This window comes from Phascolarctobacterium succinatutens (assembly GCF_958453765.1).
Classification (GTDB): Bacteria; Bacillota; Negativicutes; order Acidaminococcales; family Acidaminococcaceae; genus Phascolarctobacterium_A; species Phascolarctobacterium_A succinatutens_B.
The window spans coordinates 1-45542 of the sequence record NZ_CAUDZA010000016.1; the positions used below are offsets into that span (position 1 = coordinate 1).

Annotated in this window: 28 protein-coding genes and 1 other RNA gene; 5 read left to right on the forward strand and 24 right to left on the reverse strand. The window is 48.1% G+C overall.

The features are described 5' to 3' along the window. Positions 1-15721, reverse strand: a 15721-nt coding sequence (locus tag Q7Q81_RS07260; protein WP_304274887.1) for a hypothetical protein, incomplete at its 3' end; no start/stop codon positions are given. Positions 15722-16117: 396 nt separating this feature from the next. On the opposite strand from Q7Q81_RS07260, the gene Q7Q81_RS07265 reads away from it, so the two are divergent. The 5 genes from Q7Q81_RS07265 (at position 16118) to Q7Q81_RS07285 (ending at position 19999) form a co-directional block, all read left to right on the forward strand. Continuing rightward, positions 16118-16837 carry a LytTR family transcriptional regulator DNA-binding domain-containing protein gene (locus Q7Q81_RS07265; RefSeq protein WP_304274896.1) on the forward strand — a complete coding sequence of 240 codons (720 nt, stop codon included), beginning with the start codon at positions 16118-16120 and terminating at the stop codon, positions 16835-16837. 18 nt (positions 16838-16855) lie between these two features. Next, on the forward strand, positions 16856-17353 hold the full coding sequence (locus Q7Q81_RS07270; protein WP_304274900.1) for a hypothetical protein: 498 nt from the start codon (positions 16856-16858) through the stop codon (positions 17351-17353). Between the two features lie 269 nt (positions 17354-17622). Then, a complete protein-coding gene (locus tag Q7Q81_RS07275; protein ID WP_304274903.1) occupies positions 17623-19239 on the forward strand; it encodes a carbon starvation CstA family protein in 1617 nt (538 codons plus the stop codon). Positions 19240-19372: 133 nt separating this feature from the next. Beyond that, positions 19373-19618, forward strand: a complete 246-nt coding sequence (locus tag Q7Q81_RS07280; protein WP_304274905.1) for a type II toxin-antitoxin system HicA family toxin — start codon at positions 19373-19375, stop codon at positions 19616-19618. Positions 19619-19624: 6 nt separating this feature from the next. After that, a complete protein-coding gene (locus tag Q7Q81_RS07285) occupies positions 19625-19999 on the forward strand; it encodes a type II toxin-antitoxin system HicB family antitoxin (protein ID WP_303712884.1) in 375 nt (124 codons plus the stop codon). Between the two features lie 119 nt (positions 20000-20118). On the opposite strand, the gene codY is transcribed toward Q7Q81_RS07285, so the two are convergent. The 23 genes from codY to trkA all read right to left on the reverse strand — a co-directional run bounded on the left by codY (position 20119) and on the right by trkA (position 45132). Beyond that, positions 20119-20892 (reverse strand): GTP-sensing pleiotropic transcriptional regulator CodY, encoded by a 774-nt coding sequence (codY, locus tag Q7Q81_RS07290; RefSeq protein ID WP_087942288.1) that lies wholly within the window; start codon positions 20890-20892, stop codon positions 20119-20121. A 19-nt stretch (positions 20893-20911) separates the two neighbouring features. Next, positions 20912-21820: a tyrosine recombinase XerC gene (xerC, locus tag Q7Q81_RS07295; RefSeq protein WP_304274908.1), complete on the reverse strand. Its 909-nt coding sequence runs from the start codon at positions 21818-21820 to the stop codon at positions 20912-20914. A gap of 288 nt (positions 21821-22108) precedes the next feature. Beyond that, positions 22109-22738 carry a precorrin-8X methylmutase gene (locus Q7Q81_RS07300; protein WP_303680375.1) on the reverse strand — a complete coding sequence of 210 codons (630 nt, stop codon included), beginning with the start codon at positions 22736-22738 and terminating at the stop codon, positions 22109-22111. Between the two features lie 44 nt (positions 22739-22782). Beyond that, a complete protein-coding gene (locus Q7Q81_RS07305; RefSeq protein WP_009144621.1) occupies positions 22783-23313 on the reverse strand; it encodes a cob(I)yrinic acid a,c-diamide adenosyltransferase in 531 nt (176 codons plus the stop codon). Next, positions 23314-24846 (reverse strand): cobyric acid synthase, encoded by a 1533-nt coding sequence (locus Q7Q81_RS07310; RefSeq protein WP_304274911.1) that lies wholly within the window; start codon positions 24844-24846, stop codon positions 23314-23316. Position 24847: 1 nt separating this feature from the next. Then, the gene (locus Q7Q81_RS07315; RefSeq protein WP_304274913.1) at positions 24848-25975 is read right to left on the reverse strand and encodes a hypothetical protein; all 1128 of its coding nucleotides are present in this window, start codon (positions 25973-25975) and stop codon (positions 24848-24850) included. Then, positions 25960-27042 (reverse strand): pyridoxal phosphate-dependent aminotransferase, encoded by a 1083-nt coding sequence (locus tag Q7Q81_RS07320; protein ID WP_304274916.1) that lies wholly within the window; start codon positions 27040-27042, stop codon positions 25960-25962. Before Q7Q81_RS07320 ends, Q7Q81_RS07315 begins: the two co-directional genes overlap by 16 nt. Before the next feature lie 12 nt (positions 27043-27054). Continuing rightward, positions 27055-28023: an adenosylcobinamide-phosphate synthase CbiB gene (gene cbiB / locus Q7Q81_RS07325; protein ID WP_293810109.1), complete on the reverse strand. Its 969-nt coding sequence runs from the start codon at positions 28021-28023 to the stop codon at positions 27055-27057. 36 nt (positions 28024-28059) lie between these two features. Continuing rightward, a complete protein-coding gene (locus tag Q7Q81_RS07330; protein WP_304274920.1) occupies positions 28060-29421 on the reverse strand; it encodes a cobyrinate a,c-diamide synthase in 1362 nt (453 codons plus the stop codon). Between the two features lies 1 nt (position 29422). Further along, positions 29423-30646 carry a precorrin-6y C5,15-methyltransferase (decarboxylating) subunit CbiE gene (gene cbiE / locus Q7Q81_RS07335; RefSeq protein WP_304274923.1) on the reverse strand — a complete coding sequence of 408 codons (1224 nt, stop codon included), beginning with the start codon at positions 30644-30646 and terminating at the stop codon, positions 29423-29425. 27 nt (positions 30647-30673) lie between these two features. Beyond that, complete coding sequence (cobK, locus tag Q7Q81_RS07340) at positions 30674-31438, reverse strand: precorrin-6A reductase (protein ID WP_293810115.1); 765 nt, start codon at positions 31436-31438, stop codon at positions 30674-30676. Continuing rightward, the gene (cobJ, locus tag Q7Q81_RS07345; protein WP_009144629.1) at positions 31435-32166 is read right to left on the reverse strand and encodes a precorrin-3B C(17)-methyltransferase; all 732 of its coding nucleotides are present in this window, start codon (positions 32164-32166) and stop codon (positions 31435-31437) included. The genes cobK and cobJ overlap by 4 nt, the downstream gene beginning before the upstream one ends. A 12-nt stretch (positions 32167-32178) precedes the next feature. Further along, positions 32179-33246: a cobalt-precorrin 5A hydrolase gene (locus tag Q7Q81_RS07350; RefSeq protein ID WP_304274927.1), complete on the reverse strand. Its 1068-nt coding sequence runs from the start codon at positions 33244-33246 to the stop codon at positions 32179-32181. Positions 33247-33249: 3 nt separating this feature from the next. Further along, positions 33250-34035, reverse strand: a complete 786-nt coding sequence (gene cobM / locus Q7Q81_RS07355; RefSeq protein ID WP_210684391.1) for a precorrin-4 C(11)-methyltransferase — start codon at positions 34033-34035, stop codon at positions 33250-33252. Beyond that, positions 34035-34736, reverse strand: a complete 702-nt coding sequence (cobI, locus tag Q7Q81_RS07360) for a precorrin-2 C(20)-methyltransferase (protein WP_021720833.1) — start codon at positions 34734-34736, stop codon at positions 34035-34037. The genes cobM and cobI overlap by 1 nt, the downstream gene beginning before the upstream one ends. 4 nt (positions 34737-34740) lie before the next feature. Beyond that, complete coding sequence (cbiD, locus tag Q7Q81_RS07365) at positions 34741-35877, reverse strand: cobalt-precorrin-5B (C(1))-methyltransferase CbiD (RefSeq protein ID WP_304274930.1); 1137 nt, start codon at positions 35875-35877, stop codon at positions 34741-34743. 357 nt (positions 35878-36234) lie between these two features. Beyond that, the gene (locus Q7Q81_RS07370; RefSeq protein WP_044484760.1) at positions 36235-36867 is read right to left on the reverse strand and encodes a C40 family peptidase; all 633 of its coding nucleotides are present in this window, start codon (positions 36865-36867) and stop codon (positions 36235-36237) included. Positions 36868-36992: 125 nt separating this feature from the next. Beyond that, positions 36993-37952 (reverse strand): glycosyltransferase family 2 protein, encoded by a 960-nt coding sequence (locus Q7Q81_RS07375; RefSeq protein ID WP_304274933.1) that lies wholly within the window; start codon positions 37950-37952, stop codon positions 36993-36995. An 86-nt stretch (positions 37953-38038) separates the two neighbouring features. Next, positions 38039-38391: RNase P RNA component class A (rnpB, locus tag Q7Q81_RS07380), an RNA gene on the reverse strand. A 174-nt stretch (positions 38392-38565) separates the two neighbouring features. Beyond that, complete coding sequence (gene fusA, locus Q7Q81_RS07385; RefSeq protein WP_210684389.1) at positions 38566-40626, reverse strand: elongation factor G; 2061 nt, start codon at positions 40624-40626, stop codon at positions 38566-38568. 220 nt (positions 40627-40846) lie between these two features. Next, on the reverse strand, positions 40847-42307 hold the full coding sequence (locus tag Q7Q81_RS07390; protein WP_293810125.1) for a TrkH family potassium uptake protein: 1461 nt from the start codon (positions 42305-42307) through the stop codon (positions 40847-40849). 18 nt (positions 42308-42325) lie between these two features. Further along, entirely contained in the window at positions 42326-43783 is a 1458-nt protein-coding gene (locus Q7Q81_RS07395) for a TrkH family potassium uptake protein (RefSeq protein ID WP_304274936.1), read from the reverse strand. A 2-nt stretch (positions 43784-43785) separates the two neighbouring features. After that, the gene (gene trkA / locus Q7Q81_RS07400) at positions 43786-45132 is read right to left on the reverse strand and encodes a Trk system potassium transporter TrkA (RefSeq protein WP_210684386.1); all 1347 of its coding nucleotides are present in this window, start codon (positions 45130-45132) and stop codon (positions 43786-43788) included. Positions 45133-45542: the final 410 nt, after the last annotated feature.

Genomic DNA, 45542 nt, shown 5'->3' on the forward strand with positions numbered 1-45542 from the left:
TATCTACCTCGTTGTTGGCAGTTACGTTCTGCATTGTTACGCTGCCACTCTTAGAATTAAGAGCTGCCTTGCCAGTTTCTGCAGTAACGTCGCCGTTGGTTGCAATATTCCCGTTAGCGTTTGCAATTACGTTGTTAAGCGCATTCACTATGCTATTCGTTGTAATGCGTCCGCCTGCATCCAGAGTAATGTCACCATTGTTAGAGGTGAGATTTCCGTCTGCCGTAATATCTTGCGCTGCATTGATATCTACTGCATTCTTGGCAGTTACATTACCGATGGTTACAACAGAACCCTTCTTAGAATTAATGCTTATATTATCAGATGCATTCAAATCAGCGCCACTAGCCGTAGTAATATCACCATCTGCCTTAACAGTAATATTACCGTTATGCGCATCATTGTACTTAGAAGTATTGATGGCTGAGTTAATGGTTATCTTGCCGGTATTTGCCTGGTAGTTCTCTATCAGCACATCACCCTTGATATTAGAATCAGCAACAGTAACCAACAGATTATCCATCGTACCGTTAAACCTGGTTACGCCATCTACTACCAGTATACTGCCTGCATCCTTACCTTTAATGCTCAGATTCTTCACATTGTTCTGCTGGCTGAGCAGTTGCTGCATCTTGCCAGATTCAACAATAAGATTATCTACAGTAATACCCGTAGCTGCTGCATCCTGCATCACGGTACCAGCAGCATCCAATTTCAGGTTGTTATTTGCACCATTAACCGTAATGCCACTGCTACCAAGAGAAATATTGGCATTAGTAGAAGTAATTACGCTATCAGCGCCAAATACCAGCGTGCTGCTGTTAAGGTTTACGTTGTTGTCTGCAGTAATGTTGCCTGCGCCGCCAGCAGTAATGCTACCAGTTGTTACGTTCACATCTTTACCTGCGTTGATATTGCTTGCACCGCTTGCAGTAACAGTACCTGCGTTCAGGTTAACGTCATTGCCTGCAGTAATGTTGCCTGCACCATCAGCAGTAATGCTACCGGTTGTTACGTTCACATCTTTACCTGCGTTAATATTGCTTGCGCCACCTGCTTTAACAGTACCCGCGTTCAGGTTAACGTCTCCGCCTGCAGTGATGTTGCCTGCGCCGCTAGATGTAATGCTACCGGTTGTTACGTTTACATCTTTACCTGCAGTGATATTGCTTGCGCCGCCTGCGGTAACAGTACCTGCGTTCAGGTTAACGTTTTTACCATTAACATTTACATCGCCACCTGCATTGATGCTGCCGCTAGTTTCACCGTTATCGAAGTTAACATTGCCCTTCAGATTGAGCTTAGCATTTCCTTTAGCAGTAATGCTGTCAACTACCAGGCCTGCATCCTTCGTGCCTGCGCCCTGCAGGTAAACAGAACCATTATCTGCTTTAGCGTTAATCACAGCGCTATTTTCCAGAATACGGATACCGTCATCAGCTTTGCCGATATTGCCGTTGGCTGCCTGCAGGTTAATGCTGTTGGCGTTCAGATAACCGGTATTCTTGCCTGCTTCCGTAGTCATCTGCATACCATTATCTGCCTTGAGCACCAGCGTACCTGTTGCTGCATTCTGAATTGTCAGCACCTGCGCCGGCTTGTTGCCTACAGCCGTCTGATGCAGATATACACCGTAACCGGTATCGGTATTAGCTTCCAAATTACCGCTGATATTAGTCTTGATGAAGGCATCCTTGCTGCCTACATTGCCCTTGCCGCCCTGGATAATAAGGTTATTGGCAACAATGCTGCCGTTGTTCATGCGAACGCCCTTATCGCTGAGCAGCTTAACATCCTGCGTCGTGTTAATCGTACCGGAAATATCCAGCATCGTATCCTTAACGCCTGCCAGATAAACATTACCAGTATTTTCAGTTTTACTGGTGTTGGCCTGCAGATTCAGCTTGCCGCCATCTGCCAGCTTTACAGTAATCTGACGCTGCTGACGAACCTCAATTCTGCTGTCAGCATCATTCCAGGTAAGGTCACCGGCCTTAGCCTGTGCCAAAAGCTTAAGATTATCCAAATTGCCCATATCCTTGTAGGCAATGTTGGTTGCTTCGCCGTCGATACCGATGTTCTTGCCTGCGCTCAGGCTGATGTTCTTGCCCTGAACGTTGGCATTATCTACCGTCAGTACCTGGCCGGGTTTTGCATTCAGCACGCTGTCCTGAATAGCGTATAGCAGCTCATTTTTACTCCAACCATAGGCAGTGCTGTTATCAACCTCAGCGTACATCTTAGCCCAGTCCTTAACGTCCTGGCTATAGTTTTTGTCTTCGAAGGCTGCTTCGCCATTAGTTTTGTAAGCTTCTGCCAATGCCTTGTATTCTGCCAAAGCTGCATTCTGCGCGTCTTCAGTATATTTCTTATCTGCCATAGCCAGCTGCTTTGCCCTGTTTTCCAGTGCCTGCACACGCTCACTCTTGGCTGCCGCTGCAGATGTTGCGCTTTCTTCTGCCTTGTCATTACTGTTAATCAGTCCCAGCTCCTGCCACTTTTGCAGCTTGCTTTCGCTGTCGGACAAGGTGCTGTCGCCTACTACGTCGATAAAGCTGCCGCTGGTTGTGAGGCTTACATCACCATTCTTGCTGGCAATATGACCGATACGCATATCACCATTGCTGTTGGTCAGTATAATATCGCCATAAGCATTGGCATTTACGCTTGCAGACATGGTATCACTGCTGGTCAGCGTCTGACCGGGAGCAATCGCTGCGTTGATTGCACCAAGAGTGGTGAAATCAATGCGGTTGCCGTTCAAAACAGTGCCATCTGCTGTAGTAATGTCACCTGCTGCGTTGATTACCAGGTTGCCGTTTAAAGCTCCCTTATTGCCGCCGACAAATTGCAGCTTGCCGCGGTCGGAATTAATGCTTACGTCACCAGTCGTTGCTTCAATATTCAGCTTCGCCATGTTGCCCAACGCACTGTGATTGATGCTGATACCTTTGGCTGCTTTAGCAGTCAGGTCATCCGCGTCAACGCGTGCACTGCCAACAGAGCTAATAGCGCCACCAATGCTGTTTAAGGTAACCTTGCCGATTGCGCTGCCGTCAGCCTTAGTTGCATTGCTGATGTTGCCTGCAAGATACATATCCTTGGCGCTGGAAACGCTGATGTCACCGCTGCCGCCGGTCATGAAGCCAACGTTAATCGGCTTATCGCCCTTAATTGTATAGGTACTGCTGGTGGAATGCATCTGGGTTTCAGTCCAGGTGTAGGTGCAATTGCCATAGCCGAAGATTTTGCCTGATAAACCGGAATATTTCTTGTTTTCGACAACAGGAGTGTAAGTTGTTGCATTAGGATCATTATATTCCTTAGTCGTTACACCATATTCCTTGGCATTATTGTTCACCTTGATAACAGTACCTTGACCAAGCGGATCGGCGCCAGTGATACTGGTGGAAGAAACCTCCGTCTTACCATTCTTAACCTCTTCATTCTCGACAAAGTCCTTGGTAGTGCCGTATTTAATCAGACCCCAGAAAACGAAGTCCTTCTTATACTGCCACTTGACAATCTTCTTGTCGCCGGAGGTACCGCCAGTCCAGTTGATTGTCATGCCTTTAGCCGGTGCATAAGTAGTAGTAGCACCATTAACCTGCGTTGTGCTGCTAGAAATCACGTTACCTTTATTATTAAGCTTGGTTGTTTTAACGGACATCTTCTGCCCATCAGTAGTGTACTCAGTCAAGGTATTCTTCTGCGTATCCTTAATGCTGATGAAACCGGTGATATCCTTATTAGTGATTTTGTTCACCCGCAAATTGCGGTCTGCATTCGTAGTATCAATCGCAATATTGGCAGTACCGTCCATTGCCAGCAGCTTGCCGCTGCCAGTGCTCGACAGTGCGCCGGTAATATAAATCTTACCGCCGTTAGGCTCAATTGCTTCCGTCAGCAGCTCCTTAGTTGCGGGGTTATAGTAAACCTTAACAGTATAGTCATAAGCGCCAGTTTTTGAGTTATAAACTGCGCCGGCCTTTGTGCTTACGCAATACTTCTCGTTGGACATAACATACTGATCTGTAAGCGCAGTCTTATTAAGAGCGTAGGCCTTATCCAGGTTACTGATTTTTTTATTAGATTTTTTATCAAGCGTAACCTTGAATTCCTTGTATCCGCTCTGTACCAGGCCATCCAGGTTAACATTCAGGCCGCTGACATAAACGTTGTTGCCTGCAACAATACCGCTGGATTTGTTAACGCGGTAATTCTCGATCTGCTTAACCTCATCATCACTAAGCCCAAGCTCGGTCTTATGCTCAATCAAAGCTTTCTTATAATCATCGTAGCTGCTGATATTGCTCAGCCAATCAATCGTAGTCTTGCCAGCAATAGCCTGTTGGGAAACATAGCTTTGAATCTTTTTGGCAATAGCATTGCTGAACTGGTACTTGGTTACCGGGTCGCCGCCGATAAGCAACAGGCCCTTGCTGTTCTGCGTTACCGAGCCCTTGTCAGCCTTCAGCTCGATGTTACGCGCGCTGATATTGGCATTGCCGTCTACGTTGATATTGTAATTGCTGTTTTGGATTAAAACGTCACCGGCGCTGTTCTGCACAGTACCAAAGATACCGATATCAGGCTTAGTCAGTCCGTTGGTAGATGTGCCAGTGCTCTTGACAGTAATCTTCGGATCAGCGTTAGTGCCTGCAGCAGTATTCATTGTACCATTGAAGCCAGCAACACTCTTTACCTCGGCATCGTTGTAGCGGATTACGCCACCCTTATCCTTAATAGCCAGGTTGTTAATCTTCAGGTACAGGTCACTGCTGTTATTAATCGTCAGGTTATTGGCACCCTGCGCCGTCAGGTTGCCGCTGCCCTGCAGCTTATCGGCTTCGATGTTGATGTTGCCACCAGAAACAACGATATCCTTAACATCAACTGCCGGCAAAGAAATCTTATCGAAAATACTCTTGTAGGTTTTGCCACCTTCTACTCTGGTCTTGACAAAGCCATTCTCCTCCATCTGGGTGAGGATGCGCTCTCTTTCACTGTTCAAAATATTATATTCGCCAGAATCAGAAGCATATTGTCCTAAGAGATCATTAATTTCCTGCAAACGGGCATAAAGACCATTTTTCAGATCAACCACATCTGCAACAACATTCTGCTTGGTATTGAACCAATCCTGACCTGCACCAGTTTCAACCTTGATGCCGCTGAAGTCTATGCTGCCGTCTTTAACAACCTTACCATCCTTATATTGCGGCTGTATAACGTTAGTGCTGCCACTTATAGTAAGCTCCAGATTATTATGGATGCCTGCGCGTACCCTTTTACCGCTGGCAATATCCACATAATTGGCAACTGTTTCGCCCGGAGTTACCTCGCCCAAGGCGGTGGAGGTAACAGAACCGCTACCGCTCGTGCCCTTATAGAAGTTGTATTCGCGGGCGGAGGTCGATACGGTGGTCATACCCTTGCCAGCCTTGAAGTTGACGTGACGTACACTGTCGATATCGCCGTTGATGCTTACCTGATTTTCCTGCGTCATCGTGTTCTTGGCTTTCGGAGCAGTAGCCAGAGGAACTGCCGTCTTGTTATATGCATCCGCCAGCACGTTGTAGGTCAGCGAAGAGGTGATGCCGTCCAGGTTTGCACCTGCGTAAATATTTACATCATTGGTACTGAGTATCTTACCATTAGTAACGGTAATCTTGTTGCTGCGGTTCAGAGTGTTATCTGTTTTGGCAGAAGCTGCACCCACAGCACCGCCCTGGGTATCAGCAGTAGTATCGAAGGTTGCAGTGGTTTCATCGGTTGCCGCAAGGGTGATATCCTGATCAGCCTTCGCCGTCGACAGATTACTGCCAGTAACATTGATGCTGTTGTTATAGGTGATAACATTCTTGCTTGCTGCGATAGTAACAGGAACAACGCCGGCAGATTTAAGCGTATTACTGTAATTCATCTTGCCGTCGGTATAAGCAAGCGCCTCAATAGAGCCTGCGCTGCCGGTACCGTTCAATGTTGCATTGTTGATGTTTACGCCAGCAGTGTATGTCAGATCATTGTCCATATCATTAACGTTGACACTGCCGCCGCCATAACCGCTGCCCTTCAGGTCAACGTCATGGTTCAGCGTGTTGTTGGCAATGTAGGACTGCTTGCCACTGGTTGTAATATCGCCTGTTACGTTGATATTAGCGTTATGCGCAACCTTGTTTTTAATTTCTGTGCCGCTGGCACCGACAACAGCCGCCGTCAGGGAGTCCGCCAGAATATCCAGCTTATCCGCATTGTTAGCAGCAACCTTTAGGGAGCCTACACCCTGCCATTTGCCGCTCACATCAGCAGTAGTATTGGTAATAATCTCATTCTGCGACCTTGCAGCAACAGGGTTGAAGCCTACAATACCGCCGCCATAGCCATTGGCATCATTGTTTACTGCACTGTAGCCGGAGCTGCTGATGTTTACAGAGCCCAGGCTGTTGTATACATTCTCTTTAACGCCCGCTGCCTTTACGCTGGTCGTCAGGTTCGTCTTGGTATCAGACCAGTTGCTGCCGCTGGCAATATAACCGCCCACTGTTACACCCAGGGTATCTGCCGAAATAACCGAAGCATTATCAGCCTTGAGCTTCAAAGCGTTGACATTATACTGCTCTTTGCCCACATCAACGTTAACTGTCATATCATTTTCTGCATAAGCAGTGTTGAAGCCTGCAGCGTATTGTCCGGAGGCAGTAGCGCCGATTGTCTTGGCGCTTACATTATCTACAACATATTCGTTATCGTTCTTGTCCTTGGCAGTCTGAGTTGTTACGTTTGCCGTAATCTCTACGTTATCGGCTGCAAAGCTACTGCCGTCCGCAATTTTTGCTTCTACCGTACCGCTGGCCTTAGCCTTGGATACTGCCACGCCTGCTACCGCCAGCAGACCGCCGGTATAAGCCTGTGCCTCTGCGCGTACTGCAGGCTTATTTGTTGCATTCAGGCTTACGCTGTTACCCAAGAAGCCGGAAGCACCGGTTATATTAACCTTGCTGCTGCCTGCATCCGCAGCGAGTGCAACAATGCCCTGCGCCGCAGCAATGCCAACCATGCCACCATAGGTTTCGGCGGTGATGCTGTTGGCTTTGACAGAAGCAACGTCAACCTTGCCGATATTATAATATCCATTACCGTAACTGTACTCTTTGCCGGCAATCAACTTGCTGCCGCCAATAGTTACAGTATTATCGCTATTATTTGTAGCATTAGTTACCAGCACACCGCCAGCCACAGCGCCCGCAGTTGCGCCGATGGTACGTACTGCTGCACTGCTGGTATCCTCTGCCTTAACTGTCAGCGTACCTCTGGAGCTGGCATCGCCTGTAGCCTGAACCGTACTGCTGTTAATAGTAATAGCATTAGCGCCATGCAGACTGTTCTGCGCGTAGGCAGCACTGCCTGCGAAAGCAGCGCCTGCTGCTACCTGATAAGCATCAATCTTGGATGTGCCGTCCTGCGCACTGCCAAGCGTTACATTCTTGCCGCTAAGCTTGCTGTTATTGTTGATGGTTACGCCGGTCTTGCGTTCTACATCCAGCACTGCAACAGAAGCGGCAATGCCATTGCCTGCAATACCTGCTGCCACCTGCGCCGATATCAGCTTGGCGTCAACAGTACGCTTAGCATTAACCTTCGTATCGCCTGTTGCCTGCAGCGTAGAATTGCTTACCTTCGCCTGCACGCCAGCAGCCTTGCTGCTACCCTTGCTGGCAGTAGTACCGGGGCCTGCACTCAGCTTCTGGCCGTTGCTGTCGGTATATTTATCAAAGGTCATACCTGCAGCGTTAGAACTGCTCTTGCCGTCTTTATCAGTAACAGTGCCAACAGTTCCCTGTCCTGCAATTGCAGCATTCGCTTTATCGAGAATATCTTTCGTATTAAAGGTTGCCTTTTTATCACTATCCGTAGTTTCGCTGTCGCCATACTGGTCTGCAGCTGCTGCGCCAATCGTGGTTACGCTGACGTTCGCACTGTAGCCATGTCCGCCGAGAGCAGCGTTTTCCACCACCTGCTTAACGTCCAGCTTTTCAGTTGCTGCTACGTCGATAGCACCGGCAGTAATCTTGCTGCCGCTGATTTCGGTGATAACGCCTGTGTCAATCGTGTTCACGCCTACGCCAACGGCAACGCCTGCAGCGCCAACAGCATCTGCACCGTTAACAAAGCTTGTCTTCACTCTGTTATCTGCCTTCGCTGCGAAGGTGCCTTGTTGTGCTTGCAGGTTGCTGTTATCCTTCACCAGCGTGGAAACAGTATTGTCCAGATTATTTACAGCAACGTTCAGGCCACCTGCAACCATGCTGGCAGCTACGCCAAAGACTGCCGTTGTCACGTCAGTCTTGTTGGCAGCGTTGACAGTAATATCACCTGTTTCAGCCTTTACATTGCTGCCGCTCAGCTCAGCAACAGTCTTGCTGTCATCGTCTACTACGCCAATGCCTGCGCCACCGGCAGCGCTCACGAGCGCGCCGGAAGCTGCGGCAGCAGCGCTGCGCAACGTAATATCGTTAACGTGGTCAGCAGTAATTGCCAAACCATTATTCGTACCCTGGATATTCTTAACTGCAGCAGTAGTTTCTGCGTCCAGCTTAGCAACCGAAACGGTGCCTGCGCCGGCTCCGGCGCCATAAGCGCCGCCGGCTGCGGCAATACCGTAGGAGTTTGTCGACATTTTCGCCTTATTCAAGGCAGCGACGTCAATGCTATTGCCGTTGACAAGCTTCTTCGCACTGCCACCGTCAATCATTGCCGTTACATTTCTGCTGACAACGCCGGTATCAGATGCCAGACCGAAGCCTGCACCACCATCAGCGCCACCGCCTACACCCAGCGAACCTACATGGCTTTCGCTCTTGGTAGCATCGTTTGCTGCTACATAAACGTCTGCCTTGCTGCGGTCGGTCAATGCTGCATTAATGCTGCTATCCGTTACCTTGGCATTGGTTGCGCCCAAAATACGGTTAACAGTAACCGTACCTGCTACGCCCACGCCAACGTCCGCACTTACTGCCACACCGCCGCTGATTGCTACATTCGTCAGCTTGTGCTCCGCATCAGCCGCAATAATAACGCCTTTGCGAGTTTTATCGCTGACTACATTATCATTATCCTTATTGCGTTCGTTAACAGCCACACCTGCATCATTGCCTGCTGCCGTCAGCTCTGCATTATTAACTATGCTTTCAGTAGTACCGCTGATTTCATTGTAGGCTACGCCCATGCCAACGCCGGCCTGACCGCCTGCAGCCACACCAAAGGCACCTGCAAAATTCTGCAGGGTATCCTTGCTCTTGGCAATTACGGCCAGTGTGCCGTCTGCATTAATCTTGGCACCGTCAATCGCAGCCTTGGTATCGTTCGCCAACAGGTTTACGCCGATATTACCGGCAATACCTGCAGTTTTGGCAACACCGCCAGCTACGCCGACAGAAAGAATGCTGCTGTCAGATTTAGCTTCAGCTGTGAAGCCCTTAACCTTGTATTCACCATTGGTAACATTAGTATTGGTATCAGCATCGAGCTGGTTAACCGCAATACCTGCACCAATCGCAGCGTCTTTAGCACCAGCAGCAACAACGGCAACGGTAGTAATCTTACCCTTGCTGTCAGCAGTAGCCTGCACAGTCGCTGCATTATTCTTATCCTTATTGATATTGGTATTAACAAGCTCTGTATCGGTATCCTTCTTGATCATAGCAGCAGAGCCTGCGCCACTGAAGGCCACATTACCGGTAGTAATGGAGGTACCTACGGAAATAGTCGTCAGCGTAGATTCATCTACGGCATTGACGCTAATCTTGCCATCTTCAGTAGTGGTAATATCAGCATTATTGATAGCAGCCTTGTTGGTTTGCTTTTTCTCGCCAGCGCTGCCGGTGATATTGCCGATTTCGTTATAAGCTACGCTGCCGCCAGCCGCAAATTTAGCATTGCTGCCTGCGCTGACGCTTACCGCACCCACTACTGCCAGCTGGTTGCTGTCATCCGAGGACTTCACTGCCACCTTACTCATATTATTGAGCTTCGTACGTCCACCATCAGTTTTCGCATTTTCGCCGTCATATTTGTCAATAACAGCTTCTACATCATTACGACCGCGGTTAACAACAACCACGCCATTCAAAGCATTGGCCGTACCTGCGGTAACTGCTGCGCCGACGCTGTACACGTTACCCTTGTTGGCTGCATCTACAGTAAGAATACTGCTAGCATCATCATTCGCGCCGCTGATTTCGCTGCCCTTGACATACGCACCTGTGGTATTGTTCAGGGAATTGTAGGCAACTGCCAAACCTGCGCCCACCTTAGATTTGGAACCGGCAGTAACACCAATCTGTCCTGCAACATTCACTGCCAAAGCACCGCTTTCGGCCTTTACATCAGTTTTAGGCGTAACAAGTGTGCTGTTTTCAACAGCTGCCGTAATATCGTTGTTCAGCGACTGCCAGTTAGCACTGCCGCCTACGCCGAAGCTGCCTGCAGTTCCGGCAACACCGGCCGCAAAGCCTGCCAGTACAGTATGGCTTGCCGCATTAACGTTCGTGCCGACCAAATCATCACCGCTGCCTTTGCCGGTAGTCGTAATATTGCTGTCCTTAATCTTAGCATTATAATCATTGTCAATATCGCTGACAGTTACAGATGCAGCTGCGCTGCCGCCGTCGTTACCGGTGGTAACGCCTACGCTTACCGCGCCTGTAACAATCACATTGCCGCCGCGGGTAATATCAACATTGGTAGGCTTATCGCTGTCGCCGCTTTCATCTGCTGCTTCCTTAACCTGCGCCAGGTAGGCAGAGCCATCAGCATCGAGGCCGCGTTTTTTGAGATACTCAGCCTGCGTATTAGCAGATTCCGCTGTATCATAGGCTGCAACATTCAGGCTTTCGCCGGTCAGTGTTACGCCCTCAACCGTTGCATTGGCATAGTTATCCAATTTATTGTAGGCGGAATTTCCGGAGAAAGCATAGGAGGTCTTAGCGCCGCCTGCTACACTCACGTTGGCAGCTACGCCAACCTGCGTCATATTGGTAGTCGCTTTGACATCAGCAGTAGTAATCTTGTCGTAGGTGCCACCTAAAATGGCCGCCTGTACGTCATTCTTCAGCGAACCGTAGGCCACAGTCGCACCGCCGACAAAAGCGTTATCACCACCAATAGAAAGGCTGGTGTTCACGCCGCCGGTTATCTGGATATCGTTATCAAAAGCTGTATTGGTAATAGAGGTTGCACGCTTGTCTTCACCGCTGACAGTATCGGTGTTCACCTTATTATTCTGCAGCAGTGCATAAGCAGTATTATCTGCAATATTTACCGACGCATTGACAGTAGCAGCAATATTAGTGCCGCCATTGCCGCCGGAATTCTTCGCCAGCGCCAGGCCCAGGCCTGCAGCTGCCAGCGAGCCGGATTTTTGCGCATTGTTGATAATCGCAGCAGCGTTTTCAATTTCGCTGTTGCTGATTACCGCCAAGGTCTGCGAATCAATATCATTTACAGCAACAGTACCGCCAAAGGCTGCATTATGGCTGTTCGCATTATTGTCCTTAGTCAGCTTCTTCCAGGAGATGCCTGCAGCACCACCGGCAGCCACCATCATAGCAGTGTCCTTGGCAGTTACAGTGATAGTTTTACCGTTAGTAGCATCCTTGGCAATGTTGATTTTAACATTGTCCACAAGCGCACCGGTATCGCCATCCAGCAGATTAATTGCTGCGCTGCCTGCACCGGCAATAGTTACGGAGGACTGCTGCCCGGACGGAGTAGCTTTAGGTGTCTGGTCAGTAGGCAGTACCTTCTGCGCTTCGGTCTGACGGTCCATCAGGCCGTTAATTTTGCCTGCTACCTTATGATCAAGTGCATGGAGCTTATTTGTAAGAGCATTAGTCTTGTTGCTTACGAAATTACCCAGCTTGTCAAAAATACCAACTTCACCACTGTCATCAGCAGTAGACACGCCACCGGCAACAGCTACGTTGATAATTCTGCCGCCGGTTTCAGCATTAACCTTAAACGAGCCTGCATTGATAGAGCCTTTAGTATCAGCGGCCGTCTTGGAGCCGAAGAAATCTGCCTGCTCGGTATAATTCTTGCCATCATCTGTGCCCTGACGCAGACCGGAAGCATTCTGCACCAGCTGCTGCAGAGTTGCACGTTTTTCGGCAGCAGTATTCGCCAGCTTTTCGGCTTCCTTGCTGCGGTCCGCATTTGCGTCCTCGCCCAGTTTATCACCGCTATCGCTGCCGCTTTCGCCCTGCTCAGTTGTAGCCTGCGGAGGAGCAGTATAGCCATTATCACCAATTGCCGCATAGGTATAGCGGTCAAAATTGGTAATCGTTGCTGCCACACCGATGCCTGCAGTTTCGCCCATAGCCACAGCACCGGCTGCGCTATAAACATTAGTATCATTCTTAGCATTGAGGTTGACTGCGCCAGTGCCTGCGTTGATAACAGCTTCGTCATCTACGGAAACAAGGCTATTGCTTGCACCCTCAAGGTATCCCACCATGCCGCTGACGCCGCTGGTTGCGCCTTTACCTGCAGCAAGCGACAGCTGAATATGGTCAATTTTATTTTCTGTGCCTATATCTATAGAACCTGCAGTCAGCTTAGCTCCCTGTGCTACCGCAACAAGGCTGTTGGCATCAGCCAGGCCAACGGCAAAGGTTCCGCCAGCTGCGTTTTTACCACCGCCATTAAGGCCGAGCTTACCTGCCAGCGATACATCAAACTGCTTCGATGCAGCCTTCATTGCCAGCTTGTCCGTTGCAGTAATGTTAGCGTTCTTGCCGATTAATACGCGTGCATTATTGCTAATATCCGTTGCTACTGCACTGCCTGCCAGCGCAATTGTAGCAGGCTTCTCGTTTTCGCCCGGGCCATTTTTACCACCGTTAGCACTGCCAGCCGAAAAGTTGAGATAGCTGTTGGGATTAGCAAAGGCTGCAGCCGCACTCACTACGTTAAGCGGACCTACAGCAATATCCGTTGCTTCATTGCCCAGTGCACTGGTCAAAGCACTGCAGGCATTAGTGAAATCTTTATACTTTTGCCCACTGAACAGATCCATAAAATCTACCTGTTCATCTCCGTTGGAAGAGAAGCAGTTATCCTTAGCGTATGTGAAGAATGCTTCTGCCGCTTTTTCAAGAGCATCTGCCTTAGCATTAATATCATCATGGTTAGTGCCTGTGTAGGCAGCCTTAACCTTGGCGCAGGCATCCTTAACCTCCTGCACCATGCGATTGATACGATTATATTCAAAGCTGCTGTTGGCCGCAATATTTACCTTGCCACCGGTAAGCGTAACGTTAGTAGCATGTGCTTCCTCGCCGCCGGCAACTGTCACGGTTGCAGTATTATCCAGCTTGCTGTAAAGCACGGACGCATTAACAAGTGCTTTATTACTAGTATCCTTGTCATAGTTATTGCTCTTGCCGGTAATTTGTATCTGGGTATCCTGAATAACGCTTTTGGCAGTAATATCAAGATCATTTTTGGCAGTGAGCGCAACACCTTGCCCAATTTTAACATCAGCAGTATTGCTTTCCACTGCAACGCCCACGCTGACGCCGGTGCTCATGAAATCTGCCAGCTTATCCCAGGGCTTAGGCTCCGTCGGCGTAGAAGGAGTAGATGGTGCGTTAAGCTTATCCTTCAGCTTTTGCGGCGTGTACTTGGCGTTAGCCAACCAGTTTTTAATACCGCCCAAAGCTTTATCCTTAGCTCCGCCTTCGCCGATAAGTGTGTCAAGAGTCTGAGAGCCCTTAATATTGGTAACAAGCTTCTTCATAAATGCCGAAGAGCCCATAGCGTTGTTGGCAATGACAGTATTATCCGTCAAAACATTCTCTGCATTAACAGACAGGCTTCCCTCTTTACTGCTTACGTTGCCATTAATGTTGACATCTGCCTTGCTGTCATAATCGGTTACGTTGATAGCGGTAGCGACTACGGCCTTTTCACCCGTGCTTACCTCTGCCTTGGTAATCACACTGTTCACAGATTTCGCTTCAATATTAACGTCCTTTTGCAGCTCAGTCATCTGCGCAGTCTTACCAATGGTAACACTGCTCTTGTTGTCACCCGTAGTGATATTCAAAGCTACATCACCCAAATTGGGATTTTCAGAAACATCCATAGTGGTGGCCTTGGCTTCGCTGTTCACCTTGCTGTCGGCCAAGGCAGTAACAGACGCGCCGCCCTTAGATTTAAGGGTGCCGTCTATATTTACTGCTGCCTCATTATTTGTTTTGCTGTAGGTTACGGCAGCCGCCGGGATGATATTGGTGCCTGCCACGTTCATAACCTTCAGTAAAGCAGTGCTGGCACCTGCGCCAGCTTCCACGCTGCTGTTCGCCTGGATATTCAGCGCTGGCTTTACAACCTTGCCCTCGCTGCCAACAGTATCACTGCCGGTGGCGTTGATAACAGCGTCCTGACCTACATTGACCTCAGCCTTGCTGTTCAAAACTGCATAGGAAGCATCAAGATTTGCTGTGAGTGCGCCCACGATATTAGAAGTAATGTTGCTGGCGTTCAGCACACTGCTTTCCGCGCTCACATAACGGTTCACTGCATCGGCAGTAATATCAACCTGCTTTGCTTCAACCTTGCCATCAACATTGACTGTGGCATTAGTAGTAACAATCTGCCCATAAAGATGGGAATTGGTAGTAGTGGAGGGACTATAATTTTCTTTATATTGGTCGGATTCTTCAACTACAACATTATTCAATGCCTTCGCGCTCAGCTTGGCATTGCCTGCAGCCTTCACCTCAGCGCCATTTGCAACGGTAAGCTCGGCTTCCACCTTAGCGCCGGAAATTTCGCTTAAGTCATCAAGCATTTTGTAGTTATCATTATAATTGTTAGAGGCTGCGAGGACGATATCACCGCTGCCCGTTTTTTTCGCAGTAAGTGCAGTACCAGACAGACCGGATTTAACTTTATTAGTATTAACAATATCCTTAAAATTAACAACTCCAGTACGAATAGACGCACCCGTTGCCGTTGCGCCTGCAGCTACATCACCTATAGTATTTTCACTTACATTTTTGCCCACGCCAATCTTGGCAGCACGCAAATTAACCGCGTTAACAGCATTAACCTTGCCTAATACGCTGATGGTGCCGCTGGCATTGATGGGAATCTTGGCAAAGCCTTCATCCTTGATTATGGTATTAAACTTATCCTCGGTATCAAGTTTCTTATAATCATCAAAAGCAGTCTTAGTCGGCGTAGCAACGTAAAGCGCACCAGCATTAATTACACCGGTTTTGCCCACTGCCATACCGTCGGAGCTGAAGAAGAAAAGGTTACCGCCAATCTTTTTGTTCTGAATCGCATTGACTGTACCGTTGATATCAATACGTGAATCAACAAAGTTGACCAGATTACCAACCTTGCCGTCTTTATTCTCACCAAAATACATATTGGCAATATTATTAGCGTCCAGCTGGAACACAGCAAACTTGTTAATTGCTACGTCTCCGACTACTTTGCCGGCAAATACGTCAGCAACACCATTATTAAAGCTGACACCGGGACCATTATCAGTTCTGGTAATCGTGCTCGCCAATGCAGCTACAGGCTGCATTACAAAGCCAATGGCCGTAACAGCGCTGACAATTTTCTGTGCAGCGGAATCTTTCGCAATAGCGCTCAAGCTGAGCCTTTCTGCGCTACGCAAGAACTTACGATTGACCTTCATCTTAGTTTCCCTCCTTATTAATGCCTAGCCGATATGCATAAAAAAGCAATAATTTTCTGAATTAATCTTAGAGCATCCTCTGCGAAACAGCAATTAACTAAAGGTTATGACCACCTGCTCGCAGTAAGATATATTCTATTAATTTAATGGAACAAAACATATAGTTAAGCATAAGGTTATACTTAACCTTATACTTTAATTATAAAGCCATCTTCTCTTAACGTCAATAATTTAATAAGTTTTTTTATTATATGAGTGATTAGGCCGTTGATTGGCCAATTAAATCATCTAAAGTTCAATAGTAAATTGATTTTAAGATAATTTATTGTCTCATCATGCATCCTGTGCTATAATTAGAACAATAAAATCAGCCAATGCTAGAAACGGAGGAACAACATGACTGACTGGAATAAGTGGCTTAAAAAGAGAGAGCTTTGTGCGGATAATATTCTCTATGTCTATCGACGTGACCGCAAAACCATCATCCATCGGGAGGATGGCGAGGAATTTGAGCTGTTCGCTCCCGTATATACACTTCTAGCGCTCTTCCCGGAGGATGCCTTTCTGAACATCAACAAAGGAATTGCTGTGAACAAAGCACGAATCGTAGATATCAGCAGCGAAGGCGTCTATACCATATCTGACGGGCAAACCTTTCAGGGACGCAAACGCAACCTCAGCGCCCACCGCCAGCTGCGCAAGCAAATGGGTATCAATGCTCTGCCGGACGCACAGCCGCAGGCAACACCCATGAGCTTTCTGGAAAAATGCACCCTGCTTGATGACATGCCTCTGGCATATTGCATCATCGAGCTTGTTTTTGATGCCAATGGCCATGGTGTAGACTTTGTTTTCCGTTACTGCAATAAGGAAATGGCACACATTGAGGGAGTTCCCGTAGAAGAAATGCTAAACCGTTCTTTCTATGAGGTTTTTCGCAATGGTGACAAAAAATGGCTGGTGACCTATGCTGATGTGGCCCTCAACGGAACAAAACATATTATCCACGATTACAGTCCGGAGATAGGCCAACAGCTCAACATTTACTGCTATCAGCCGGAGCAGGGTTTTTGTGCCTGTATCCTGCAGGTTGCTGATAATATTGATCATGAATAACAAAGGAAGTAAGCAATAATGAACGGACAGGAATATTTACAGCAATTGGAGCAGCGTCTTGCTCACTATTACGATAAGAAGCCTTTGCCGAAGGCTCCGGCGTTCGTCCTGGCGGCAGAGCTGAACGCTGCGGACGAAGGCTATTTCATCATACCTAATTTAAAGACCTACAGTGTGCAGCACAACGAATATCTTTATGCAGCACGCTTCGACAAGCAGCTCACTGCAGAAACGGCTGCGCCCTATCTGCAGTTCACCAAGGAAGCTATGGCGGCGCTCAAAACCACTACCGAGCACATGAGCAGCATCTATGCCCTCGTGCTTATCTGTGAAGAAGGCATTGAGGAAAAGGCTTTGGCTGACCTGCAGAAGCTCAAGCAGCACAAGGACTACTGCTTCACCCTGAAGGGCTGGTCTGACCTGGCTTTATATATTGTAGATATCCCAGCGCAGAGGCTTTATTGCAACAAAGCAGGCGCTAAGGAAAAGGCGCTCTTTGAGTTTGCCAAAGCTTAATGCTTGTCGCTTCACACTAGACAAGTTATTCCTCCAAGGAAAAAATAAATCGTATACAGCTGTTATGTATTTGCACATTCTGTACAAATCTTAACAGCTTTTTCCTTTTTTTAAGTTAATAAATAATTCTGTGACAATTCGTTGACATTAGAAGCAAATGTGTTATACTATTTCTATGTTGCACACGAGATATAGAGTGCACTAGTAGTTATTATTTTCTAAATTATTTATTTTGCAATGATGCAAAAGGGAAAGAAAGGATGTTATTTATGAGTGGTTTATTGTTGCTTGTAGGCTCAATGGTTATCTTCTTTGTTGCCTACGTAACCTATGGTTCCTGGCTGTGTAAAAAGTGGGGTGTTGACCCTACCCGTAAAACTCCGGCTGAGAAATTGTGCGATAACGTCGACTATATGCCGACCAGGCCCGCTGTATTGATGGGCCATCACTTCTCCTCCATTGCCGGTGCCGGTCCTATCGTTGGTCCTATCACCGCTGCTGTATTCGGTTGGGTTCCTGTAATGCTGTGGATTTTAATCGGCAGCATCTTCTTCGGCGGCGTGCACGACTTTGGTGCTCTGTACTCCTCCATCCGTTTTGACGGCAAAACTATCGGCCAGATTATCGATGCAACTCTGGGCAAGAGCGGTAAGTTCCTCTTCTCCATTTTCGCATATGTAACTCTGCTGGTTGTTATCGCTGCTTTCGCTAACATCGTAGCCGCAACCTTCGTAGCAAGCCCGCAGGCTGCAACCGCTTCTCTGCTGTTCATCGTGCTGGCTGTTATCTTCGGCTTCTCTGTATATCGCTGTGGCCTGAGCCTCGGCGTAGGCACCGTTATCGGTGTTATCATGCTGGTTGTTGCAATTGCTATCGGCAACATGTATCCGCTGCACCTGTCCAAAAACGTATGGGTTTGCATCCTGATGGTTTACATCTTCGTTGCTTCCATCGCTCCTGTCTGGATTCTGCTGCAACCGCGTGACTATCTGAACTCCTTCCTGCTGTATGCCTGCATCGCATTCGCTCTGGTTGGTATCGCAATTTATCAGCCTTCCATGCAGCTGCCGGCATTCACCACCTTTGATCCTTCCGGCAAAGGCACCAACCCGATGTTCCCGATGCTGTTCGTAACCGTTGCCTGCGGTGCTATCAGTGGCTTCCACTCCCTGGTATCCTCCGGTACTACCTCCAAACAGCTCGATAGCGAAGGCAATGCTAAGCTCATCGGCTACGGCTCCATGCTGCTTGAAGGCGTTCTGGCTGTAGTTGCAGTTGTTGCTGTTGGCTATGTTGGCGGCGACAAGCTGACCGAGCTGCTGAAAAACGGTGGCCCTGTAAACGTATTTGCTGATGGCGTTGGTACCTTCATGACCAAGCTTGGCTTCTCCTTCGGCGTAGCTAAAGGCTTCGTTGCTCTGACCATCTCCGCTTTCGCTATGACTACTCTGGATACCGCAACCCGTCTGGGCCGCTTTATTTTCCAGGAGCTGTTCACTAAGGTTGATCCGAAAACCGGCGAAGCTCAAGGCAATGTTCTCACCAACCCGTTTGTTGCTACTCTGATTACCGTTGTACTGTCCGGTTATATGTCCCTTGGTTCCTACCTCACCATCTGGCCGATTTTCGGTGCTGCTAACCAGCTGTTGGCTGCCCTCTCCCTGTTGGCTGTCGGTGTATGGCTGAAGAGCGTTGGCCGTGACAACCTGATGGTTCTCATCCCGATGGCATTTATGTTCTGTGTAACTTTGGTTGCATTGGCACAAATCATCTTCGCTAACATGGCAACTCATATCATTACCGCTGCATTGGGTTCTGTACTCTTCATCCTGGCAATTGCACTGTTCCTGGAATCAAGAAAGTATCTCTTCGGTGGTGCAAAATAACCAAATATGCTCTAAGCATTAAACACTGAAGGTGTTCAATGGCTGTTACGAATTTCGTAATGAAGTACGTAACAGCCATTTTTTTGTTGATATTTTATACTATATATAGTATCATAAAGAAAGAAGGTATATTATGACATCCCTCGAGAAAAAACTCCTCGCTCTGGCCAACGGCAGGGATTTGCCTTGGGACCAGACCATAGCTCTTTTAGAAAAGTTAGGAGCCGAAGTTAAACCGCCTACTGGTGGTGGTAGTCATTTTAAAATTCGTTATTCAGACAGGCAATCTTTGAGCATCCCAGTCCATAATGGGAAAATCAAAAAAGTCTATGCTCGTATTATTGCAAATTTAATTGATGATATTCAGAAAGGAGAGTGATTTAACATGAAAAAAGATTTAAATTACTACTTATCTTTAAATTATGCTTCTGAAATCAGCGTTATTCCCGAAGATGAAGGCGGCGGCTATCTCGCCTGCATTCCACTGCTCCCTGGTTGTATGACCGATGGTGAAACAGTCGAAGAAGCTTATACAAATCTGCAGGATGCTAAACGTGAATGGATTATTGATATGCTCGACCGCGGTTTGCCCATCAACGAGCCAAATATGAAGCCTCGCTTCAGCGGCAGGTTCGTAGTGCGTGTACCTAAAACACTGCACCGCCTGCTGGCCGAAGAATCAGAACGTGAGGGCATCAGCCTGAACCAGTTCGTCAACAACTCACTGGCCTTTGTTGTTGGCCAAAAGCTTGCACACTAAAAAAGCAGCTCCTCGATACTACCGTATCGGGGAGCTTTAACTTCCATAAGAAAAGCCAGTCTGCCGCAACTACAGTTACAACAGACTGGCTTCATTATATATATAATTTATCAAAAAACTTAGGATCTCTTCTTCAGTTCTTCAAACAGCATCGGATTCAGTACGCGGATATAGGTGCCCTTCATGCCCAAGGATTTGGTTTCAATCAGGCCGGCGCTTTCAAATTTACGCAGTGCGTTAACGATAACGGAACGGGTAATACCTACGCGGTCAGCAATCTTCGAAGCAACCAGCAGGCCTTCGTTGCCATTCAGCTCGCCCATAATGTTTACAATAGCTTCCAGCTCGGAATAGGACAAGGTAGAGAAAGCAACCTGTACAGTAGCCTTCTTGCGGATTTCTTCGGAAACAACTGCTTCGCGGTCATGCAGAATTTCAACCCCCAAAACAGTAGCAGCATATTCAGCCAACAGCAAATCATCATCATCGAATTCCGCATCATATTTAGCAACAATCAAGGTACCAAGGCGTTCGCCATTGCCGTAAATAGGTACAACAGTAGTCATCTTACCGTTAAAAATGCATTTTGTATCAGCAACAAAGGAGCAGTTCTGATTCTGATGAGGAATGTTGGCCAGCGTTTCCTTAACGCTCATAATAAAGCCCAGATAATCCTCAGGGAAACGCATATCGTCAAGAACCTGCTCACGCATAATATCGCATTCAAACTCGTGAATCAGCGCATAACCCTTTACGCCGCCTTTACGGCCGACAATATAGGTGTTTGCTTCAATAACGTCACGCAACAACTTTGCAATAGCGTTAAACTCAACCTTATCTCCTTTTTGTAAAAGCTTGTTAATCTTTCTGGTCTTTTCCAACAATTTCATGATTTTACCCTCCTAAAAAAAATTATGCTCTTGGATGAGTCTTCTTGTAAACATTCGTCACATGTTCATTTGAAACGTGCGTATAAATTTGCGTTGTTGATAAATTCGCATGTCCTAAAAGCTCCTGTACCGAACGCAAATCGGCACCATGCTCTAAAAGATGCGTTGCGAAGGAATGGCGTATAGTATGCGGACTGACATTTTTATGGATAGCCAGCATATTTATATATTTCTCTAAAATACGCCTTACACTGCGGTCCGTGAGCCTACCACCACGGTTATTGACGAAAATGAAGTCATGCTCCTGCTGATATTGAAGCATCAGCTGCTGTCGTACATGGTAATATGTGCTTAACGCAGCACAGCAGGTGTGGCCTACCGGCACAACCCTTTCCTTATTACCCTTGCCGAGCAAAAGCACAAACCGGTTGCTCAGGTCTACTCTTTCCAGAGTAAGCCCTACCAGCTCAGATACACGGCAGCCGGTAGCATAAAGCATCTCCAGCACCGCCTGATCACGAACACCCAATACCTTACTTTTATCTGGCATCGCCAACAGCTCGTTGATTTCAATTTCGTCTAAAAAAGCCGGCAGCTTTTTTTCCAACTTTGGCGTGCGCACCTTTGTCAGCGGACTATACTCAATAACCGCTTCACGCACAAGGTATTTAAAAAAGGAACGCAGTGCAGATATCCTGCGGGCAATCGTCCTGCGCGCATACTGCTTTTCATTAAGCTCTGCGAGATAGCCACGCACATCCAAAGGACCTGTCTGCTGCCAGAAAAAATTCTGCTTGTTTCTGCGCAACATAAACTCCGCAAAGGCAGCCAAATCCTTTTGATAGCTTTCAATCGTATGCTGAGAACAATTTTTTTCAACCTCCAGATAAGTTAAAAACCTTTCCGGATAGTTATTAACTGTAGTGTCCATAATCTAAAAATACCTTCATTTTATTTTATCACACAAAACCGTAAGAATCAAGCTAATATTGCTATTCTTTCTAATTTTCTAACAGCTTTGCAACGCTTGAAAAAAACAGTGCTAAAAAAGCACTGTTTCATCAATGAATCAGTAGTCATACGTTACAGAATTTATCCTATAACATATAAACTGATTTGTCAAGTAATTGAAAATGATTTTACTATTTTGTCAAAATTTGGCTCTGAAATTGTATCTTTAGCTACGATTTCAGCTATAATCATTCTTAATTACTTACAATTATTTACGTGTCAGCTTATAGATAAGCGCATTGCAAATTGCTGCGGCAACGTTGCTGCCACCCTTGCGGCCGCGGGCAACGATATAAGGAATACCGGTCTTCATGATGATTTCCTTGGATTCCACAACATTTACAAAGCCTACAGGAACGCCGATAACCAGCTCCGGTTTAATCTTGCCTTCCTTAACCAGCTCGTCCAGACGAACCAGCGCAGTCGGTGCGTTGCCTACAGCAATAATTACCGGGCCTTCGATGGTGCAGGCCTTTTCCATGCAGGCAGCGGCTCTGGTGGAGCCTGCTTCCTTAGCGCGTGCTGCAACATCGGGATCTGCCATGAAGCAGACGGCCTTTGCGCCCAGCTTGCCCAGGCCCATTTTGTTGATGCCGGTGCAGGCCATGTTGGTATCGGTAACGATGGTAGCACCCTTTTGCAGTGCAGCCAGCGCCTTCTCTACTACGCCGTCGGAGAACAGCATATTGCGGGCATAATCAAAATCAGCGGAGGTATGGATAACACGCTTAACGATATCAATTTTCTCCTCATCAATATGAATTTGGCCTAATTCCTCGCCAATAATTTCCATACTACGTTTTTCAATGTCAGCGGGTAAAACATTTTGTAAATGCATTATTTTACACTACCTTTCTTAACATATGCTACAAGGCCGAAGCCTTATTTTTCAATGCCTACACGCGCCGGAATACCTCTTTTGAAGGGATGCTTGCGCATGCAGACTTCAGATACATAATCAGCCAGCTCCACCAGCTCAGGCGCCGGATTACGGCCTGTCATAACAACCTCCAGCTCCTGCGGCTTGTTCTTCAGAAACTCTACTAAAGCAGCCTGGTCAAAAACGCCGGTGTTGCAGGCACCGATGATTTCGTCGAAAATCAGCAGATCGATATGCTCGTTGGCACATTTTTGCTTAACCTTGTCGAAAAGCACCATGTGCTCGCGCTTAACCTCAGCTTTTTCCTCATCGTTCATCTGGAAGGTGAATTTCTTGGTTTCTTTGCCGCGCATTACCTCAATATTCGGCAGCAGTGCCAGGCTCGCAAGCTCGCCTGTCGGTCTGCTTTTGAGGAACTGCACTATCAGCACATGGTTGCCATGGCCTGCGCAGCGGATTGACAAGCCCATAGCAGCGGTAGTTTTTCCCTTGCCATCGCCACAGTAAATATGAATCAGTCCACCGTCTTTCATTTAGACACCTGCTTCCAAAATCTCATAAATTTTCTTCATATCCAGGTTTTCACGGATGCTGTCGGCAAGAATATCATATTGCTGACGTTTATATTCCGCAAAGTTGATGGTCTGGATATCCTCCATCTTTTTACCCTTCTTGGCCAGCAGCGCTTCCACAATCTTCACGGCAATGCCATCGCCGTCAAAGACGCCGTGTACATAGGTACCGTAAACATTGAGCTTGCCCTCGGTGTTCTGAGAGCCCTCGGCCATAATTTCACCGTTTTCGTGAATCGGGCTGATAGAGGTCAGTGCCTTCTCATCAGGGAATTCGGTCACGCCGGAGTGAATCTCATAGCCATAAAGCGGCAGACCGCTCAGTGCGGAGAAGATGCCCTGCACCTGACCGAATTTGCCGGCCATCTGGATGGTACGTTTCTTTTCGATAAAGGTTGTTTCGATGTCCAGCAGGCACATGCCGGGAGTAACGTTAGCCTTGCCTGTGCCGTCCTCTTCGCCGTACGGGTCGGAAATCTGCTTGCCCAGCATCTGATAACCGCCGCAGACACCGAACACTACGGTACCGCTGTTAGCATGCTTCAAAATAGCAGCCTCCATACCGCTCTGGCGCAGCCATTTCAGGTCGCCGGTGGTATTTTTGGTACCGGGGATAATAATCATATCCGGCTGGCCCAGCTCGCGTACACTTGTTACATAGCGCAGGGATACGCCGGGAATCAGCTCGAATACATTGAAGTCTGTATAGTTAGACATACGCGGAATACGTACAACCGCAATATCAATCAGCTTAACCTCGCTGCGGCCGCTGATACGCTCGGAAAGGCTGTCCTCATCCTCGATATCAACCTTCAGCATCGGCAGCACGCCTACGATAGGCACGCCTGTTTTATCTTCGATCATCTTCAGGCCGGGGCGCAGGATTTCTACGTCACCGCGGAACTTGTTGATGATAACACCCTTAACCATGGCTCTTTCGTCGTCCTCCAGCAGCATCAGTGTGCCGTAGATGGAAGCGAAAACACCGCCACGGTCAATATCTGCTACCAGCAGCACGGGAGCCTTAGCCATTTTAGCCATGCCCATGTTGACAAAATCGTCCTTTTTGATGTTGATTTCCGCCGGGCTGCCTGCACCCTCGATGCAGACGATATCGAATTTGGAAGCCAGCGTATCAAACGCCTTCTGTACCTCCGGGCGCAAGGTATGCTTCATTGCATAATATTCGCCGGCCTTCATGGTACCGATTGCTTCGCCGTTGACAATAACCTGGGAACCGCTGTCGCTGGTAGGCTTCAGCAGAATAGGATTCATCAGTACGCTTGGTTCGATATTGGCTGCTTCAGCCTGCACAACCTGCGCACGTCCCATTTCCGCACCCTCGGCGGTGATAAAGGAATTCAGCGCCATGTTCTGGGATTTGAACGGTGCTACCTTGTAGCCATCCTGATTGAATACACGGCATAAACCTGCTGTTACCAGGCTCTTGCCTGCATTTGACATGGTACCTACTATCATAAGTGCTTTTGCCACTTTAATCACTCTCTTTCATCAAAAAGTCCAGTATGTCACGGTAGCTTTGCAGCCGGATACTGTGACCTGTGGTATTAAGATAGCCTGCAATCACAGGCGTGCAGCCGTCACCGTGCTTACCTGTTACCGAACTGGTAACGTGGTCGCCGCAGATGACGAGCTTCAGTGGTTCATGATACTTTGCTGCTATTGTCTGTAAAAACTGGGTATCTATTCTGCTGATAAAATCAGCCTTGCCCTGATAATCATAACGGTGGGCAGCCTCGTCACTGCCGTTGAAATGCGCAATAACGAAATCATCCTGCTGCAGCATAGCAAGTGTTGCTTCGGCCTTCGCCATAATATCAGTGTCCACATCGCCGGTTGCATTCGGCGGTGTTATTACATCCATGCCCAAGGCTTTGGCAATGCCGATGACAATCTCCGCCTTGCACACTGCCCCGCCGCGCAGTCCGTGCAGACCGCTGAAGGAAGGCAGTCCCTGACGGGCTGAAGGGCCCCAGGGATAGAGGATGTACTGCAGGCCGTTGCGGGCAAAGGGCTGCAGCCGTTTTGCCGCCTCCTGCAAAAAATAGTTAATGGACAGAGATTGGCTACGCAGCTCCTGCAGCAGCTTGCTTACATCCTCGCCTACACTTTCGTGCGGCGGCTGTACTGTGCAGTCCAGCACGTTTGCTTCCCTGTTCATCACTAAAAGATTACGGTATTCGGATAAATGAATAAACTCTATATCTTTAAGGATACCGTCACATTGTTTGGCAGCTTGGTGCATCTCCAGCGGCGTAAGCCCCTGCCCGTTAAAGGCAGCAAGACGGCCGGATGCATCAACAGCAGCCAGATTGCAGCGCAGCACCATTTCATATTCGGAAATATCACGATTGTGCGCCAACAGCTCCAGATAAGCACGGTTGTGCGGTATATCCTTTTTATCTACACCCAGAAGCCGCAGAATACAGCTGCAGCTTTCGGGAATGATGTCATTTTCACATATGCTGAGGCTCCCAAGTGTCCCGGAAGCAGCCAGCGCATCCATCGCAGGATGCACTGCGTGCTCAAAGGGAGTCTGTCCCTGCCATGCAGGAATCGGGGAATCGCCTAAGCCATCAATTAATACTAATAAAGAGCGCATGTTTTTATTGCTTCCTTAAGTGCTTTAATTAGACCGCGGTTCTGCACTCTCGTTTTGACCGCGATACGGTAATAGCCTGCCTGCAGATTGTGGTAGTTGGCGCATGAACGTATCAGATAGCCACGCTCATGCAACAGCTCCGGAAGATTTTCCGGCTGCGGCAGATAAAAGAAAATATAGTTGGCCTCCGAGCCGTATACCTTGGCACCCAAAGCCGCAAGTTGGTTACGCAGATAGCTGCGCTCCTGCTCAATCAGCTTAAAGGATTTAGCCAGATATTCGTGCTCCTTTAAAGCAGCCTTGCCTGCCTCCTGCGCCAGAATGGAAACGTTCCAGTCCTGACCGCTCTGATGCAGCGATGTGTTCAGCTCACTGCTGCCGCTGAGGCAGTAGCCTAAGCGAATGCCGGGCATCGCAAAGGTTTTCGTGAAGGCCTTAAGGATAACCAGTTCAGGATAGGTCGCCAGCAGATCACGCATGCTGAAGGCCTTTTCCTCACTGACAAAATCCATAAAGCATTCATCTATCAAAAGATGGGCTCCTACCAGACGGCATTTGTCGAGAATCTGCACCAGCAGCTCACGGCTCGTCAGCTGGCCGGTAGGATTATTGGGATTACAGATAACAACCAGATCTGTATCGGGCGTAATCGCATCGACAATATCATTGTCAGCAGCAAAATCACGCGCCTCCTGCAGATTATAATAGCTTATTTTGCAGTCTACCGTACGCAGAGCCTTTTCGTAATCGACAAAGGTAGGTGCCAATAATAGTGCACGTCCGGGCTTCAAGGCCAGCGCCAGACGGAACAGCACATCGGCCGCACCGTTACCGAAGAAAATATACTCCTGTGGCAGCTGCAGATAGCTTGCGGTCACCTCTGCCAGCTCGCGGCAGAAGGGATCAGGATAGTTGATACAAAGCTTTAAAGCCTGTTGAACGGCCTGCTTTATACCAAGCGGCAGGCCAAGAGGATTGATATTGGCAGAATAATCTACAAAGGGACGACCATCCTTGGTCAGCTTTTCCGTATAGATATCTCCGCCGTGTTCGTATTTATACATCATCTTCTACCTGCTTCATTTCAAAATAAGACTGTTAACCAGATAAATCAGAGAAAACAGCAACAGGCTGAGAACAGCCGTCATATAAAGTAAATTGTTGGTGGTAACTATATCCTCGGGGCACACCGGACGGATGTCGTCGCCGATTGTTTCCTTATGAACGAGTTTACCGAAATAAAAATGATCGCCGCCGAGCTGGATGTTCAAGGCACCGGCCGTAACTGATTCCGTCATTGCGGAATTAGGACTGAGATGATGATAGCGGTCGCGCCAGAATGTCTTCCACGCTCTCTTGGCATCAAGATTAAGGAAATAAGATGCCACAATCATTACCAGTCCGGTAATACGCGCGGGAATCAGATTGGCCAAATCATCAAGCTTGGCAGCACAGCGTCCAAAATAAAGATACGTGTCATTTTTATAACCGACCATGGAATCCATAGTATTGATGCCTTTATACAAAAAGGCCAGAGGAGCGCCGCCGATAAACATATAGAACATCGGAGCGATGATGCCGTCGGCAGTATTTTCCGCAACGGTTTCTACTGCACCCTTAGTCACCTCTGCAGCATCAAGTTCTTTTGTATCACGCCCAACGATCCATGAGAGCTTCAGTCTTGCATCCACAAGATCGTTATCCTTCAGGGCAGTGTATACCTTCATGCTTTCGTCACGCAGACATTTTGTAGCAAAGATCTGGTAGCACATAACGGTTTCCAGAGCAAAACGTAGCCAGGGGTTAACCTGTTCCGCCAACGTCAGCACAGCAAACGGCACGGCAAAGGTAAGAACCAGAACGATTATTACCATCAAGGCACCGCCGAGCAGTAATGCTGTCTCGCCGGGAGCAAGCATACGCCGCAGTTTTTTATCCAGAAATCCTATTAAATTGCCAATTAAGCAGATTGGATGCGGCAACCAATGCGGGTCACCGAAAATCAAATCTAAAATAAAACCTGCTACAATTGCGCCTAAGGTCATCATCTAAGCAAACTCCCCTTTTCAGCAGTCTGTCGACTGCTATTTAGCAGCATACGCTGCACATTGTTTGATAAAGTTGCGGGCAAATTCAGGATTGCCCCACAGGTGGATGTGCGGATAACCGGCATAAAGCGTCGGCGTAGTATTCGCGCATTCCCAGCTGCCGCGACCGGAAGCCTTGGCAGCTATAAAGCTTGCACCATTGTTGGTGCTGTCGGAGTAATGGAACTCGTGTCCGTTTATCGTACCGCCGGCAGGACACAGCAGATTATCCTGCTGCGCCGTCAGATGCACATATCCGAAGCGCGTCAGCTTTTTGGTCATGGCCGATTCGCCCTTCAGCGCACCTACCCAGCTATACAGCTTATCGCCATCACGATAATGCTCCAGCAGATACATGAAGCCGCCGCATTCTGCAAAACAAGGCATACCGCCGTCGATAGCGGTTTTAAGCTCCTGCAGCAGCGTTTTGTTATCCGCTAATTGCTGTGCGTAAAGCTCGGGATAGCCTCCGCCCAATACAAGGCCGCTGATGTTCTCCGGGAGATGCGCATCAGCTATCGGGCTGAAGGGTACGAGCTCCGCACCCAGCTCAGCTAAGAGGTCAAGTGCGTCCTGATAATAGAAACAGAAGGCTTTGTCCATAGCGACTGCCACACGCATACGTCCGACGGGTTCAAGGCTTACCTCGTCATATGCAAGCGGTGCGGCTTGAGCCGCTACCTGCAGCAGGCCGTCCAAATCGACTGATTTGGCTGCCTGAGCTGCCAACTTGGCAACTATCTGCTGCAAATCTCCTATTTCCTCGGCTGTAACCAGGCCTAAATGACGGCTTTCAAAGTTACAATCCTGCATCACCGGGAAGTAGCCTAACAGCTTCACACCGGTTTCGCGTTCAATTACATCCTTATAGAAAAGATAGCTCATAGGATTAACATTGTTCAGAATAGCGCCGACAATATGGCTGTCACTGCGGAATTCCTTAAAGCCCTTGATTGTAGCAGCAATGGATAAGGCGGCTCCCTTGCCGTTGACAACCAATACTACCGGAACATCGCAGGTGCAGGCTAGCTCGTAAGCACTGGCTTCCGTGGTTTTACCCATACCGTCGTAAAAGCCCATCGCACCTTCAAAGACAGCTACATCCGCATGGCGTGCATTTTTTGCCACCAAATAACGGCTCGTAGCCTGCCCCAGCATGAACAGATCCAGATTGCGGGATTTTGCTCCGATAACACGGGAATGGAACATCGGGTCAATATAATCAGGTCCTGATTTGAAGGCTGCCACAGACAGCCCTTTTTCCATCAGCGCCTTCAGCAGGCCGCAGACGATAGTTGTCTTGCCGCTGCCGCTGCCGGGAGCACTGATCATAAAACGTGGAACTTTTACTTCAGCCATGTTAATCTTCCTTCTTCAATGCAGTCATTACATATACAGGGTTTTGTGCCATCATCAGGTTGTAGCTGCCCAAATGCTTGCTGCGCGCTACAAACACATTGACGATTTCCAGACTGTAAGCAGGATGCTCCTTATAATAAGCAGCAACCTCAGCCAAGGTTTCTACCGTAATAGCATTGATAACAACACGGCATTCACTGTTCTTGGCATAAATTACATCCAGCATTTCACACAAGTCACCGCCGCTGCCGCCTACGAAAACACAATCGGGAGCAGGCATGGCTTTAATGTTTTCCAAAGCCTCACCGGCAATAACCTCCAGATTGTCAACGCCAAACAAGTCCTTGTTCTTTCCGAGGAGCTCAACGGCAACAGGATTGCGCTCAAAGGCCCAGACCTTACCCTGATTGGCCAGCAGAGCCAACTCAATGGAGCAGGAGCCTGTACCGGCGCCGATGTCATAAATCAAATCTGTAGCCTTCGGCTGCAGCTTGGACATAGATACGCTGCGTACCTCCTGTTTGGTCATGGGCACCTTGCTGCGTTGGAACAGGTCATCGGCAAGGCCGTGTACGGTAGAGGTAAAGCTCTGCGCATCCTCGTTCAAAATCATCATTACGGACAAGGACGGGAAATCCAAGGCACTAATTTCTTCCGCCGTACCGCTGGTGATTTTTTCTTCGGGATACGAAAGGTTTTCACCTACATAGACCTGAACCTGACCAAGACCATGCTCACACAGCTGTGCGCACAGCTTTTGCGGAGAATTTTCTCCGCCGGTCAAAGAAAATACTTTTTTGTTGCGGGCAACTGCCGCTACCAGGTTTTGTTTGCGTCCGTGCATGCTGACGATTTTGGCGTCATCCCAGGACAGCTGCAGCTTAGAGGAAAAATACACCAGGCTGCTGATGCCGCAGTAGCGGACACATTCACAATCCGGCAGCTTACCGCTGATGGTTTTGGCGAGGCTGAAAAAGCCTACATCGCCGGAAACCAGCACCGCCAGCACATCCTTATCAGGCTGTGCCTGCGCTGCAATCTCAGCAATAGCAGCAGTTTTGATTGTATCATATACAGTTTTGCTGCTGTCTGCAAAAGCAGCCAGCATGCGTTTGTCACCAATCAGGATATTACTTGAAGCAATAGCCTGACGTGCTTCGCCGGTCAGCAAATCGGGGTTACCGGGGCCGATACCGACGATGTTTACGCGCAATTTTTGCGACATAGGAAGCAAGCCTCCTTTTTATTTATATCAATTACCGGCAGCAAAATGCTGCTTTAGGTAATCAACAATCTCACTATAGCCGGCACCGGTTTCCTCCTGTGCACGGCCGATGACTATCAGCTTGGCGCCAGCAGCAGCCGCTGCCTCCACCTTTTCATCAAAGCCGCCGACAGCACCGGAATCCTTGGTCACCATAAACTTGCTGCCATACTTTTTCAGCATAGCGACATTCAGCTCCTTGCTGAACGGTCCCTGCATGCAGATAATATGCGCAGGCTTGTAACCAAGCTTCAAGGCAATCTGCAGGCTGCTTTCCAAGGGCAGGATACGCAAAACGATACGCTCGGCGTAATCATGCACAGCGGTGAAGTCCGGCAGATTCTTGCTTCCGGTAGTCAGGAAGATGCCGCCGTCCAGATGATTCAGAAGCTCAACTGCTTCCGCAAAATCGTGAACGGTAATATAATCGCCGCCCTCGCCCGACGGACGCACCAAGCGCAGATATTCAACCTGCTCGGTGCTGCAGGCCTCCTGCACCGTTGCCGTAACAACGGTAGCATAAGGATGCGTAGCGTCGATAACGCAGGCAGGACGATGCTCCTGAATAAAGGCACGCATAGCTGCAAGGTCCATACGCTCTGCCATGACGGTCATTCCCGGCTGCGGCTCAATCAAAGACGCACCGTAATCCGTAGCAACAGAAACATACAGCTCCACCGGCAGCTTAGCCAGCTCCTTAATCAGGCGACGTCCCTCACTGGTACCGCCAATAAGCCAGATTACCGGTTTCATGCCAGCTTGTAACCACGCGGGGTTACCATACGGCCATTGATTACTTCGGTCTGGGTGTTGCCGATAATAACGGTAGAGAACATATCTACCTGTTTATCGCGCAGCTCTGCCAGAGTAGTCAGTTCAAAGTCCTGACCATCGCGGCCGATGTTGCGTACAATGCCTGCAGGAATAGTACCAGGCTGATTTTTCAGCATGATATCGCAAGCCTTTTGCAGGTAATCATGACGCTTGTGGCTGGAAGGGTTATACAGGCAGATGCAGAAATCACCTTTGGAAGCGCAGTCAAGACGCTTCTCGATTTTTTCCCACGGAGTCAGCAAATCGCTGAGGGAAATCAGGCAGAAGTCGCTGATTAAAGGTGCACCCAATACAGCAGCGCCGGAGCATGCTGCGGTAATGCCTGGAACAACCTCGATTTCAATTTCGGGATGATCCTTGGCAACCTGGCACATAATGCCGGCCATGCCGTAAACACCTGCGTCACCGCTGGAAATCATAGCAACAGTTTTGCCCTTCAGAGCTTCATCCAAAGCCAGCTTGCAGCGGTCAACCTCTTTACGCATACCGTTGGAGAGGAATTCCTTCTCCTTGAAATCTTCCTTAATCAGGTTAACGTATACATTGTAGCCTGCAATAACATCGCAGGACTTCAGTGCGTCGTAAGCTCTTTTGGTCATTTGCTCTACGCCGCCGGGGCCAAGGCCCACAACAAATAATTTACCCATTATCTCGTCTCCTTAATCAGTCTTCAATCCGGTTCTGGTAAAATCCAAAACCAGGTTTTCGGCTGCAACAGCCAGAGTTACACCATTCAGACTTGTCTTGCGCAGCAGCAGCCTGCCGCCCTTACTGTCTTTTACAGCACTGCGCTCGCATACGTTGCTTACACCAACTACGCTCTGCACAAAGGCCGACGGCGTGAAATCGCCTGCTACGCTGTTCAATTCATCAGCTGAATAGAAATTAGCAGCAAAGTTATATTTTTTGGCAAAGGCCAGTAAACCCTGCTCGTCTTTTTTCAAATCTACGCTTGCGATTGCCACAACAGAACGCTTGTCCAGCTGCAGCTTTTCCAGCTCCGGCAGCACCAGAGCTTCAATATTTTCCAAAGGCGTATTGCGGCGGCAGCCTATTCCCAGATGCACAATCTTAGGAAGCAGGCGCACCGTAGTAGCAAACGGCTGCAAATGCTTTTGCAGTGTAACAGCCATTCCGACAGGCAAGCTGCTGTCCTCTGCTACCAGCTTGGGCAACGAACCTGTAAGCTGAAATTCCTTATCATAATACAGGCCTACTCTTTCATCACCCACCAGTGCTGCGGCAAAATCCTTGGCTGCTGCCAAAGAGCACAGCACCATGCGGTTGCGGGCCGCCCATTCGTCAACAGCGAAAAGGCCGTTGACATCCGTCGCTGTGGTCACGCAGGCAGTTGCGCCTAGCGCTGCCGCCAGACAACGCGAAAGCTCATTGGCTCCGCCGATGTGACCTGCCAGCAGCGGGATAACAAAGCTGCCGCGCTCATCTACCGAAATAACCGCAGGGTCCGTCAGCTTGCTTTTAATAAAGGGTGCGATAGTACGCACCGCAATACCCACAGCGCCGACGTATACCAACGCCTGACATTTGTTGAAAACAGCTGCGCAGGCACCGTTATGGTCCGGCAGCATCGGGGAAATACCCGTCTGCTCCGCATACTTCGCTACAGTCTGCAGTTCCGTTTCATAACCGATGCTGTGCAGATATTCGGCAACTTTTTTGCTCAGCTCCGCGCCACGCGCCGAAAAGGAAAATATAGCCGCGCGCATAGCTTATTTAACCTCGGGCTTAACGTCCAGTTTAGTCGGGTCTGCTTCACGGAAGCCGTGAGCGAAGGTCGGGTTGTACAGCTCGCTGCGGTCGTAAGCGTTGCCCAGGAAGCCGCCGACGGTAATCAGCGCAGTTTTGTTGATGCCGTATTTAGCAGCGTTTTCTGCCAGGGTACCAACGGTGCAGCGGATAACCTTTTCATCCGGCCAGGATGCTTTGTAAACAATAGCAGCCGGAGTATCGTTTCTGTAACCGCCTCTTACGAGCTCGGTTTGCAGTTTTTCCAGCATACCGCTGCTCAGGAAGATAACCATGGTTGCCTTGTGGGCAGCATAATCGGCAATCTTCTGATGGCTCGGAACCGGAGTACGGCCTTCCATACGGGTGATAATAACAGATTGGCTTACATTCGGCAGAGTGTATTCAGCCTTCAGGCAAGCAGCAGCAGCGCAGAAGGAGCTTACGCCAGGAACAACCTCGTAGTCAAGGTTGTAGCTGCGCAGCAGGTCAATCTGCTCGCGATGTGCACCGTAAACGCTGGGGTCGCCGGTGTGCAGACGTACAACCAGTTGGCCGGCCTGAGCGGCGGGAACCATAGCAGCGATAACCTCTTCCAAGGTCATGGTTGCACTGTTCATAATAGTACATTCCGGTTTGCAGTATTTCAGCAGTTCCGGGTTAACAAGGGAGCCTGCGTAAATAACCAGGTCAGCCTTTTCCAAAAGCTCTTTACCTTTTACAGTAATTAAATCAGCTGCACCGGGACCAGCACCAATAAAATAGATCATTATTCATCAAACTCCTTTTCTTTAACCAATATTACAGAGAAATAGCTGCTCTTAGGATCTACTTCTTCAAGGTTACGATAGATTTTTTCACCCGGCAGGCCGCATCTTTCAACCATACCGGAATTTTTAATGAGCTTACGCTCGCGCAGCTCGTCAACTACACGGCCGATTTCACTTGCGGATTTCATCAGCACCTTGTTGCCGGGGCCGTCCAGAAATGCTGCGGACTGTTTATAGCTGCCGGGAAGAACAATCAGCGGTTCCGCTCTTTCGCACAGGGAAGTATTCAGCTTAGCTGCAACAGCGCAGATAGAGGTTACGCCTGCAACCAGCTCTGCATCATAGCCATCCTTCAGCACCAGCTTATGAACGTAAATGCAGGTTGCATATACGGTAGGACAGCCAAGAGTGATGAACACAACGTTTTTGCCTTCATCAAGCAGCTTTTCAATAGCATCGGCACCCTCGCGGTGTGCCTTGTCCATTGCTGCCATGTCCTTAGTCATAGGCATATAAATAATAAGCTGGGGTTTTGCATCAAGATCTACTACGTGATTAACGATTTCCTTAGCCGTCATTACGTCGGTATCTCCCTTAGGCAATGCAACAACGTCACATTCCTTCAACAGGCGTACAGCCTTCAGGGTCATTAATTCCGGGTCTCCGGGACCGATACCAACACTATAAAGTTTGCCTCTCATTCTCTCATACTCCTTTTTGCTTATGTAGCTGGATTAATTCGTCTGCGTACTTGGTCTTGCCCAAAATGCCATAGACATTGGAAAACATCAAAGCAGCCGTTTTTATTTTGCCATGCACTCTATGCTGCATGTAAAAATCAATTTTTTCCGTAACCTTGTCCATTACAGGCTCAAAAATTTGCTCCCGTTTCAGAACCTTGGTCACCTCATCGGTAGTAAGGCAGCCGTAAATTTCACGTCCTACCTCCACCGAAGCTCCGTGGAACATCGCCTCCAAAGCAAATAGCTCCGTGCGGCAGTCCGCGTACTTGGAATGTGTATTCATTACGCCCTGCGCCACCTTCACAAGCTTACCTGAATGGCCGATAAGCAGCAAGGTTTCAAAGCCGCAGTAAACGGCGTAATCCAAAAGCTCACCTACAAAGTTACTGCAGGTAACATGACCGTCAAGGTCAAGCTTCATTTCATCGCGGGTAAAGTCCTCGCCGTAGTTGCCAAAGAACACCAGCAGATTTTTATTACCGCGTGCCTTCTGCGCTCTGATTTCCACATACATCGTTTCAATCAGCGCCTTTTCACTCATCGGCTCTACAATGCCGCTTGTTCCTAAAACCGACAAACCGCCGATAATACCAAGACGGGGGTTGAAGGTTTTCTTGGCAATTTCTACACCTGCGGGAATAGAAATCGTCAGCTTCATGCCACCGTTATAACCGGCAGCCTCCATAGCCTTGCCAACCTCCTGCGTAATCATTTTGCGCGGCGTGGGATTGATCGCCGGTCCGCCGACAGCACACGCCAAACCGGGCTTGGTCACCCTGCCTACGCCTACGCCGCCCTCCAGCTCAACACCACTGCCGTCAGTCATTTCGGCTCTGGCATAAACCAGTACACCGTTAGTATCATCAGGATCGTCACCGGAATCCTTGCGGATTGCGCAGCTGACGTAATCCGGAGTCATCTCTACATCCAAAGGCTCAAGGTCAAGCACAATACCCTTGGGAGTGTCAATGCGCACAGTTTCAACGCGCTCGCCTGTCAGCAGCATTGTTGCTGCTGCCTTAGATGCGGCCGTTGCACAGCTGCCGGTAGTATAACCACAACGCAAAACCTTTCCTTGCGAAAACTGATATTCTTCCAAAGTGCAGCTCCTTCACAATTAATTTTCCCATATGGTAGGGATTATCAATAATAAAAAAAGACTTCTGCCGAATCCGACAAAAGCCATAAAGACAGAATTAACTAATGACAATTATTCCATGCAATTAGCAAACCCAACTGCCTCCATCACCCGTGGATTCAGAATAAAGCATGGGCTGACTGCTGACTTAGACACAAGGCCTTCACAGCGGCGGGACCGTCAGGAGTTAACCATCTTGTCAATTAAGAATGAATCACCCACACCAATAACCTGTTTTATTATATCATAAATAAATAAAATTTCCAATACTTTGCATAAGAAAAAGCAGATAAGCCGAAGCCTATCTGCTTGAAACTCTTAGAGAACACGGCAAGCGCCGTAATAACGTGCGCCCCAATAGCCGGTGAATGCGGAAGAAACAGTTACGCCGGTGCTGGTGCCTGCATGAATGAAGTTGCCGTCGCCAACATAAATACCAACATGAGAAGCACCCGGTTCATATGTGGAAAAGAAAATCAAATCGCCAGGACGAAGCTGGCTCATGGAAATCTGACGGCCGGAGTAGAACTGGCTGTCAGCCATACGCGGCAGATATACACCTGCTCTGGCAAATGCATATTGAGTAAAGCCGGAGCAGTCGAAACCATAAGGAGTAGTTCCGCCAAATACATATGGGGTACCGATGACACTGTAAGCAGAACGCAGTACGTTGCGTACAACGGAATTGCTACGGTTAGGAGGCATCTCCCTGTTCATCAGCGCTCTATAGGTAGCTGACCCTACAATACCATCAACCTCTAATCCTTTATCAGCTTGGAAGTTTTTAACAGCTCTTTCAGTTTCAGGACCGAAATCACCATCTATATTATTAATAGAATAACTTAATTCTACCAATCTCTTTTGAATTGCCACTACTTCCTGCCCATCGTCTCCACGTTGGAAGGAAGCTAAAGCTGTTACAGCACAGCTTAAACTAAACAAAACTGTCATACAGAAAACTAATACTTTGCGTTTGACCACTGGCACCTACATCCTTTCTTCTTTTCTAAGACATACTTATTATACCACAAAATATCGTTTCTGTAAAATCCTAATTTGTTATAATATTAATGCGCTTATTTTGCTTTATTATCGTTTATTTTGTTACATTTTTGCAGGTGGCGCGCCACTAAATATAGTGGTCTATGCTTGATTTCTTCAAAGATACGCCCAATATATTCGCCAAGGATACCTATCCCTACAAGCTGAATTCCTCCAAGAAACAAAACACTGACTGTAGTAGTTGCCCACCCCGGAACGGCATCCTTGGTCACAAATTTCACATAAAAAACATGGCCCAAAAGCAGAATACTGCACATACCGAAAACAATACCGATGTAAAAAGCCCAGCGCAAAGGCAGGTTGGAAAAGGCCGTAATACCGTCAAGTGCAAAGTGCAGCATCTTGTGCAGATTAAATTTGGAGCGGCCCGCAAAGCGCGGCGGTGCTACAAATTCCACTACAGCAACGTGAAAGCCGAGTGTATTTACTAGACCGCGTATAAAGCGCGCACGCTCACGATACAACTTGAAGGCATCAACCGCAATCCTGTCCATCAGACGGAAGTCACTGCCGCCGGGAGTAATTTCTACTTTAGATAAAGTGTTGATAATCTTATAGTAGGCTGCAGATGTCAGGTTCTTGAAAAAGCCTGCATCCTCCGTAGCAATGCGCTTAGTCTGCACAATCTCATTGCCAGCTTCCCAAAGGCGCAAAAGCTCCGGAATCAGCTCTGGCGGATGCTGCAAATCACCATCCATGGTGATAACCGCATCACCGTCGGCATGATCAAGGCCACAGGTAAGCGCCATCTGGTGGCCGTAGTTACGGCTCAAAAGATAGGCCTCTACATGCTCGTCCTGCGCCGCCAGCTCCGCCAGAATCAGCGCGCTGCTGTCACGCGAACCGTCATCGACAAATATAATATTGTAATCATAGGCTTCCTGCTGCATAACAGCGGTAGCATGCTTGTGAAATTCGTGCAGGTTATCTTCTTCATTAAATACCGGCACTACCAAAGAAACTTTTTTCTTCATTATATTACACCACTTATTCTTCTGCCAAAAAATCTGCTCAAATAAAATCAGACAAAAAAGGCTGCCATCAGGCAGCCGTTTTGCAAGGTATGAGTACTCAATAAGCCGAGTTCTGTTCCGCGAAGCGGTGATGATCATTTATCTAGTCTTACAGTTACCTGCAAGCTCAAGCGACACAACCCGGAAGGCTCAGCGGGCAGCTTCATCCCTCCCCTATTTGGTCTTGCTCCGGATGGGGTTTACCTAGCCGGCCTGTTACCAGACCGCTGGTGCGCTCTTACCGCACCGTTCCACCCTTACCTGCAAATGCAGGCGGTACACATTTCTGTGGCACTATCCCTGAGGTCACCCTCGCCGGACGTTATCCGGCATCCTGCCCTGTGGAGCTCGGACTTTCCTCATCTGGCTTAAAGCCAGCCGCGATCATCTTTCGTACTCAACTGTAGATTTTAGCATATTTATTCCGCTTAGTCAATAGCAGCGGCTGCAGTATTATTGTCGCAGGCATAACTTAAATGAAGCTGAAACAAAACTTAGTCCAACAGCAAACTGCCGGCTGACTCACGTCAGTCGGCAGTCCCATAAACGCTTTATTCAGTTGTCGCAGGTTTAATTATGCTTCCTTATGTTCAGCGATAATTTTTTCTGCCATCTTAGGCGGAACATCTTCGTAATGGTCAAACTTCATTTCAAATGTTCCTTGACCTTGGGTAATTGCGCGGAGGTCTACGGCATATTCCGAAATCTCTGCATAGGGTACCTGAGCATTAACTACGCTCAAGCCATCTTCTACGCTCTGCATACCGAGAATGCGACCGCGTTTAGAGTTCAAATCGCCGATAACATCGCCCATCATAGAATCGGCACAGGTTACGTTTAAGCTGTAAATAGGCTCAAGCAACACCGGCTTGCATTGTTCCATGGCCTTCTTGAAGGCGATATTGGAAGCAGTTTTAAATGCCATTTCAGAGGAATCGACAGTATGATACGAACCATCAAGCAGGGTGATACGCATATCTACAACCGGATAACCTGCAAGGATACCCTTTTCCATAGCTTCACGCATGCCCTTTTCAACAGCAGGGATATATTGGCGAGGTACTGCGCCACCGAAAATCTTATCTACAAACTCAAATCCACCTCCGGGCGGCAGGGGTTCCATTTTAATAACTACGTGACCATACTGGCCATGACCGCCGGACTGTTTCTTGTGCTTGCCTTCTACCTCGGCAGAGCCACGAATAGTTTCGCGATATTCGATAATCGGTGCTTTCAAAATAGCCTCAACACCAAATTTACGCTGCATACGCTCCATGATTATATCAATGTGCTGGTCGCCCATACCGCTGATTAAGGTTTCCTTGGTAACAGGGTTCTTGGTAACGATAATCGTCGGGTCTTCATCCATCAGACGATTCAGAGCGGACATAATCTTGTCCTCATCACCCTTTTTCTTAGGATAAATTGCTCTGGTGTACATCGGCAGCGGGAAGTTAATGGGCGGGAATTCAACCTCAGAATTCTTGTCGCAGAGGGTGTCACCGGTAGAGGTATATTGCAGCTTGGCAACTACACCGATATCACCGGCAGGAACCTGCTTCATAGGAATCTGAGTCTTACCACGCATTGTGAAGATATTGGCAATACGCTCTTCTTCTTCACGACGGGAGTTATAAACTACGCTATCTGCTTTAATTGAGCCTGAGAATACACGGAAATAACTTAGACGGCCAACAAAGGGGTCGGAAGTTGTCTTAAATACCAACGCCGCCATCGGAGCATTGGCGTCACGCACTTCTTCTTCGCCGGTTTCTTTATCCATAACGATATAGTCGTTCAAAATTGCCGGATAGGTAAAGTCGATGATTGCGTTCATCAATCGGCCAAGACCAATGTTCTTGTAGGCACTGCCGCAAAGCATAGGATAGATGATAGCCTGACGAATGCCCTTAATCAGACATTTCATAATTTCCTCGTCGCTAATCTCTTCTCCTTCCAAATAACGCATCATGCAATCGTCATCTGCTTCAACCGCAGCCTCTACCATCTTTTCGTGAGCAGCAGCAGCAGCCTCTTTATACTCATCCGGAATCTCTATTTCATCGGAGCCATTACCGTTGGCACGATAGGCCTTCATTTTGTAAAGGTCTATAATACCCTGGAAGTTGTCCTCCTTGCCCAAAGGCAGCTGTAACGGCAGTACATGCTTACCGAACTTACCGCGCAGGTTATCCAAAATGCTATCAAAATCAGCGTTCTCACGATCCATCTTGTTGACAAAAATGATACGCGGCAAACCGGCTTCTTCAGCCAGCTTCCAACATTGTTCGGTACCAACCTGTACACCGCTGGTTGCGCAAACCACGATCAACGCACTGTCTACTGCTCTAAAAGCTCCTTTAACCTCGGCAACGAAGTCAGCAAAGCCGGGAGTATCGATGAAGTTAATCTTGGTATCACGCCATTCAACAGGTGCCAAAGTGGCGTTAACGGAGACCTTACGTTTGATTTCCTCGGGTTCATAGTCAGTGGTGGTAGCACCGTCTTCAACCTTGCACATTCTGCTGATTGCTCCGCTGCGATACAGCAGGGCTTCGGTAACGGACGTGGTTCCTGCTCCACCGTGACCCACAATGGCCACATTTCTAATCTTATCTCCTGTGTACTCTTTCATGATAAATCCCCCTTTATCAGGCATTTGTTATGACAAGTATTTCGCTGATATTGCCTATTTATCCTGCTTTTTGTGAAAAATTTCTCATAATTTTTTAAATTGACTTAAAATTGTAACGCATATTACAGTTTTCCGGGAGAAGGGGGTGTTAGGCGAAAAAATCCGACGCACCGCTTCTACAGCATATCAGATTTACTTTATTCATCCCCCAATATTTACTTTACCATCTCTTGCTGCTGCGCCAGTATTCACCACGCAGCAATGCCAGCACGGTAAACAGCTCCAAGCGTCCCAAGAGCATAGCCAACGCCAGCGTCAGCTGTCCCATACCGGTAACACCGGCATAGTTACCCGTAGCGCCGATACTGCCAAATGCAGGACCGACACTGGAAATACAGGAGGCCACGCCAAAAACGGCCTCATCTACATCTACACCGCTTAAGCAAAGCAGCATCGTCAAAATAGCTATAACCAGAACATAAACAAAGAAGAAACGGCTGACGTTGATAATCGTTTCTGTCGGCAGACGTCTTTTAGCGTAGTAAACGTTGAGCAGCATCTGCGGATGCATAGTGCGACGCAGCTCCGCCATAACAGTTTTCAGCAGTACGATAAAACGGCAGACCTTAATACCGCCGGCAGTAGAGCCCGCGCAGCCGCCTGTCAGGAAGGTTACAGCCAAAATCAGCTTAGAGAAAGACGGCCACTGGTCGTAGTCCGCCGAAACATAACCCGTAGTACTGCCGAAGGAAGCCACCTGGAAGAAGGCTTCACGCACACCGTCTGCCACACTGTAGCCATTCACCATAATGATGTTGATGCTGATTAAAACAGTGAAAATAGTCAGCAACACAATGTAGCTTTTGAATTCCAGATCATGCCACAAAACCTTCAGACCGATTTGCGTAACCTGATAGTATAAGGCGAAGTTACCTGCCGCCAAAATCATGAACAGACCGGTAACAATCTCAATACCCGCACTGTGAAAATGCGCAATGCTATCATTATAGGTAGAAAAACCGCCGGTAGCAATCGCAGAGCAGGCATGGTTGACAGCATCATAGGTGCTCATGCCCAAAATTGCCAGCATACCGGTAAGAATAATCGTAAACAGCAGATAGATATAGAACAACGCTACTGCAGTTGTACGGATACGCGGCAGAATACGGCTGTTGGAAAAGCCGCTGACCTCCGCATTAAAAAGATACACAGCACCGCCGGCAATCTGCGGCAGGAGCGCTACGAACAGCACGATGATGCCGATACCGCCAATCCAGTGCGTCAGCGTGCGCCACAAGAGCAAACTGCGCGATACTATGTCAAGATTGGCAATCGCCGTTGCGCCGGTAGTGGTCAGTCCGGACATACTTTCAAAATAGGCAGCGGCGGGGTTCAAAATGCCGTCAAAGCAATATGGCAGTGCACCCAAAGCAGCGGCCAGAAGCCACGAAAAGAATACCGTGCCGATACCCTCGCGCACGGATAAATTACGTGCTCCTCTACCGTCACCATAGTAATCAAAGATTCCGGCCAAAATAACAGCTACCGCTATGGAAAAGATAAAGGTTCTGGAGGTAGCATATTCGCCGTAAACAACAGACATCAAAAGCGGCAACAGCTGTGCAATTGCCAGGCCGGCAGAAATTTTTCCCAGGAGATATATTATAACCTTTGCATTCATCTTCTATACCTCCTGCCGTTACCAGTTCTGCTTATCGCGCCAAAAGTCCGGGCGCATGATAACCAGCAGCGTAAAAATTTCCAGACGTCCCAAAATCATCGCCCAAATGCTGATAAAGCGTGCCCAATCCGAAAGGCAATTATATGTAGATGTCGGGCCTACAATGCCGAAGGCCGGACCTACACTGCTCATACAGGCAGCAATCAAGCCCATTGATTCCATTATCGGTATCCCCGACAGGGAAATCAGGATAGTCAGCACAATAAACACCAAAATATACAGGAAGAAGAAACGCGTAATATTGCCGACGATAATCGGGTTGATTTCGCGCTCACCCATTCTGATGGAATAAACGATGCGCGGGTGCAGAGTACGCAACAGCTCTGCCCAGCCTGCCTTCAGCAGGATAACCAGACGCGTAATCTTAATGCCACCTGCGGTTGAACCGCTGCAGCCGCCGATGAACATCAGCATCAGCAGAACGCTGCGGCTGAAGCTGGGCCAGTTGTTATAGTCGTCCGACGCATAGCCCGTCGTACTGCCGATAGACACAGCCTGGAAAATACTGTGACGAAGAGCGCTGTTAAAATCCATATAACCGGAAAAATACAGATTGCCACAGATAAGTGCAGCCGCTGTTGTGAGTATCAGCAGATAATATCTGTGTTCGCTGTCCTGACGCACGGACGCCCAATCGCCACGCCAGATTTTATAATACAACGAAAAGTTCATGCTGGCAATCAGCATAAAAACAATAGCAATAATCTCAACATAAACAGACCTGAAGGAAATCAGGCTATCGTGATAATATGAAAAGCCGCCTGTCGCCATAGTTGCCAACGCCAGGTTCAGCGCCTGAAATATCGGCAAACCTGCAAGCAGCAGTAAGGCAACCTCCACTGCTGTTAAAATAACATAGATTAAGAGAATCATCATGGCAGATTCCTTGATTTTCGGCAAAGTACGTTCAGCCGTACCACCCGGAAGCTCCGCGTTGAACAGATAGCTTGTACCGCTGTTCATCTGCGGCATGATGATAATAAACAGCATGATAACGCCGATGCCGCCGGTCCAGTGCGTCAGACAGCGCCAAACACGGATGCTAGGCGGAAAATCGTTAAAAGAAAGTGCGGTAGTAACACCGGTAGTAGAAAAACCGGAAACACTTTCAAAAACCGCCGCAATCGGATCCGCCGGATTTAAAAACAAATACGGCAGTGCTCCCATCAGACAGACCAGCAGCCAACCGCAGCCTACGACCGCAATGGCTTCACGCACACGCAGGCGCTGACGCGGTCTTCTGCTGCCAAAGAGGTTAAAAAGCGAAGCGATAGTGCTCGTTGTAATCAGCGTAAATATAAAAATCCATATATGCTCCCTGTCTGCAAGTAATGCAGCAATCAGTGGCACCAGCAATATACAGGAAAATGCTATTGTCAGCTTGGCTAATAAACGGTTAACAAGCCTTGAATCCATAATTAAGCGCCCCGGCCTTCAAATAACGGTACTGTAGTCTTGGAAAATTCACTTTTGATAAAGAGAATTACGCGGTCATTGGCATGCAAGACAGTATTACCATTAGGAATATAGGCTTCATTACCACGCACAATAGCACACAGCAAGCATTCCGGCGGCAGGTTCATATCACGCACTGCCACACCGTCTACATCGCTGTTTTCGCCGACGATGATTTCCAAAGCCTCGGCCTGTGCGCCCTCCAACAGTGATACGGATACAATACCACCCTTGCGGACGAAACGCAATACCTCGCCTGCACTCAAAAGACGCGAAGACAGTACGATGTCTACGCCAACCTTTTCCATCAGCTCGATATATTCGTTACGTGCAACACGCACGATGGTCTTACGTGCGCCCAGATGCTTGGCCAGCTGTGCCAGCAAAAGGTTCAGCTTATCATCTTCGGTCAGACAGATAACAACGTCTGCTTCCGAAACGCCCTCTTCAATCAGAAGGTCAATATCGGTACCGTCACCGCACAAAACCAAACCTCGCTTCAGCTTAGCAGCTAAAAGCTGGCAACGGTCCTTATCCTTTTCGATAACCTTTACCTGAATGCCCTGCTTTTCCAACATGGGAGCCAAAAAGCGACCTGTGCGGCCTGCACCGATGATGAGAACCTTCTCCAGCTTTTCATAAGTATTGGAGAAGGAATTTTCAAACTCACGGATTGCTTCATGCTTGCCTACGAAGTAAACGTTATCGCCCGGAATTACGTAATCATTACCATGAGGAATTATCATCTGATGACGTCTGAAAACCATGGCCATCAGGATATCCTTAGGAATATTCAAATCCTTCAGCGGTATATTAACGATTGGAGAATCCTCCTTCACCTTAGCTTCGAACATGCGCACCTTGCCGTCAGCAAAGTCATCTACGTTCAATGCAGAGGGTGTCATCAGAATATGGTCGATTTCACCTGCGGTAATACGCTCAGGGTTGATTACGAGGTCAATTTTCATATCATCCTTAAGCATTTCCGGCGAATGGATAGCATAATCCACGTTGCGGATACGGGCAACGGTATGCTTAATACCATGATTCTTGGCCATCAGGCAGGTCACCATATTTACTTCATCACTATCTGTGCAGGCGATAAGCACATCGGAAGCACTGATATCAGGATCAGCAAAGGTAGTAGGGCTGCAGGAGTTGCCTTCAATCGCCAGTACGTCCAAAGTATTTTGGATGACGTCCTTGCGCTTGGGGTCGATTTCTACAACTACTACATCAAACTGATCTTCAGCTAAAAGCTGTGCAATACTAAAGCCAAGCTTGCCTGCACCAGCTATTACAATACGCATTTTAGTTACTCCTTTAATACGGGAAATCCGTTAATCTCTATTACTCAAATACTGCTCTATATTATAACACAAATAGCCTTAAACGTCGACAGATGCAATTTTGACGCTGTTGACAAAGTGTTAATAATATGTAAGATGGCTGTTATCATAGTAAACTGAGCGAGGGATATATCGTGCAAGGAAGAGCAATTTCAGCGAATAAGTGTCCGGAATCATCGAAGTGTTGCATTCTTGCGTGCGCATCCAAGAAGTGAGTACGCAGGAGGATGCTGATTGCCTGTCACACATAGAACTCTGGTAAATTGAGCGAAAGGTATATCGTGTAGGGAATAGCAATTTTAGCGAATGAGCATTTGGAACCATAGAAACAAGGGTACGTAACAAAATGTTACTCTCTGACAAATTTTACC

Bases quoted from the DNA above. Each gene is read 5' to 3' on its own strand.
- Q7Q81_RS07265 (WP_304274896.1), top strand. From the start codon at position 16,118: ATGACTGACTGGAATAAGTGGCTTAAAAAGAGAGAGCTTTGTGCGGAT.
- Q7Q81_RS07270 (WP_304274900.1), top strand. From the start codon at position 16,856: ATGAACGGACAGGAATATTTACAGCAATTGGAGCAGCGTCTTGCTCAC.
- Q7Q81_RS07275 (WP_304274903.1), top strand. From the start codon at position 17,623: ATGAGTGGTTTATTGTTGCTTGTAGGCTCAATGGTTATCTTCTTTGTT.
- Q7Q81_RS07280 (WP_304274905.1), top strand. From the start codon at position 19,373: ATGACATCCCTCGAGAAAAAACTCCTCGCTCTGGCCAACGGCAGGGAT.
- Q7Q81_RS07285 (WP_303712884.1), top strand. From the start codon at position 19,625: ATGAAAAAAGATTTAAATTACTACTTATCTTTAAATTATGCTTCTGAA.
- xerC (WP_304274908.1), bottom strand. From the start codon at position 21,820: ATGGACACTACAGTTAATAACTATCCGGAAAGGTTTTTAACTTATCTG.
- Q7Q81_RS07300 (WP_303680375.1), bottom strand. From the start codon at position 22,738: ATGCATTTACAAAATGTTTTACCCGCTGACATTGAAAAACGTAGTATG.
- Q7Q81_RS07305 (WP_009144621.1), bottom strand. From the start codon at position 23,313: ATGAAAGACGGTGGACTGATTCATATTTACTGTGGCGATGGCAAGGGA.
- Q7Q81_RS07315 (WP_304274913.1), bottom strand. From the start codon at position 25,975: ATGCGCTCTTTATTAGTATTAATTGATGGCTTAGGCGATTCCCCGATT.
- Q7Q81_RS07320 (WP_304274916.1), bottom strand. From the start codon at position 27,042: ATGATGTATAAATACGAACACGGCGGAGATATCTATACGGAAAAGCTG.
- cbiB (WP_293810109.1), bottom strand. From the start codon at position 28,023: ATGATGACCTTAGGCGCAATTGTAGCAGGTTTTATTTTAGATTTGATT.
- Q7Q81_RS07330 (WP_304274920.1), bottom strand. From the start codon at position 29,421: ATGGCTGAAGTAAAAGTTCCACGTTTTATGATCAGTGCTCCCGGCAGC.
- cbiE (WP_304274923.1), bottom strand. From the start codon at position 30,646: ATGTCGCAAAAATTGCGCGTAAACATCGTCGGTATCGGCCCCGGTAAC.
- cobK (WP_293810115.1), bottom strand. From the start codon at position 31,438: ATGAAACCGGTAATCTGGCTTATTGGCGGTACCAGTGAGGGACGTCGC.
- cobJ (WP_009144629.1), bottom strand. From the start codon at position 32,166: ATGGGTAAATTATTTGTTGTGGGCCTTGGCCCCGGCGGCGTAGAGCAA.
- Q7Q81_RS07350 (WP_304274927.1), bottom strand. From the start codon at position 33,246: ATGCGCGCGGCTATATTTTCCTTTTCGGCGCGTGGCGCGGAGCTGAGC.
- cobM (WP_210684391.1), bottom strand. From the start codon at position 34,035: ATGATCTATTTTATTGGTGCTGGTCCCGGTGCAGCTGATTTAATTACT.
- cobI (WP_021720833.1), bottom strand. From the start codon at position 34,736: ATGAGAGGCAAACTTTATAGTGTTGGTATCGGTCCCGGAGACCCGGAA.
- Q7Q81_RS07370 (WP_044484760.1), bottom strand. From the start codon at position 36,867: ATGACAGTTTTGTTTAGTTTAAGCTGTGCTGTAACAGCTTTAGCTTCC.
- Q7Q81_RS07375 (WP_304274933.1), bottom strand. From the start codon at position 37,952: ATGAAGAAAAAAGTTTCTTTGGTAGTGCCGGTATTTAATGAAGAAGAT.
- fusA (WP_210684389.1), bottom strand. From the start codon at position 40,626: ATGAAAGAGTACACAGGAGATAAGATTAGAAATGTGGCCATTGTGGGT.
- Q7Q81_RS07390 (WP_293810125.1), bottom strand. From the start codon at position 42,307: ATGAATGCAAAGGTTATAATATATCTCCTGGGAAAAATTTCTGCCGGC.
- Q7Q81_RS07395 (WP_304274936.1), bottom strand. From the start codon at position 43,783: ATGGATTCAAGGCTTGTTAACCGTTTATTAGCCAAGCTGACAATAGCA.
- trkA (WP_210684386.1), bottom strand. From the start codon at position 45,132: ATGCGTATTGTAATAGCTGGTGCAGGCAAGCTTGGCTTTAGTATTGCA.